This window comes from Halomonas sp. C10-5 (assembly GCF_057169305.1).
The window spans coordinates 2,196,357-2,250,976 of record NZ_CP175665.1 but is presented as its reverse complement, the minus strand read 5'-3'; the positions used below and the strand labels follow the sequence as shown (position 1 = coordinate 2,250,976).

Here is a 54,620-nt window from a genome sequence, read left to right as displayed (position 1 = left end):
AACGTGTCACATCCGGTAGTTAACACCAGGAGAGCGAGAAAATGACAACAAGACGCAAGTTTCTGATCAATGCAGCGGCCGGTGCCGCCATCGCGCCGTTGGCCTCACGGGTCATGGCCCAGTCTTCCTCCGAGCCCACCATCAAGTGGCGCATGCAGACCTATGCCGGTGCCGCCCTGGCGGAGCATGTCGCCAAGCCGGCCATCGACCTGTTCAACCGGATCGCCGGGGACCGCATGCAGATCGAGCTCTACTATGCCGACCAGCTGGTACCGACGGGTGAGCTCTTCCGTGCGATGCAGCGCGGCACCATCGATGCCGTGCAATCGGACGACGACTCCATGGCATCCCCCACCGAGGTCACCGTCTTCGGTGGCTACTTCCCCTTCGGGTCACGGTACAGCCTCGATGTGCCGGTGCTCTTCAACCAGTATGGGCTGAAGGAGATCTGGGAGGAGGAGTACGCCAAGGTCGGTGTCAAGCATGTCAGCGCAGGTGCCTGGGATCCCTGCCATTTCGCCACCAAGGAGCCGATCCGCAGCCTCAAGGATCTGGAGGGCAAGCGCATCTTTACCTTCCCCACCGCGGGACGCTTCCTGTCGCAGTTCGGCGTGGTGCCGGTGACCCTGCCCTGGGAGGACATCGAGGTGGCCGTGCAGACCGGCGAGCTGGATGGCATCGCCTGGTCCGGCATCACCGAGGACTATACGGTGGGCTGGGCCGACGTCACCAACTACTTCCTGACCAACAACATCTCGGGTGCCTGGATCGGGCACTTCTTCGTCAACATGGAGCGCTGGAACGAGCTCCCGGAAGACCTGCGCCTGCTGTTCGAGGTGTGTTGCGAACAGTCCCACTATTACCGCCAGCACTGGTACTGGGGCGGCGAGGCCAAGCTGCGTGTCCATGGCGACAAGCTGGAGCTCACCTCGATTCCCGATGCCGAGTGGGATCAGGTGGAAGCCGCCGCCCAGGAATTCTGGGATGAGATCGCGGCGGAGTCGGAGACCAAGGCCAGGGTGGTCGAGATCTTCAAGCAGTACAACGCCGATATGCGCAAGGCCGGGCGGCCCTACCGCTACACCGATGCCTGATCGGGTCACATGCCCCGGCGGCGCCGGGGCATCTCTACTTGGCAAGGCGCCGCCCTGATGTGGGCAGGCATTGATTTCTGGATGCGATGAGGAGCGTCGGCAATGACCAACGCGCTGGCTTTGGATGCCCTTGAGAAGCTGAAGGCCAAGGTGGGAAGCGGTGAGGTGGACACGGTGCTCGTCTGCATCGTCGACATGCAGGGGCGCCTGATGGGCAAGCGGCTCCATGCGCGTCACTTCGTGGAGGAGGGGTGGGGCGAGACCCATTGCTGCAACTACCTGCTGGCCACCGATCTCGAGATGGAAACGCCGGATGGCTATGCCAGCACCTCCTGGAGTGCCGGCTACGGCGACTACATCATGAAACCGGATCTCACCACGCTGCGGCCTGTGCCATGGCTGGAAGGCACGGCCATGGTGCTGTGCGATGTGCTGGATCATCACACTCACGACCCGGTGCCCCATGCCCCGCGTACCATCCTCAAGCGCCAGCTCGCACGGCTGGAGGCGCTGGGCTTCGATGCGGTCATGGCCACCGAGCTCGAGTTCTTCCTGTTCGCGGAGAGCCTCGACGAGATCCGCAGGAACGGGTTTCGCGATATCGAGCCGATCAGCGGCTATAACGAGGACTACCATATCTTCCAGACCACCAAGGAAGAGCATGTGTTGCGTCCCCTGCGCAACCATCTCTACGCGGCTGGCATACCGGTGGAAGGCACCAAGGGCGAGGCCGGTTCCGGCCAGGGGGAGCTCAATATCCGCTATGCGAAGGCGCTCGATACGGCGGACTATCACACCATCGCCAAGCATGCGACCAAGGAGATCGCCTGGCAGCAGGGCAGGGCGGTGACCTTCATGCCCAAGTGGCACCACGGCCATTCGGGCAGCTCCACCCATATCCATCAGTCACTGTGGCAGGGAGACGCCCCTGCCTTCTTCGACGCAGACGATGCCCATGGCATGTCGGCGCTGATGAAGCACTACCTGGCCGGCCTGCTGAAATACGCGCCCGACTATACCTACTTCCTGGCCCCCTATATCAACAGCTACAAGCGTTTCCAGAAGGGCTCCTTCGCTCCTACGCGAACGGTCTGGTCGGTCGACAACCGCACCGCCGGGTTTCGCCTCTGCGCCGACAACACGCGGGCGGTGCGCATCGAGTGCCGCATCGGCGGCTCGGACCTGAACCCCTATCTGGCCATGGCGGGGCAGCTCGCCGCCGGCATCCAGGGCATCGAGGAGAGGCTCGAACTTCCCCCGCCCGCCAAGGGGGACACCTATGAGGGAGAGACGGGTCTGATCCCGCAGAACCTGCGCGATGCCATGCACGCGCTGAAGGGGTCTTCCATGCTGCGCGAGGCCATGGGGGATGCGGTGGTCGACCACTACGTCCGTGCCGCCGAGGTGGAGCTCGAGGACTTCGACCGGGTGGTGACCGATTACGAGGTGGCACGGGGCTTCGAGCGCTCGTGACCGAGCGCCAGGTTGGCCGGGACCCTGCGCACGGGAGCAGGGGAGGCGCACTTTCCACAGACTGGAGAAGACGATGGGTCATATCCTGACATGCATCTCGCCGATCGACGGGTCGGTCTACGCCGAGCGTGAAGCCCTGTCGCTTGCGGCTGCGCAACAGGCCGCCGCACGGGCGCGCTCGGCCCAGGCGAGCTGGGCGGCCCGCCCGATCCAGGAAAGGATCGAGCTGGTGCGAGCGGGCATCGCCGCCGTGGGTGCCATGAACGACGAGGTGGTGCCGGAGTTGGCGCACATGATGGGCCGCCCTGTTCGCTATGGTGGCGAGTTCGCTGGCTTCGAGGAGCGTGGTGCCCATATGGCGGCCATCGCCGAGGAGGCGCTGGCCGATATCGCGGTGGGCGAGGATGCCACGGTCAAGCGCTTCATCAAGCGCATTCCCCACGGTGTGGTGCTGGTGGTGGCCCCCTGGAATTACCCCTACATGACGGCGATCAATACGCTGGCCCCGGCCCTGATCGCGGGGAATACGGTATTGCTCAAGCATGCCACCCAGACCCTGCTGGTCGGCGAGCGGCTGGCGCGTGCCTTCCACTCGGTCGGGGTGCCCGAGGAGGTGTTCCAGAACGTCTTCCTGGATCACGCCACCACCTCGGCATTGATCGCCGAGCGGGCCTTCGACTTCGTCAACTTCACCGGCTCGGTAGGCGGGGGGCGCGCCATGGAGACGGCGGCTGCCGGCACCTTCACCGGGCTGGGCCTGGAACTGGGCGGCAAGGATCCGGGCTATGTCATGGAGGATGCCGACCTCGATGCCGCGGTCGCTACCCTGATCGACGGGGCGATGTTCAACTCGGGGCAGTGCTGCTGCGGGATCGAGCGCATCTATGTGCACGAGAGCCTCTTCGAGGCCTTCGTCGACAAGGCGGTTGCGATCGTCGAGGGCTACAAGCTGGGCAACCCCCTGGCCGCCGATACCGATATCGGTCCGATGGCGAATATCCGCTTTGCCCGGGAGGTACGTGCCCAGATCGACGAGGCCCTGGCGGCTGGTGCGACGGCGCATATTGCCCGCAAGGCCGAGGATGATGGGGGCGCCTACCTGACGCCGCAGATCCTCACCCGGGTGACCCATGAGATGCGCGTGATGCGTGACGAGAGCTTCGGGCCGGTGGTCGGCATCATGCCGGTGGCGGACGATGAAGAGGCGATCCGGCTGATGAATGACAGCCGGTTCGGCCTGACGGCCAGCCTGTGGACCGCAGATATCGAGCGGGCCCAGCGCGTGGGCGACCGCGTCGAGACAGGTACCGTGTTCATGAATCGCGCCGACTACCTGGACCCGGGCCTGTGCTGGACCGGCTGCAAGGACACGGGGCGCGGCGGTGGCCTGTCGGTGATCGGCTACCACAATCTGACCAGGCCGAAGTCCTACTATTTAAAGAAAACAAAAACATGATCAAGAAGGTGACGACATGATGCTGACCGGAAACTGGACCTATCCCACCGCTATCCGCTTCGGTGCGGGGCGGATCAAGGAGCTACCAGAGGCCTGTGCCGAGGCGGGCATGAACCGACCGCTGCTGGTCACCGACCGTGGCCTGGCGGACCTGCCGATCACCCGGACAGCGCTGGATATCCTCGAGGCAGCGGGCCTCGGCCGCAGCCTGTTTGCCGAGGTGGATCCCAATCCGAACGAACAGAATCTGGCGGCAGGGGTCGAGGCCTTCCGGGCCGGCGGCCATGACGGGGTGGTCGCGTTCGGCGGGGGCTCGGGGCTGGACCTGGGCAAGATGGTGGCATTCATGTCCGGCCAGACGCGTCCGGTGTGGGATTTCGAGGATATCGGTGACTGGTGGAAGCGCGCAGATGCCGAGACGATTGCCCCCATCGTGGCGGTGCCCACCACCGCCGGGACCGGTTCGGAGGTCGGCCGAGCCAGCGTCATCACCAACTCCCGCACCCATGAGAAGAAGATCATCTTCCATCCCAGGGTACTGCCCAGGGTGGTGCTGTGTGATCCCGAACTGACGGTCGGCATGCCCCGGCCGATCACCGCCGGGACCGGGCTGGATGCCTTCGCCCACTGCGTCGAGGCGTTCTCCAGCCCGCATTATCACCCGATGAGTCAGGGCATCGCGCTGGAGGGCATGCGCCTGGTCAAGGAGTACCTGCCGCGCGCCTATGCCGACGGCACCGACCTGGAAGCGCGGGCGCACATGATGAGTGCGGCACTCATGGGGTCCACGGCGTTCCAGAAGGGGCTGGGGGCTATCCACGCGATGAGTCACCCGATAGGTGCCGTTTTCAACACCCACCATGGCACCACCAATGCGATCTGCATGCCGGCGGTGCTCGAGTTCAATGCCGACATGATTCGCGAGCGGTTCGACATGGCGGCCGGTTATCTGGGTATCGAGGGTGGCTTCGATGGCTTCCGGACCTTCGCGCAGGAGCTCAATGATCGGCTGGGCATCCCGCGGACCCTCTCCGAGGTCGGGGTCACCCCGGATCGCCTCGACGACCTGGCTGCCATGGCGATCCAGGACCCCAGCTGTGGCGGAAACCCGGTGACCCTGACCGTGGAGAACCTCAAGACACTGTTCCACCGCTGCCTGTGACCGATGCCCGGTATGGGTGTCATTTGCCGGGGGAGTCAACGCCAGGCGTTCGTCGCCTACCGCGGATGTCAGGTGAGTCCCGTGATCTCTCCCCGGTCATCGATATCGAGCCGTGTGGCGGCGGGTGAGGCACTGAATCCCGGCATGGTGAGGATGTTTCCGGCCAGGGCGTAGACGAAGCCCGCCCCGGCGGAAAGGCGCACCTCGCGCACCGGCAGCCGCCAGCCGGTCGGGGCGCCGAGCCGTTTCGGGTCGGCCGACAGCGACATATGTGTCTTGGCGATGCACGCCGGATAGGCTCCGTAGCCCTGGCGCTGCCAGGTCTCCAGTCGATCGCGTGTGCCGGGGGCGAAGTCGACCCCCTCGGCGCCGTAGAGGCGCGTGGCGATGCGCTCGATCTTCTCCGCCAGCGCCATCTCGGCGGGGTAGAGGAAGTGGAAGCCGTTGCCGGTGGTGTCGGCCTCGTCGATCGCCGCGATCAGCGCCTCTGCCAGGGCCATGGCACCCTCGCCGCCGTCACGCACATGAGTGGAGACTTCGGCGCGCACCCCCACCGAGGCGCACAGCTCGCGGACGGCGGCATGCTCGCTCGGGTGGTCTCCGGGGAAGGCATTGATCGCCACCACGGGGGTGAGGCCGTGGGCGCGCACGTTGTCGATCTGTTTGAGCAGGTTGGCGCCACCCTCCCGGACCTCGTCCGGGGATTCCCCGAGCAGCGAGGCGGGCAGTGGCTGGCCGGGCATCACACGGTGGCGGCCGCTGTGGTACTTCAGGGCGCGTACCGTGACCACCAGCACCGCGGCATCCGGGACGAGGCCCGAGGCCCGGCACTTGATGTTGAAGAAGCGCTCGGCGCCCATGTCGGCACCGAAACCCGCCTCGGTGATCAGGAAGTCGCCGGCGTGAAGGCCGATGCGGTCGGCGACGATCGAGGAGTTGCCGTGGGCGATGTTGCCGAAGGGGCCGGCATGGATCAGCGCCGGGGCGTGCTCCAGGGTCTGCAGCAGGTTGGGTTTGAGCGCCTCCTTGAGCAGCACCGTCATGGCACCGGCGGCGCCGATCTGTTCGGCGGTGACCGGCTCGCCGTCGTGGTCCAGTCCCACGATCAGCCGGCCCAGGCGGCGGCGCAGGTCGGCCAGGGAGTCGGCCAGCGCCAGTATCGCCATCACCTCCGAAGCGGCGGTGATCTCGAAGCCGCCCTGGCGGGGGACCCCGTCGCTGCGTCCGCCGAGGCCCATCACCAGATGCCGCAAAGCGCGGTCGTTGAGGTCGATGACACGCTGCCAGCGTACCTCGCGGGAATCCAGCTCGGGGGCCAGGCGATGGTGAAGGTGATTGTCCACCATAGCCGCCAGCAGGTTATGGGCCGCTCCCACCGCGTGGATGTCGCCGGTGAGGTGCAGATTGATGCGCTCCATGGGCAGTACCTGGCTATAGCCTCCGCCGGTGGCACCGCCCTTGAGCCCCAGCGTCGGGCCCATGGAGGGCTGGCGCAGGGCCACCGTGGCGATGTGGCCGAGGCGCTGGAGCCCCTGCACCAGGCCGATGGCGGTGGTGGTCTTGCCCTCCCCGGGCGGGGTGGGGGTCATCGAGGTCACCACCACGTAGCGTCCCCGAGGACGTTCGGCCAGGCTCGCCATGGCCGTCAGGTCGAGCTTGGCGATGCCGCGGCCATAGGGCTCCACCGCCTCGCCGGGCAGGCCCAGGCGATGGGCGATCTCCTCGATGGGCCAGAGTCTCGCCGCACGGGCGATGCTCAGGTTGTTTGCCGACGGGGCGGCCGCCGGTTCGCTCGCTTGTGGGGCCATCGCTCTCTTCTCCTGGGCAGCGGCGAGTCGTGCTCGTGTTGCGTTCAGTATCGTGCGCCTCGCGCGATACTCTTGCCTGCCGACGTCCGCGGCCTTGGGCGCAACGACATACCTCCTGTGCCTCTGCTCTTGCCGAAAGCCGAAGGGATGGGCTATGCCTGATGACAACCTCGCCGCGGTCGTGCGCTGGCGATGATCAGGAGGCGTGATGGATGCTCCCGTATCGGCCAAGGGTCACTATGACATCGGCTTCCTGCTACTGACAGGATTCTCGCAACTCGCCTTCTCCTCGGCACTGGAGCCATTGCGCATGGCCAACCATCTGGCCGAGCGCCCCCTCTATACCTGGCACCTGGTGAGTCGCGATGGCACCGCGGTGACGGCGAGCAGTGGCCTTCCCACGGCGGTGGACCAGGCACTGGAGCCCATGCCGCAACTGGACCTGTTGCTGGTGTGCGGTGGGGTGGACGTGCAGTCGCACTGCGATCGCGCGACGCTCACCTGGCTCCGGCGCCTGGCCGAACGGCACATCCCCCTGGGTGCCGTATGCACCGGAGGCTATGTGCTGGCCCGGGCGGGGCTGCTCGACGGCTATCGCTGCACCCTGCACTGGGAGCATATCGGCAGCCTTCACGAGGCGCGACGCTTCCCCGAGGTAACCTTCACCTCCCGGCTGTTCGTCATGGATCGCGACCGCTACACCTGCTCGGGCGGTATCGCCCCTCTGGACATGATGCTCAACCTGATCGGTCGCCAGCAGGGGCTGGCACTGGCCGAGGCGATCGCCGAGGAGTTCATCCACGAGCGGATCCGCGGCGTGGGCGATCGTCAGCGCAGCCCGCTGCGGGTGCGCCTGGGTCACAGCCATCCCAAGCTGGAGGAGGTGGCCACGCTGATGGAGGCCAACCTCCAGGAGCCATTGGCCCTGGACGAGCTGGCCCGCTATGCCGGCCTGTCGCGGCGCCAGCTGGAGCGCCTCTTCCAGCGCTACGTGGGCTGCCCGCCGCTCAAGTACTACCTGGAGCTGCGCCTGGCCCGGGCGCGGCTGCTGCTGCAGCAGACGCGGATGCCGATCACCGAGGTGGCCCTTGCCTGCGGTTTCGTCTCGCCGCCCCACTTCACCAAGTGCTACCACGACCACTTCGGCCACTCGCCCAGCGGCGAGCGCAAGCACCGGCAGCAGCGGCAAGCCGAGCTGGAAAACGCCGACGACCGGCTGCCTCGAGCCTGAGGCCTCAGCCTCGCGGCCGGGCGTTCTCCGCGTCATAGAGGGCCCGGTAGCCCACGGCCGCCACCCGCATCGGGTAGTGCTCGGCGAAGTACTCCAGCAGCAGGGGTCGCCCCTCCTCGGCATAGCCAACGGGCAGGTAGGCCAGGGCGATGTTGCGCCCGAGCGAGGGCCCAAAGGCGATGCTGGTCACATAGGAGCGCCGGCCCAGGGCGTCCACCGGCACCTCGCCGCTTTGGGGGTCGAGCAGCGGTGACTGGCCGACCGGGAAGCGAGGGGTGCCGGCGTCGTCGTGGTGTGCCTCCATCACCAGGGTGCACAGCGTGGCCGGCTGGCAGGGCCGGTCGCGCTGTTCCAGGTAGGCGGCCTTGCCGTGGAACTCCGCGGCCTTGACCCTGGGCCGTGCCAGACCCGCCTCGTAAAGGTTGTAGTCGGTGAGCAGGTCGACGTTCTGCAGCCGCAGGCTCTTCTCCAGGCGGCGGCTGTTGGCGTAGGTCTCGATGCCCACTGGCGTCACGCCGGCGTCGAACAGACGGTCCCAGAGCGCCAGGCCGAAGCTGAAGGGCACATAGAGCTCCCAGCCCTGCTCGCCCACGTAGGAGATGCGAAAGGCCCACACCGGTAGCCCCTGGATGCGAATCTCACGGGCGGTGGCGAAGGGGAAACGAGCGTCCTCCAGGCCCTCGGGATCATCCGCCAGGGTCTGCAGGGTGCGCCGGGCGTTGGGGCCCCACAGGCCCAGGGTGGCCAGAGCGTCGCTGCGATCCTCCAGCTGCCAGCGGGTCAGCCCGGCCGCCTCGGCGCGGCGGGTGATCCACATCAGGTCGCGGTGACCGGTGTCGCCGCCGCAGATCACCCGCCAGGCGTTCGTGGCCAGGCGCACGATGGTGAGGTCCGAGTGGACGCCGCCGGCGGCATCCAGGAAGTGGGTATAGACTCCCTTGCCGATGGGGGTGTCGCCGCCGATCTTGGCCACCGAGAGCCACTCCAGCAGCGCCTCGGCATCGCGGCCCGAGATGTCGTAGATGGCGAAGTGGGAGAGGTTGATCATGCCCACGTCGTCGGACAGCGCCAGGTGCTCGGCATTGGAGACCCGCCAGAAGTGGCGAGCGTCCCACTCGGCCGGACGCTCGGGCACCCGCTCGCCGTAGCGCTCCAGCAGCGCTTCGTTGGCGGCATAGCCGTGGGCGCGCTCCCAGCCGGCGGCCTCCATGAAGTGACCGCCGAGCTCCCTCTCGCGGGGCCAGAAGGGGCCGCGGCGCAGGTCCCGCCCGCTCTCGAAGGGCTCGCGGGGGTGCACCGGCGGGTCGTAGATCTTCCGCGCAATCTCCCGACAGCGTCCTTCGACATGGTGGGGTGTCTTCTGCACCGGGTAGAAGCGCGCGATATCGATGCCGCAAGGGTCGGGTTCGGCGCGGCCATGGGTCAGCCAGTCAGCGAGCAGCTTGCCCATGCCGGGGCCGTCCTTGACCCAGACCGCCTCGCAGAACCACAGGCCGCGGGTCTCCGGCGACTCGCCCACCAGCGAACCGCCGTCCGAGGTGACCGAGAGCAGGCCGTTGAAGGAGTGCTTCTCGTCCCAGCCCAGTTCACCGAGCATCGGCGTGAGCTCGATAGCCCGCTCGAAGGCCTCTGCCACCTGGTCCAGCTCCAGGTCGCGCATGGAGGGCGAGAGGCGTGCCCGGTCGCGCGGGAGGATGGCGTGAGGGGCCACCAGCCGCGGCTCGCGCTGCTCGTAGTAGCCCCACTCCAGCAGGCCCCCCTCGGTGCTGGTCGGGTCGCCGGTATCGCGCAGGTAGGCGGAGTTGCCCTGGTCGCGCAGCAGTGGGTAGCCGATCTCCTTGCCGCTGCCGGCGAAGGTCTCGAAGGGGCCGAAAAGCAGCAGCGGATGCTCCACCGGCATCAGCGGCAGGGTCGCACCGCCCATGGCGGCGGGGATCGGGCCCCAGATGCCCGAGGTGATGATCACCCGCGGGGTGGCGACGTAGCCCCTGGGCGTCTCGACCCCACAGACCCGGCCGTCCCGCACATCGATATCCAGTGCCGGGGTCTCGGCGAAGGCGCGCAGGTGGCCGCTTGCCACGGCGCGCTCGATCAGTTCGCCGGCCACCCGCTGGGAGCGCGGGATCACCAGGCCGGCGTCGGGGTCCCACATGCCACCCAGCACCCGGTCACGGTCCAGCAGCGGGAAGCGCGCCACCACCTCGTCGGCGTCGACCATGCACACTTTGGTGCCGAAGGCCTTGCCCGAGGCGACCTTGCGCTGCAGTTCGGCGAGCCGCGCCTCGTCGCCGACCCGGGCGATCTCCAGGCCGCCGACCCTGTGGTAGTGCCCCATCGCCTCGTAGAAGCGCCGGCTGTAGGTGGTGGTATAGCAGGAGAGCCGATCATGGGAGGTCATGAAGCAGAAATCGGAGGCGTGGGCGGTGGAGCCGATGTCCGAAGGCAGGGCGGACGTCTCGAGCCCCACCAGGTTGGTCCAGCCCTGCTCGATCAGGTGATGGGCCACCGAGGCGCCGACGATGCCGCCCAGGCCGATGATCACCGCGTCTGCCTGCGAGGGGAGTGCCGCCATGATCGTGCTCCTCACGTCGAGGGTTTCCCGCAGCATAAGGCAGGTCTCACGAATTACGCTGTCCCGCGGCGACGCCCCCTTGCCTGGCGGCGACAGGGTCATCCGCGGCCTGTCGCCCACGGCTAAGAGCTCGACGCCCATAGCGAGATGGCCGCTCGGTCCAGGCGCTAGTGTCGAAGGCAAGGGCGGCCGGCGGGTGTCGGTCCCCGGTAAAGCGACAGTGGAGGAAGGCGGTCATGACTCAGGCCATCGAGAACATCCAGAGCACGCAGAACACTCCGTCGGCGCCAGAAATCCTGCTCTATCCGCGCATCCGCAAGTCACCGTTCTTCTACGCCTCGCGGCGACACGGGGTACGCAAGTACAGCGTCTACAACCATCACTACCACCCGCGCCTCTACACCGACCCGGTGGACGAGTACTGGGCCTTGGTGCAGGGCGTGACCCTGTGGGACGTCGGCGTCGAGCGCCAGATCGAGATCAGCGGGCCCGACGCCTTCGCCTTCGTCCAGCGGCTGGTTCCCCGGGACATGCGCCACTGCCAGGTGGGGCAGTGCAAGTACGTCTTCGTCACGGCCCCCGATGGCGGCATCCTCAACGACCCGGTGCTGCTGCGCATCGAGGAGAACCGCTTCTGGCTGTCGCTCGCCGACAGCGACATCCTGTTGTGGTGTCAGGGGCTCGCCGTCAATGCCGGGCTCGACGTGACCATCAAGGAGGTGGACGTGGCGCCGGTGCAGGTCCAGGGGCCGAAGGCCAAGGCGGTGATGGTGGACCTGTTCGGCGAGGCGGTGCTGGGCATACCCTACTACCACCTGATGGAGGCCGACCTCGACGGCATGTCGGTGGTGATCTCGCGTACCGGCTACTCCGGGGAGATCGGCTACGAGATCTACCTGCGTGAGGCCAGTCGCTTCGGCGAGGCGCTCTGGCAGCGGGTCTTCGAGGCCGGCCGGCCCCACGGCATGCAGGTGATCGGCCCCTGCCATATCCGCCGCATCGAGGGCGGCATCCTCGCCTTCGGCTGCGACATCTGGTACGACACCAACCCCTTCGAGGTGGGCATGGGCTACGACTGGATGGTGGACCTGCGCGGCGACGACGACTTCATCGGCCGCGCCGCCCTGGAGCACATCAAGGCCGAGGGGGTGTCGCGCAAGCTGGTGGGGGTGGAGATCGACGGCCCCAGCGTCGGCTACTTTACCGATGGCGCGATGATCGACCTCTTCCCGGTGTTCGATGCGGGGGGCGCGCCTATCGGTAAGGTGACTTCGGCCACCCGCTCGCCGCGCCAGGAGCGCAACATCGGCTACGCCATGGTGCCGATCGAGTACGCCGAGCTGGGCACGGCGCTGCGCATCGAGGCCAATACCGGCCTGCAGGAGGCCAGGGTGGTGGAGAAGCCCTTCCACGACCCCGCCAAGGCGATTCCCAAGGGGTGAGAACGATGACGGCAACTCGCTTCGAACTGCTGCCCATTGCCGGCATGCAGGAGGCGGCCCGCGCCCTTCCCGAGGGTGCCGTGGTCAGCGTGACCTGCTCGCCGCGCCATGGCCTGGAGCGGACCCTGGAGGCCAGCGAGTGGCTGGTCGGGGAGGGCTTCCACGTGGTGCCGCATCTCGCTGCTCGACTGATCCAGGATCGCGCTCATCTCGAGCGACTGCTGGAGCACCTGGCGCAGTTGGGGATCGACGATGCCTTCGTGGTGGGCGGCGATACCGAGCAGCCGGTGGGAGCCTTTCCCCACGGTCGGGCGCTGCTCGAGGCCCTGGCTGGGTGTGAACTGCGCCCGGCGCGGCTCGGTGTGCCGGCCTATCCGGAGGGGCATCACCGCATCGAGGCGACGGCGCTGCAGTGCGACCTGGAGGCCAAGGCAGCGCTGGCCGACTACGCCGTGACCCAGCTGTGCTTCGAGGCGCAGCCGCTGCTGGCCTGGCGAGAGCGGCAGCGACGGCTCGGCATGACGCTGCCGGTGGTTGCCGGGATCCCCGGGGTAATGGAGCCCAGGCGGCTGCTGGCCATCGCCCTGCGTCTGGGGTTGGGACCCTCGGTGCGTGCCTTGCGTCGCCGGTCGGGCTGGATGTCACGACTGCTGCGGCCCTCTCCCTATTACCCCGATGGCTTGCTCGAACAGCTGGCCCCGCGGCTCGGCGATCCCCTTGGCGGTTTTGTCGGTCTGCACGTCTACACCTTCAATCGAGTCGAAGCTGCCCGCCGTTGGCTGGATAGGCGTTGGGGGCTCGCGGCGCGGCGGGCCGCAGTGGCCGAGCCGGAAGGCGGAGCTGTCACCTCCGCCGGCGAGCCCCTGGCCTGATCGCCGCGACTGTCTCTGCCGACCTGGCTGTCGCCAGGCGGCGACGGCCAGGGAGAGTCTGTGGAAGTCATCTCCACCGGGCCCTCGACAAGGCGCATCATCCTATACTGGGTTTCATCGGGTGGCGCCGGATTGCGCTGCCCCTCTCATCGCCCCAAGTAGTCATGGTCACTCACGCCTGGAGCCCGATGGTGTTTCAGCGAGTGGTTTTCCACTCTCTTCAGGAGGTGACAGATGAGCAAGTCGATAGTCGTCGGTGCGGCGCTGGCCGTGCTGGGCCTGGGTGGGCTGGCCTTCGGTGCCTGGCAGGTACAGCAGCCACGCGGGCCGGAGTACGCCGAGATCCTGGCCGTGCAGCCCGTGACCCGTACCGTGGAGCGGCCCCGCGAGGTCTGCGAGGACGTGGAGCGGGTCGTGAGCGAGGAGGTGCCGGTCGAGGTGCCGGTTCAGGTTCCGGTGGAGGCGCCGGCCCCGAGTGGCCCGGCGGCCAGCCGGGATCCCCACCGTATCGTCGGTGGTGCTGCCGGTGCCGTCGTCGGTGGCCTGCTGGGCAACCAGATCGGTGGTGGCAGTGGCAAGAAGCTCGCCACCGTGGCCGGTGCCATCGGCGGTGCCCTGGCCGGGCGCGAGGTGCAGGAGCGCGTCGAGGCCCGCCAGCATGCCCAGGCACAGCCGCAGGTCCAGTACGAGACCCGTTACGAGACGCGCTACGAGACCCGCGAGCGAGTGGTGACCGAGGAGCAGTGCCGCACGGTCATGGAGGAACATGAGGAGACCCAGGGCTACGACGTCACCTACCGCCTTGACGGCGAGGAGCAGTCGCGACGCCTCGATACCGCTCCCCAGGCCGAGCGCCTACCGGTGATCGATGGCGAGGTACAGTGGCAGGCCGAGCCCGAGGTTCGGGAGGGCGAGTCCACCGAGGTGTGAGCCTGTGGTGTTCGCGCCCTGAAGCCTGTCGGATGTGACCGGCCCTCGCCGTGAGGCAGCCTGGAGTCCGGCAGGCGCCTAGACCTGGCGCAGGTACCAGTCGGTCTCCAGACGGCTGACGTGCTGCATGGCGAGATCGCGTTCGGCACGTCGATTGGCCAGGAAGACCGTCAGGAAGTCGTCTCCCAGGGCCGCGCGCAGCGGCTCGCTTGCCTCCAGCAGGTCGAGCGCCTGACACCAGCTATTGGTCAGGCTTGGCTCGACCTGGGCATAGGCGTTGCCGGTGATCGGCGGCGGCGGGGTCAGTTCCCTGGAGAGGCCGTAGTCGATGCCCGCCAGCAGGGCCGCCAGCAGCAGGTAGGGGTTGGCATCGGCGCCGGCCACCCGGTGCTCGAGCCGCCGGGCGGCGTTGGGCCCCGACGGGATGCGCACCGCCACCGAGCGATTGTCGAAGCCCCAGGTGGGCGCCATGGGCACGTAGAGTCCCGGCTGGAAGCGGCGGAAGGAGTTGAGGTTCGGAGCGAACAGCGCCACGCTGGCCGGCATCAACGCCAGCAGGCCGGCCGCCGCGTGATGCAGGCTGGGAGTGCCCAGGGAGTCACCGTCGGTGGCGGCGAAGACGTTGTCGCCGTCCTCGTTCAGCAGGCTGATATGCACGTGGGTGCCGTTGCCCGCCTCGAGGCCGTAGGGCTTGGCCATGAAGGTGGCCTCGAAGCCATGGTTCTGCGCTACCCCCTTGATCAGCCGCTTGAGCAGTACCGCCGCGTCGCAGGCGGCCAGCACGTCCGCGCCGTGCTTCAGGGTGATCTCGAATTGCCCCGGGGCACACTCCTTGAGCATGGTATCCAGCGGCAGCCTCTGGATGTCGGCCGCGCTCTGCACCTCGCCGAGGAAGTCCGCATACTCGTCGAGCTCGCTGACCGAATAGAGCTGGCTCTGGCTGGCGCGCTCGCCGGTCGCCGGTGAGCAGGGCGGCTGGATCGTGCCGCTGGCGTCGCGCTGGCGGTCCACCAGGTAGAACTCCATCTCCACGGCGACCACCGGGGTCAGGCCACGCGCCGTGAGGCGCTCGAGCTGGCGGCCGAGCAGCTGGCGCGGCTCGGCGAAGAAGCCGCTACCGTCGGGCTCCTGCATATGCATCAGCAACTGGGCCTGGCGGCCCTGGCGTCGCCAGGGGGTGGGCATCAGCGTGCCAGGAAGCGGCCGGCACACTCTATCGGCGTCGCCGCTGTCGAGGCCCAGGCCGGTCTCCTCGATGGTATTGCCGAGGATATCCAGGGCGTAGACCGAGGCGGGCAGGTTGATACCCTGGGTATAGGCCTTCTCCAGATTCTCGGGAGAGACCCGCTTGCCGCGCAGCACGCCGTTGAGATCGCTGATCAGCAGGTCGATGGCGTCGATCTCGGGGTGCTGAGCGAGGAAGTCCCTGGCCTCGGAGGCGACGTGTGGCGACATGATGGCAGAGTCCCTTGTTTGGCTTGGCTTGGTGCTATCTTTGTGGTGGCACCTGGGTGTTGTCAAATACTTTACGTTATGCGTGGCCCGCAGACAGCGGTATCGGCATCGTCTGGTCGCTGCTTACTCATGGTTTACCATCGTATCCTGTGGCCTTTCGGCTCCCGCTTGGCATCCGTCCCGGGACAGGCTATGTTGAACAAAGCATAACATAGAGATTCATTGACGAGAGGAGAGCGCAATGTCGTCCCGACCCCTGGTGGGCGTGATTGCCTGCCGCCGCGAGGTGGAGGGCCATCCGGCGCATATGGTCACCGACAAGTATCTTGCCGCCCTGCGCGAGTACGGCCTGGCGCCGGTGATCCTGCCGGTGTGGGAGGACGCCGTGTCCGGCGACCTGCCGGCCCATCTGGATGGCCTGCTGCTCACCGGCAGCTATACCAACGTCGAGCCGGGCCGTTACGGGGCCGAGCGGGAGCCGGAGAATACCCGCGATGATCTCCACCGCGATGCCGCAGCCCTGGCCTGGATTCCCGCCGCACTGGATCTCGGCCTGCCGCTGCTGGGCATCTGTCGCGGCTTCCAGGAGCTCAATGTGGCCTTCGGCGGGACCCTGCATCAGGCGGTGCAGCGGGTGCCGGGCATGCTCGACCACCGCGAGCCCGCGGGGGAGAAGGCGGAGCAGTACGCCCCGAGCCATGATCTTGCCATCGTGCCTGGCGGCCGGCTGGCCGCGCTCTATCCCGAACCCCACGCCCAGGTGAACTCCCTGCACCAGCAGGGCGTCGCCACCCTGGGGCCGGGCCTGGTCGCCGAGGCCCACGCCCCGGACGGGCTGGTCGAGGCGATCTCGGTGGGTGATGCCCCGGGCTTCGCCCTGGCCGTGCAGTGGCACCCCGAGTGGCACCCCACCGAGCATCCACTCTATGACGCCCTGTTTCGCGGCTTCGCCGAGGCGTGCCACTCCCGTCGGGCCGCCCGAATTCCCCAGCCTGGAGTCGTCGACCATGCAGACCTCTGACTACCAGCGGCTCGACCGCGCCCACCACCTGCACCCCTTCACCGACTTCAAGGCCCTGGGTGAGGAGGGCAGCCGAATCATCGAGCGTGGCGAGGGGGTCTATATCATCGACTCCGAGGGCAACCGCATCCTCGACGGCATGGCGGGTCTGTGGTGTGTGAACCTCGGCTACGGCCGCGAGGAGCTGGTGGAGGCCGCCACCGCCCAGATGCGCCAGCTCCCCTACTACAACAACTTCTTCAAGACCACCCATCCGCCGGCAGTCAAGCTCGCCGAGACGCTATGCCGGCTGGCTCCGCCGCATATCAACCGTGTCTTCTTCACCGGCTCCGGCTCCGAAGCCAACGACACCGTGCTGCGCATGGTGCGCCGCTACTGGGCCCTGAAGGGGCAGCCCGACAAGCAGTGGGTGATCGGTCGCGAGAACGCCTACCACGGCTCCACCGTGGCCGGGCTGAGCCTCGGTGGCATGGCGCCCATGCACGAGCAGGGTGGTCCCCTGGTGCCGAAGATCGCCCATGTGCGCCAGCCCTGGTGGTTTGGAGAAGGGCGGTTCGGGGAAGGGCGTTCCGAGGGCCAGGACCCCGAAGCCTTCGGGCGCGAGTGTGCCGCGGCCCTGGAGGCAAAGATCCTCGAGCTCGGCGAGGAGAACGTCGCAGCCTTCATCGCCGAGCCGGTGCAGGGCGCCGGCGGCGCCATCATCCCCCCGGCGAGCTACTGGCCGGCGGTCAAGGCGGTGCTGGCGAAGTACGACATCCTGCTGGTGGCCGACGAGGTGATCTGCGGTTTCGGCCGGCTGGGCGAGTGGTTCGGCAGCGTCCACTACGGGCTCGAGCCCGACCTAATGCCCATAGCCAAGGGGCTCTCCTCCGGTTACCTGCCCATCGGCGGTGTGCTGGTGGGCGACCGGGTCGCCGACACCCTCATCGAGGAGGGCGGTGAGTTCTTCCACGGCTTCACCTACTCCGGCCACCCCACCTGCGCCGCCGTGGCGCAGAGGAACCTCGAGCTGATGGAGGCGGAGGGCGTGGTCGAGCGGGTGCGCGACGACCTCGGCCCCTACCTGGCGCAGCGCTGGCAGGCACTCGCCAAGCATCCGCTGGTGGGCGAGGCGCGCTCGCTGGGCCTGATCGGCGCCCTGGAGCTGATCGACCCCGCCACCGGCGAGCGCTTCGACAAGGCGCTTGCGGTGGGCAACCTGTGCCGCGACCTCTGCTTCGCCTCGGGACTGGTGATGCGCTCCGTGGGCGATACCATGATCATCTCGCCGCCGCTGGTGATCACCCACGCCGAGATCGACGAACTCGTCGACAAGGCGCGCGCCGCCCTGGATGCTACCCTGGCTCGACTGGCCGACACCACCACCGATCAGCAAGAGGAGACCTCCGCATGAGTCGCCCCGAGATGCCCAAGACCCTGGCCGAGTGGCAGCAACTCGCCGCCGACCTGACCGCCGCCCTCAAATCCGATAGCGGGCTCGAGACCCGCGCCTTCATCAATGACGTCTTCGTCGATGCCGCCAGCGGCGAGACCTTCGAGAGCGTCAATCCGGCTACCGGCGAGGTGCTGGCTCGGGTGGCGAGCTGCGACGCCGCCGACGCCGACGTGGCGGTGAGCCATGCCCGCGCCGCCTTCGATGGCGGTGGCTGGTCACGCCTCGCTCCCGGCCGGCGCAAGAAGACGCTGCTGCGCCTGGCCGACCTGATGGAGGCCCACAAGGCCGAGCTCGCCCTGCTCGACACCTTGGACATGGGCAAGCCGATCGCAAGCTCGCTCGGCGACATGAGTGGCGCCATCGCCTGCTTCCGCTACCAGGCGGAGTGCATCGACAAGCTCTACGGCGAGGTGGCCCCCACCGGCGAGGAGACCCTGGCGCTGGTGCTGCGCGAGCCGCTGGGCGTGGTGGCCTCCATCGTGCCCTGGAACTTCCCGCTGATGATGACCGCCTGGAAGGTGGCTCCGGCGCTGGCCGCCGGCAACAGCGTGATCTTGAAGCCCTCGGAGAAGTCGCCGCTCTCGGCGCTGCGCCTGGCCCAGCTGGCGAAGGAGGCGGGCCTGCCACGTGGCGTCTTCCAGGTGCTGCCGGGCTTCGGCCACACCGTGGGCAAGGCGCTCGCCCTTTCCATGGAGGTGGACTGCCTCGCCTTCACCGGCTCCACCGGGGTGGGCAAGCAGCTGATGCAGTACGCCGGCGAGTCCAACCTCAAGCGCCTCTACCTGGAGTGCGGTGGCAAGAGCCCGAACCTGGTCTTCGCCGACTGCAAGGATCTCGATAAGGTGGCTCGCCACGCCGCCGAGGCGATCTTCCACAACCAGGGCGAGGTGTGCATCGCCGGCTCCCGGCTGTTGGTGGAGAACAGCATTCGCGAGGCCTTCATCGACAAGCTAGTGGCCGCGGCCGAGACCATGCAGCCCGGCGACCCGCTGGACCCGGAGAGTTTCATGGGCGCCATGGTGGACGAGACCCAGCACCGCCGGGTGCTGGAGTTCATCCGCCGTGGCCAGGAGGAGGGCGCCCGACTGCGCGCCGGTGGTGAGGCCACCGAGATCGATGGGAAGGGGCTCTTCATTCCGCCCACGGTGTTCGACGGTGTCACTCCCGAGATGGCCATCGGGCGCGAGGAGATCTTCGGCCCGGTGCTCTCGGTGTTCGGCTTCGACACGGAGGAGGAGGCGGTGCGCCTGGCGAACGACAGCGTCTACGGCCTGGCGGCAGGCCTGTGGAGCCAGGACATCGACCGCATCATGCGGGTGACCCGGCGGTTGCAGTCGGGCCAGGTGTTCGTCAACAACTGGGCCGGCGGCGACCAGACCATGCCCTTCGGTGGGGTCAAGCAGTCCGGCAACGGCCGCGACAAGTCCCACCACTCCCTGGAGGAGTACTCCGACCTCAAGAGCGTGTGGATGTCGCTGGCCAACTGAGCCGCGTGGTCCTCCGCGACACGACGAGGCCGGCGCCATGGCGCCGGCCTCGTTATATTGAAGCGAATCATTCGTACAACTCTTGTATCGATTTATCCTGCCGAAAGGGGTAGGCTGTGGGAACACCCCCAGAGGAGATGCCCCATGTTCGGACTCTTCAAGACGGACCCGACCAGGAAGCTGCAGAAGGCCTACGAGCAGAAACTCGAGAAGGCGATGCACGCCGCTCGCAACGGCGACATGCGCGCCAACGCCTCCCTCACCGAGGAGGCGGAGGCGCTGCGCGAGGAGATCGACAAACTCAAGAAGGGCTGATCCCGGGCCTTAGAAGGCCCGGGCAGGGGTTGCGCAGCTCACCAAGCGGCAGGGCTCGCCGCCCGGGTTGCGGAAGCGGTGGGGCACGTTGGTCTCGAAGTAGTAGGCCTCGCCGGCCTTCAGCATCCGCGACTCGGCGCCGATGGTGATCTCGATCTCTCCCTCCAGCACCACGCCGGCCTCCTCGCCCTGGTGGGCGATCATCTCGCGGCCGGTGTCGGCGCCGGGGGGATAGGTCTCAATCATGAAGGCCAGGGCCCGGTCGCGACGATCGGCGCCCACCAGCTTGTAGATGACGTCGCCTGCGCCCACGTCGGCCAGGTCCTCGGCCGAATAGAAGACCCGGCGGCCGTTCTCCAGGTCCATGGTGAAGAAGTCACCGACGCTCATGGGGATGGCGTCGAGGATCTTCTTGAGCGAGCTGACTGAGGGGCTCACCTTGCCCTGCTCGATCAGCGACAGGCTGGAGTGAGTCACACCGCAGCGCTTGGCCAGCTCACGCTGGGAGATACCGCGCAGGGTGCGCAGGGTGCGCAGCCGTGCGCCGACGTCATCGGCCATGTCGGACCTCCTCCTGGGCTCCGAGTTTCGTCCCCGTCGTCAGCACAGGGCGTCGAGCTTCTCTTTGAGCAGGCCGTTGACCTGCTGCGGGTTGGCGGTGCCGCGGGAGGCCTTCATCACCTGGCCGACGAAGTAGCCGATCATCTTGCCGCGCTTCTCCGGCTCGGCGTCGCGGTATTGGGCCACCTGGGCGGGGCTGTCCGCGATCACCTGGTCGATCATCGCCTCGATGGCGCCGGTGTCGGTGACTTGCTTGAGGCCCTTGGCCTTGATCACCTCGTCGGCGCTCTCGCCCTGGCCGTTCCACAGCGCCTGGAACACCTGCTTGGCGGCCTTGCCGTTGATGGTGTCGTCCATCACCCGGGCGATCAGTCCACCGAGCTGAGCGGCGGAGACGGGGCTGTCCTGGATCGCCAGGCCCTCACGGTTCAGGGCGCCGGAGAGCTCCCCCTGCACCCAGTTGGCGGCCTGCTTGGCATCGCCGCAGGCGTCCTTGACCGCCTCGAAGTACTCCGCCATCTCGCGGCTGGCCGCAAGCACGCCGGCATCGTAAGCGGAGAGTCCCAGCTCGTCCTGGAAGCGGGCGCGCTTCTCGTCGGGCAACTCCGGCAGGATCTCGCGCAGGTGGTCCACGTAGGCGGCATCGAGCACCACGGGCAGCAGGTCGGGGCAGGGGAAGTAGCGGTAGTCGTTGGCCTCCTCCTTGGTACGCATGCTGCGGGTCTCGTCACGCTCGGGGTCATAGAGGCGCGTCTCCTGGACCACCTTGCCGCCATCCTCGATCAGCTCGATCTGGCGCTCCACCTCGAACTCGATGGCGCGCTCCACGAAGCGGAAGGAGTTGACGTTCTTGATCTCGGCGCGGGTACCGAATTCGGCCTGGCCCACTGGGCGCACCGAGACGTTGACGTCGCAGCGCATCGAGCCCTCGGCCATGTTGCCGTCGCTGATGCCGAGATAGGTGACGATGGAGTGGATCGCCTTGAGGTAGGCGGCCGCCTCCTTGGCCGAGCGCATGTCGGGCTCGGAGACGATCTCCAGCAGCGGGGTGCCGGCACGGTTGAGGTCGATGCCGGTCATGCCGTGGAAGTCCTCGTGCAGGGACTTGCCGGCGTCCTCCTCCAGGTGGGCGTGGTGCACCCGGATGCGCTTGGCCTCGCCCTGCTCAAGGGTGATCTCTACCTCGCCGGGGCCGACGATGGGGTGGTACATCTGGCTGGTCTGGTAGCCCTTGGGCAGGTCGGGGTAGAAGTAGTTCTTGCGGTCGAACACCGAGACCTCGGGGATCTCGGCATGGATCGCCAGGCCGAACTGCACCGCCATGGCCACCGCCTGCTCGTTGAGCACCGGCAGCACCCCGGGCAGTCCCAGATCCACGGCGCAGGCCTGGGTGTTGGGCTCGGCGCCGAAGGCGGTGGGGGCGCCGGAGAAGATCTTGGACCGGGTGGCGAGCTGGACGTGGACCTCAAGGCCGATCACGGTTTCCCATTGCATCAGGCGCTCTCCTCGACAAGCTGGGGACGACGCAGGTGCCAGTCGGTGGCCTGCTGGAACTGGTGGGCGACGTTGAGCAGGCGCTGCTCGGCGAAGTGGGTGCCCAGTATCTGCAGCCCCACCGGGCGCTTGCCCACGAAGCCCGCCGGCACGCTGATGCCGGGGATGCCGGCCAGGTTGACGGCGATGGTGTAGATGTCCTGCAGGTACATGGAGACCGGATCCTTCTGGGCGCCCAGGTCGAAGGCCGGGGTGGGGGAGGCCGGGCCCATCAGCACGTCGACCTCCTCAAAGGCATCTAGGAAGTCCTGGCGGATCAGGCGGCGCACCTGTTGGGCCTTCTTGTAGTAGGCGTCGAAGAAGCCCTCGGAGAGGGTATGGGTGCCGATCAGGATGCGCCGCTTGACCTCCTCGCCGAAGCCCTCGGCGCGGGAGCGCTTGTAGAGGTCGATAAGGTCGCTGGGGTTCTCGCAGCGGTGGCCGAAGCGCACGCCGTCATAGCGCGACAGATTGGAGGAAGCCTCCGCCGGGGCGATGACGTAGTAGGCCGGGATCGCGTAGTGGGTGTGCGGCAGGCTGACCTCGCGCACCGTAGCGCCCAGCGACTCGTAGACCGCCACCGCCTCGCGCACCGCACGCTCCACCTCCGGGTCGAGGCCGTCGCCGAAGTACTCCCGGGGCAGGCCGATCTTGAGGCCCGCCAGTGGCGCGTCGAGTTCCTCGCGGTAGTCGGGCACGCCGCGGGCCACGCAGGTGGAATCCCTGGGGTCGTGGCCGGCGATGGCGTTCAGCAGCAGGGCACAGTCCTCGGCGGTGCGCGCCATGGGGCCCGCCTGGTCGAGGCTCGAGGCGTAGGCGATGATGCCCCAGCGCGAGACCCGGCCGTAGGTGGGCTTGAGGCCGGTGATGCCGCAAAAGGCCGCCGGCTGGCGGATCGAGCCGCCGGTATCGGTGCCCATGGCCGCGGGAGCCAGCCCCGCGGCCACCGCGGCGGCGCTGCCGCCGGAGGAGCCGCCGGGCACGGCGCTGGTGTCCCAGGGGTTCTTCACCGCGCCGAAGGCGCTGTTCTCGTTGGAGGAGCCCATGGCGAACTCGTCCAGGTTGGCCTTGCCCAGGCTCACCGTGCCGGCGGCCTTGAGTCGCTCGACCACGCTGGCATCGTAGGGAGCGATGAAATTGGCCAGCATCTTCGAGCCGGCGGTGGTCAGCACGCCGTCGGTGCAGAACAGGTCCTTGATCGCCACCGGCAGGCCGGTCAGCGGCCCGGCCTCGCCGCGGGAGCGCGCGGCATCGGCGGCGTCGGCCGCGGCCAGGGCCTGCTCCGGGGTGACGGTAATAAAGCTGTTGAGGGTGCCATCGAGGCGCTCGATGCGCCCGAGCAGATGTTCGGTCAGCTCGCGGCTGGTGAACTCGCCGGCCGCCAGGCTGGCGGCGAGCTCGGTCAGTGTCTTGTCATGCATGGGCCGGAGGCTCCGTAGAAAGTGGCTCACTCGACGACGCGGGGTACCAGGTAGAGGCCCTGTTCCACCGCCGGGGCGCAGCGCTGGAAATGGTCGCGCTGGTCGCTCTCGGTGACCTCGTCGGCGCGCAGCCGCTGGGTGGCGTCCAGGGGGTGGGCCAGGGGGGCAACGCCCTCGGTGTCCAGTGCCTGGAGGCGGTCGACCATCTCGAGGATGCGACCGAGGTCGTCCAGGTAGTGGGCGGCGTCTTCGTCGGAGAGGCCGAGCCGGGCGAGATGCGCGGCCCTGAGCACATCAGCGTGTTCAAGCGCCATGAGTCGGGTGTCCTCGATGAGAAAATCAGGCCGCTGAAGGTACCATATTCGGCGTCGCTCGGGCAGGGCCTCGATGTGCCAGTGCACGGGGGTTTCGCTTGCTGCTGAGGGGGTGCGGTGATACCGTTTGCCTCCGCACAGGGTTCCCGGACTGCACTAGGTAACGACTTCCATGTTCAAACGCTTGAGGGGGCTGTTCTCCAGCGATCTGTCGATCGATCTGGGCACGGCCAATACGCTGATCTACGTCCGCGGCCGAGGCATCGTGCTCGACGAACCATCGGTCGTGGCCATTCGCCAGTCCGGCAACATGCGCAGCGTGGCCGCCGTGGGCTCCGACGCCAAGCGCATGCTGGGCCGTACCCCTGGCAACATCACCGCCATCCGGCCGATGAAGGACGGAGTGATCGCCGACTTCACCGTCACCGAGCAGATGCTCCAGCACTTCATCCGCAAGGTCCATCAGAGCACCTTCCTGACACCGAGCCCGCGGGTACTGGTGTGCGTGCCCTGCATGTCGACCCAGGTGGAGCGCCGGGCCATCAAGGAGTCCGCCGAGGGCGCCGGTGCCCGTGAGGTGTTCCTGATCGAGGAGCCCATGGCGGCTGCCATCGGCGCCGGCCTGCCGGTGGAGGAGGCCCAGGGCTCCATGGTGGTGGATATCGGTGGCGGTACCAGCGAGATCGCCATCATCTCCCTGAACGGCATCGTCTACTCCGAGTCGATTCGCGTCGGCGGCGATCGCTTCGACGAGGCGATCATCGGCTACGTGCGGCGCCACTACGGCAGCCTGATCGGCGAGGCCACCGCCGAGCGCATCAAGGAGGAGATCGGCTGTGCCTACCCCGGCGGCGAGCTGCGCGAGATCGACGTGCGCGGTCGCAACCTGGCCGAGGGTATTCCGCGCAGCTTCACCCTCAACTCCCACGAGATCCTCGACGCCCTGCAGGAGACCCTGGCCTCCATCGTCGCCGCGGTGAAGAACGCCCTCGAACAGTCGCCCCCGGAACTCGCCTCCGATATCGCCGAGCGTGGCCTGGTGCTGACCGGCGGGGGTGCGCTGCTGCGCGACCTGGACAAGCTGATCGCCGAGGAGACCGGCCTGCCGGTGATCGTCGCCGAGGACCCGCTGACCTGCGTGGCACGCGGCGGCGGCAAGGCCCTCGAGATGATCGACCAGCACACCTTCGAGCTGCTGTCCAGCGACTGACCCGGGGAGACGCGTCATCAAGCCGCTGTTCTCGCATGGCCCGCTGCCCGTCTATCGCCTGCTGGTCTGCGCGATCGTCGCGGTCGGGCTGATGGTCTCCGACCTGCGGCTGACCCGCATGGAGGAGGTGCGTGCCCAGCTCTCCACGGTGGTGGCCCCCGTCCAGTGGGTGGTCAGTCTGCCCAGCAGCGTGCTGAGCTGGGCGACGCTGGCACTCTCCGACCAGCGTGCTCTGGTCGACGAGAATCGGCGGCTGCGCGAGCAGATCCTGACACTCTCTCACCGCGTCCAGCGCATGGCGGATCTCACCGCCGAGAACGTGCGCCTGCGCGAGCTACTCTCCGCCGCTCGCCAGCACGACATGCCCTTCATCACCGCCGAGCTGCTCTCCCTGGACCCCGATCCCTTCGCCCACCAGATGGTTCTGGACCGCGGTCGTCGCGATGGGGTGCAGGTGGGGCAGCCGGTGATGGATGCCGCCGGCCTGGTAGGGCAGGTGACCTCGGTCTCGGCCTACTCGAGCCGGGTGCTGATGGTGGCCGACGCGAGCCATGCGCTGCCGGTACGGGTCAATCGCAACGGCCTGCGCTTCATCGCCCAGGGCGGTGGGCGCTATGACAGCCTAAGCGTGCTGCATGTCCCCGACACCGCCGATATCCGCGAGGGTGACTTGCTGGTCACCTCGGGGCTGGCGGGGCGCTTCCCCCCGGGCTACCCGGTGGCCCGGGTCAGCGAGGTGGTGCACGACCCGGGCGAGCCCTTCGCCCGGGTCACCGCCGCGCCGGTGGCACAACTGCAGCGCTCGCGTCACTTCCTGCTGCTCTTCCCGCCCAGCCAGCTGCGCTTCGATGATCCCGGCTGGCAGGGCGACATCCACGCCACGGCCATCGAGGCCGCCCGGGCGGTGGCCGCTGATGCCGCCGCCGGGGAAGGGGTCGCCCCAGACGTCGACGAGGAGGCTCGCTGATGGCCGTTCCCTCCGCCGCCAATCTGGCGCTGCCGTGGATCTGGTGCTCCCTGCTGCTGGCGTTGTGCCTTCAGGTGATGCCGCTCGCCGAAGGCTGGCAGATCTGGCGGCCCGACTGGCTGGGGCTGATGCTGGTCTACTGGTGCATGAAGACCCCCTATCGGGTGGGCGTCTTCCATGCCTTCGTGCTGGGCATCCTGCTCGACCTGATCGAGGGGGCGGTGCTCGGCCAGAACGCCCTACTGCTGTCGCTGCTGGCCTTCCTGTGCGCCCTGGTCTATCCGCGCTTTCGTGCCTACTCGCTGGTTCAGCAGGCACTGATGGTGCTGGTGCTGCTGGGCAGCGTGCAGCTTCTGGAGCAGTGGTTGCGCACCCTGCTCGGCCCCTTCGCCATCCACCTTTCCTTCCTTACACCGTCGCTGATCGGCGCGCTGCTCTGGCCCTGGTTCGCCACCCTCTTCAATGCCCTGGGGCGGCGCCTGGCCGGCGACTGACCGGAACCTGTTCATGACCGCTACCCCATCACCGGTGCTCTGCCTGGCCTCCGCCTCGCCGCGCCGGCGCGAGCTGCTGGCCACCATCGGCGTCCCGGTGACGGTGCGCCCGGTGGATATCGACGAGACCTCGCGCCCCGGCGAGTCCGCCGAGGCGTATGTGACGCGCCTGGCCCGGGAGAAGGCGCTGGCCGGCGCGCGCTTCTCTGCGTTGCCGACCCTCGGCTCCGATACCGCCGTGGTCCGCGATGGCGCGATCCTCGGCAAGCCCGAGGGACCGGCGCATGCGGCCGTCATGCTGCGCTCGCTCGCCGGGCGCGAGCACCGGGTGCTTACCGCGGTGGCGGTCACCGGCCCCGCCGGCCTGCTCGACGCCTGCGTGGCCACCACGGTGGCGATGCGCGAGATCTCCGATGCCGAGATCGCCGCCTATTGGGCCAGCGGCGAGCCCGCCGACAAGGCGGGGGGCTATGCCATCCAGGGGCGGGCGGCGGTGTTCGTCCAGCGTATCGCCGGCAGCCACTCCGCGGTGGTGGGACTGCCGCTCTTCGAGACCGCCGCACTGCTGCGCCGCCAGGGGGTAGCGCTGTGGGATGGCGCCCTCGGCTGAGGTCGCGCCCCATCTCTCCGCCTTGGGACCGGGTCTCTATGTCATAATGGCCGCAAAGCAATCTGGACAAGGATTTCCGCATGAGCGGCGAAGTACTGATCAACCTGACGCCGATGGAGACCCGCGTCGCCGTGGTGGAGAACGGCGTGCTCCAGGAGGCCTTCATCGAGCGCAGCCGGCGGCGCGGTATCGTCGGCAATATCTACAAGGGCCGGGTGGTGAGGGTACTACCCGGCATGCAGGCGGCGTTCGTCGACATTGGCCTCGACCGTGCCGCCTTTATCCATGCTCACGAGGTGATGCCCCCCGGCACCCCGGCCGAGGAGCAGCTCTCCATCGGCCACTTGCTCCACGAGGGCCAGGCGCTGGTGGTGCAGGTGACCAAGGACCCCATCGGCTCCAAGGGGGCGCGGCTCACCACCCACCTGTCGGTTCCATCGCGCTACCTGGTCTATATGCCCGATGCTCCCCACCACGGCGTCTCACAGCGCATCGAGGACGAACGCGAGCGCGAGCGCCTGCGCGGCCTGATCGAGGAGGCCCAGGCCCAGCAGAGCCTTGAGGTGACCGGCGGCTTCATCGTGCGCACCGCCGCCGAGGGGGTGGGGGTCCAGGAGCTCGCCGCCGACATGCACTTCCTGCTGCGGTTGTGTCGCAAGGTCAGCGAGCGCAAGGTGACCTCGTCTGCGCCCAGCGTGATCTACGACGACCTGCCGCTGTTCATGCGCATCCTGCGCGACGTGATGCGTGACGATATCGAGAAGGTGCGCATCGACTCCCGGGAGAACTATGTCAAGCTGATCGAGTTCGCCGAGGAGTTCATGCCCGATGCCGTGGAGCGCATCGAGCACTACGCCGGTGAGCGGCCTATCTTCGATCTCTACAGCGTCGAGGACGAGATCCACAAGGCGCTGGGCCGCAAGGTGCAGCTCAAGTCCGGCGGCTACCTGGTGATCGACCCCACCGAGGCGATGACCACCATCGACGTCAATACCGGCGGCTATGTGGGGCACCGCAACCTCGAGGAGACCATCTTCAAGACCAACCTCGAGGCCGCCACCGCCATCGCTCGCCAGCTGCGGCTGCGCAATCTCGGCGGCATCATCATCATCGACTTCATCGACATGGAGGATACCGAGCACCAGCGCCAGGTGTTGCGCATGCTCGAGAAGTCGCTGGAACGCGACCACGCCAAGACCAAGTGTACCGGGGTCACCGAGCTGGGCCTGGTGCAGCTGACCCGCAAGCGCACCCGCGAGAGCCTCGAGCAGACGCTCTGCGAGGCGTGCCCGACCTGCAGTGGGCGAGGCACCCTAAAGACCCCCGAGACGGTCTGCTACGAGATCTTCCGCGAGATCCTGCGCGAGGAGCGCGCCTACAGCGCCGAGACCTACATGGTACTGGCCTCCCAGGCGGTGGTGGATCGCCTGCTCGACGAGGAGTCGGCGGCGGTAGCCGACCTGGAGGAGTTCATCGGCAAGCCGATCCGCTTCCAGGTGGAGACCCACTACTCCCAGGAGCAGTACGACATCGTGCTGATGTGAGCCCATGGCCATGACACGCCCGGTGATTCGCTGGACCCTGACCCTGCTGGCGCTGTTGCTGGCGGCGGTGGCACTGCTGGTGCTGGTGGCGCGCTTGGCGCTGGGCCTCGCCGATGGCCTGGTGCCGCGGCTGGAGGCGCTGCTCTCGGCGCGCTTCGCGGCGGAGGTGCGGATCTCCTCCCTGGAAGGCGGCCTGGCGTATCTGGACCCGCACCTCAGCCTGGATGACCTGAGCCTGCGCACCCGCGAGGGCGACAGGCCGCTGCTGGAGGTGCGGTCTGGCCACCTGCGCTTGGACAGCTGGCAGAGCCTGCGTGAGGGGCTGCCGGTGGTGGAGGATGCGCGCCTCGAGGGCGTGACACTTCATCTCTACCAGACCCCCGACGGGGGCTGGCACTGGCCCGATCCCGCCGAGCTGCCCCCCGAACTGCAGCCCGAGGGCGAACTCGACCTGGAGCGCATCGATTTCTGGGTCGGGGTGCTGCTGCGCCAGCGCGCCTGGGCCGAGCGGGTGAGCGTGGTACTGCATGGCCGTGAGCGGCGGGTCGCCTTCGAGGCGCCACGACTGTTGATGACCGGTGATGACCGACGCGCCCACCTCGAGGGTGAGCTGCATCTGGTGGGCGATCCGGATGTCGCCATGCAGGTGGCACTGGAGGTGCTGCCGGGCCAGGCCGGGTTCCGCGATTTCGGCGCCGCCCTGCAGGCCGAGTTGCGCCTCGACAGCCTGGTGGAGCTGGCCGCGGTGATGGGGAACAGCCAGCCGCTGCGCCTCGATGAGGCGCGTGGCGAGGCGAGCCTGTGGGGGCGCTGGCAAGGCGGCAGCCTGGCCGACGCCCGGCTGGCCCTGGACATCGAGCGGCTGGCGGTCAGCCACCGGGACGCGGCGGGAGAACGCCATGACCTGGAACTCGACAGCGTGACCGGACGTGGCCAGTGGTTGAAGGGGGAGAGCCGCTGGCAGGCGTGGTTCCAGGGCGACGCCGAGAGCCCCGATGTCGGCGAACTAGATGTCCCCGCGCCGCGCTGGGGCCCGGCCTTGCCCTATCGCTGGCACCTGAGCGGCGATGCCGATGGCTGGTGGCTCAATACCAGTGCCTTCGACCTGGGGTCGCTGGCCGCCTGGCGCGACCGGGTCCCGCTGCCCGAGGCCCTGGCCCGGGTGGTGGACAGCCTCGACCCGCGCGGGCGAGTGATGGGCTTCGGCCTGGGCTTCCGGGAGGGTGAGTGGCAGGCGCGGGCCGCCCTGCGCGGGGTGGAGGTCTCGCCCTGGCAGCAGGCGCCGGGCGGCGGCCCCCTCGACATGTGGGTGGAGGCCCATGGGGGTAACGGGCTGGTGCGTTTCGTTGGCGACGACGCGGCCACGCTGCACTTTCCGGAGGTCTTCGCCGGTCCCATGGCACTCGAGCACGCCTCGGGCGAGGTGCACTGGGCCTATGATGGCCCGCGCAGCATGGTCAGCGGCCGCGACCTGAGGGTGGGCTGGAACGGCGCCGAGGTCAGCGGCGGCTTCGGTCTCTCCGCCGGCCGTGGCGCCCGGGGCGGCTTCGGCCTGACCCTGGCCCTCGAGGATGTCGATGCCGTGGAGACGCCGCTTATCGAGTGGCTGCCGGTGGGTATCCTCGGTGATGATCTGCGCGACTGGCTGGCCGACGGCGTGGCGGGGCGCGTGCCCGAGGGCTCACTGCGCCTGCATGTGCCGCTCTCCGGGGGCAGTGACGAGCGCGTCGCGGCGAGCTTCGGCCTCGACCTCGCCATTCGCGATGGTCGCCTGCCCATCGCCCCGGGCTGGCCGATGCTGGAGGGCATCGAGGGGCGGTTGCGCCTCGACGACGGCGTACTCGACGCCGAGGTGACCCACGCCGAGAGCCTCGGCGTGGAGGCACACGACGGCCGGGTGCGCCTGGCCGACGAGCGCCTCGAGGTGGAGGGCCAGCTGGCCGCCGAGGCGACTGGGCTGCGTCGCTTCCTGCTGGCCATGCCGGTGGAAGGCATGCAGGCCCTGGATGCCTGGCAGGCCGAAGGGCGTGCCGAGGGCACGCTCTCCCTGGCGCTGCCCCTGGCCGAGCCCGAGGGTCTCGAGCTGGATATCGTCACCGAGACCGCCTTCCCGCGCCTGGAGTATCGCCCCCTTGGCCTTGCTTTCCGCGATCTCGCGGGGCCGCTCGCCTGGCGCCAGCGTGGTGAGAAGGGCGGCCTCGAGGGGCGCATCGAGGGGCAGGCGCTGGGCGGGCCGCTGCGCGCCGATATCGACACCCTGAAGGGCGGTCTCGAGCTTGCCGGCACGGCCGCACCGGAGGCGCTGCTCGAGCTGGGCGGCGTCACCGCCCTCGGCGAGCGGCTGTCGGGCGGTTTCGACTGGCGCGGACGGCTGGGTATCGGCGACAGCGTCTCTCTGCGCCTGGAGAGCGCACTCCAGGGGCTGGCCGCCGACTTGCCCGCCCCGCTGGGCAAGTCGGCGGGGGAGACGCGCCCGCTGCGGCTCGACATGGACCTGACGGAAGGGCGCCTGGATGGGAGCCTGGGCGAGGTGCTGGCTCTGCGCTGGCGGGCGCTGCCGGGTGGCGACAGCGGCCAGGGGCAGGTGTGGCTGGGCCGCCCGGCCACCGGCAGCTGGCCCACCGGGGCGGGCTGGTGGGTCGACGCCTATCTGCCGAGGCTGTCACCCGCCGCCTGGGGTGAATCGCTCTCCGGCCTGGTGGGTACCGGCTCGGGAGCGGCGGGTGGTGACCTGAACCTGCGCGAGGTGCGCCTGGCGAGCGACTGCCTGCAGCACGATGACCGCTGTCTGGGTTCCTTCTATACCACAGCACGTCCCCAGTCGGGTGGTGGCTGGCGCCTGGCGCTGGATGGCAGCCTGCTGGAGGGGCATCTCGACTATCGCCCCCAGCTCGCCGAGCCGCTGGATATCGGTCTGACGCGGCTCTCCCTGGATGCGCTGCTGCCGGGCAGTCGCGAGGTCGGCTCGCTGTTCGACGAGATCGCCACCCCGCCGGCGCCCGAGCCGCTGCCCGAGTGGGTGGCCGAGCTGCCCGACGGGCGCCTGCGTGTCGCCGATATCGAGCGCGCCGGCCAGCGCCTGGGGCCGCTCACCGCGCGCTGGCGGGCCACGCCCGAGCGACTCAGCATCGCGCCCCTAGGGCTCACCCTGGGCCAGATCAGTGCCCGCGGCGAACTGGTCTGGGAGGCCGCCGGCTCCGCGGCCAGCCTGACCCGGGCGCGCCTCGACCTGGACGGCCGCGACCTGGGCACGGCATTGGAGCGTCTGGGGCAGGCGGCGGTGATCCGAAGCAACGAGACCCGGGTCAAGAGCCAGCTGGCCTGGCCGGGGGCGCCCTGGCAGTTTGCCCTGGAGCGCTCCCGGGGCAGCGTCGAGGCGGAGCTGCGTGACGGGCGTTTCGTCAACCTGGAGTCCACCCCGGCACGCCTGGTGGGGCTGCTCAACCTCGACAACCTGGTGCGTCGGCTGCGCCTGGACTTCTCCGACGTGACCGGACAGGGCACCGCCTTCGATCGTGTCACTGGCGCGGCGACCCTGTATGGTGGCAGTCTCGAGACGCGGGGGCCGGTCGAGGTCGTGGGCCCCGCCACCCGCTTCTCTCTGGATGGCAGCGTCGAGCTGGCGCGGCGGGAACTCGACATGCGGCTGGGGGTCACGGTACCCGTCAGCCGCAACCTGCCGCTGGCGGCGGTGATCGCCGGCGCCCCGATGGTCGGCGGCGCCCTGTTCATCGCCGACCGCCTGTTCGGTGATGCCATCGACAGCGTGACCCGAATTCATTATCGCGTGCTCGGTCCCTGGACCGCGCCGCAGATCTCAGTGGAAAGCGCAGAATGACCCAAGCGAGACACGCACTGCTAGATGAAGCCGCCGGTATCCTGCTGGCTCCCGGCGGCCTCTCCCTGGATGACCTGGACGCCGGCCTCGGCCACGCCCTGGGCCCGGGTATCGACTATGCCGATCTCTACTTCCAGCGCAGCTGGCACGAGGGCTGGGTGCTGGAAGATGGTGAGGTCAAGGAGGCCAGCTACAATATCGACGGCGGCGTGGGCGTGCGCTCCCTGGCCGGCGAGAAGACCGGCTTCGCCTACTCCAACCAGATCACCGCCGACGCCCTGGGCGAGACCGGGCGAACCGCCGCGGGCATCGTGCGCAGCGGCAAGCGCCTGAGCCTGGGCGTTCCAGTCGCCGTCGCACCCACGGCGCGCTATGCCGGGGTCGACCCGCTCTCCGGCCTCTCTGCCGAGGAGAAGGTCGCCATGCTCAAGGAAGCGGATCGGGTGGCCCGGGCCGCCGATCCCTCGATCAGCCAGGTCAGTGCTTCGCTCTCCGGGGTCCATGAGGTGGTGCTGGTGCGTGCCAGCGACGGCACCCTGGCGGCGGATATCCGTCCCCTGGTGCGCTTCAACGTCAGCGTGATCGCCGTGCGCAACGGCCGTCGCGAGCGCGGCAGCGCCGGTGGCGGTGGCCGCTACCCCATGTCGCGTCTGCGCGACGAGGGCGTGGCCGAGCGCTATGCGAAGGAGGCGGTCCGCCAGGCACTGGTGAACCTGAATGCGGTCGACGCCCCGGCCGGCCAGCTGCCGGTGGTGCTGGCCCCGGGCTGGCCCGGCATTCTGCTCCACGAGGCGGTGGGCCACGGCCTGGAGGGCGACTTCAACCGCAAGGGCAGCTCGGCCTTCGCGGGACGCATGGGCCAGCGCGTGGCCGCGCCGGGGGTGACGGTGGTGGACGATGCCACCCTGGCCGACCGCCGCGGCTCGATGAGTGTCGACGATGAAGGCACTGTCGGTCAGCGCACCCCGTTGATCGAGGATGGCATCCTGACCGGCTACATGCAGGACAAGCTCAATGCCCGGCTGATGGGCATGGCGCCCACCGGCAACGCACGCCGCGAGTCCTTCGCCCACCTGCCCATGCCGCGCATGACCAACACCGTCATGCTGGCCGGGCAGGACGACCCCGCCGATATCCTCAAGAGCGTCAGACGTGGCCTCTATGCGGTGAGCTTCGGCGGCGGCCAGGTGGACATCACCTCGGGCAAGTTCGTGTTCTCGGCAAGCGAGGCCTACCTGATCGAGGATGGCCGGATCACCGCCCCGGTGAAGGGCGCGACGCTGATCGGCAACGGCCCCGAGGTGATGGGGCAGGTGTCGATGATCGGCCATGACATGGAGCTGGACAGCGGCATCGGCGTCTGCGGCAAGGAGGGCCAGGGCGTGCCCGTGGGCGTCGGCCAGCCGACCCTCAAGATCGACGAGCTGACCGTGGGTGGTACTGCTTCCTGATCGAGCGAGGGGCGCCGGGGGCAAGCTGAAGAGGAGGTCCGATTCCAGGGAAGGAATCGGTAGCGTACAGGGAGGTATTCACAGCGCCTCCTTGCAAGCTTGCCGCCGGATCAGCCCCGAGCAGTGCGAGACCTACAGCCCCGCGGTATCGCGGATCAGCTTGAACAGCTTGCGGGCGCTGGCCGGGGGCTTGCCCCGCTCGCGCTCGCGCTGGGCATTGCGGATCAGCTGGCGCAGGGCCTGGCGGTCGGCGTCGGGGTAGTCGGCCACGAAGGCCTCCACTGCGGCGTCGCCCTCGTCGACGAGGCGGTCACGCCACTTCTCGAGGCGATGGAAGGCGTGGTCGCGGCGCAGCGTCTCCTGCTCGATCTCGTCGTGGACGGCCCGGATCGCCTCGAGGTCCTCGCGACGCATCAACTTGCCGATGTACTGCATATGGCGGCGTCGCCCCTCGTGGGAGCGGATGCGCGTGGTCTCTTCCACCGCGGCGAGCATGTCGTCGGAGAGCGGAAAGCGCGCCCGCTCGCCGGGTGTCATGGCGATGATCTGTTCGCCCAGCGTCTGCAGCGCCTGCATCTCGCGCTTGAGCTGGGACTTGCTGGGGCGTTCGTCGTTGTCCGGCTGCTGAAGGATCTGGTCGAGCAGCTCGCGGGGAGATTCCTGGGACATGCCGCTTCCATCGGTTGGGGGCTGGGTGTCCCGACAGTATACCAGCCCGCTACACCGGGCTGAGAATGAACATCACAGGCGCGGCCTCTGGGTCCGCCGAAGGAGGATAGAGATGACTCAGGCTTTCGATGCCGCCGCCCAGCAGATCCAGCTGGAGAGCCGTTCCCGACAGGCCGTGGAGCTGGCCCGCAAGCTCGGTGCCGACGCCTGCGAAGTGGGCGCCAGCGTCGACCAGGGCGTCGGTGTCAGCGTGCGCGAAGGGGAAGTGGAGACCGTCGAGCTCTCTCGTGACCAGGGCATCGCGGTGACCGTCTATCTCGGGCAGCGCAAGGGCAGTGCCTCCTCCACCGACGCCGGAGAGGCCTCCATTCGTGCCGTGGTTGAGAAGGCCATCGCCATCGCCCGCTACACCGGCGAGGATCCCGCCGCCGGCCTCGCCGACCCCGAGCTGATGGCCACCCACCTGCCGGATCTCGACGTGCACCACCCCTGGCCGCTGACCACCGAGGAGGCGATCGACCTGGCACTGGCCTGCGAGGCCGCCGGTCGCGGCAAGGCGGGAATCAAGAGCTCCGACGGGGCCTCGCTCTCCAGCGGCGAGGGGGTGCGGGTCTATGCCAACAGTCACGGTTTCCTGGGCAGCCAGTGCGGCAGCCGTCACTCCCTCTCCTGCATGCTGATCGCCGAGGACGCCGCCGGCATGCAGCGCGACTACGACTTCACCAGCGCCCGGAACCCCCGCGACCTGCTGGCTCCCGAGCGCGTTGGCGAGAGCGCCGCCGAGCACACCCTGCGGCGCCTCGGCGCCCGGCGGCCGGCCACCGGGCGCATGCCGGTACTCTTCGACCCCAACCTGGCTGCGGGCCTGGTCGGCTCGCTGATGGGGGCCATCGCCGGCGGTGCACTGTTCCGCCAGTCCTCCTTCCTCTGCGACCGCCTCGGTGATGTGCTCTTCCCCGAGTGGTTCAGCCTGCAGGAGAAGCCCATGGAGATCGGCGCCATGGCCAGCTCGCCCTTCGACAACGACGGCGTGCAGACCCGCGACAATGTCTTTGTCGAGAATGGGCGCTTGGCCAGCTACATGCTCTCGGCCTACAGTGCGCGACGCCTCGGCATGCAGACCACCGCCAATGCCGGCGGAGCCCGCAACCTGCGCATCGCGGCGCCGCTGGCCTCACGCGACGAGCTGCTCGCCCGCATGGGGCGCGGGGTACTGGTCACCGAGCTGATGGGGCAGGGCGTCAATGCTGTCACCGGTGACTACTCGCGCGGCGCGGCAGGCTTCTGGGTGGAGAACGGGAGGGTCCAGTACCCGGTGGAGGAGTTCACTATTGCCGGTAACCTGGAGGCGATGTTCCGCGGACTGGCCGGCGTGGGCAGCGATATCGACACCCGCGGAAGCATTCATACCGGCAGCTGGCTGATCGACGAGATGACCGTGGCCGGCAGCTAGTCATCCTCGTCGAAGCGGGCCTCGAACAGCGCCTGCACGGCGTCGAGGGCCGCCTCGGCATCCTCCCCCTCGGCGCTGACGGTGAGTTCGGTGCCGCAGGGGGCGGCGAGCATCAGCAGCGACATGATGTTGTCTGCCTCGCCCTGCATGGCGCCATTGGTCACGCGGATGCGTGCGTCGAAGGGCTGGCAGCACTGCACCAGCTTGGTGGCGGCACGGGCGTGGAGCCCACGCTTGTTGGTCAGGGTCAGCTTGCGTTGCGGCACGCTCAACTTCCTTGATGAGGTGTGGCGTCGGGGCCGGGAAGGGTGTCCTGGGTGCCCAGCTCGCGGTGGCGCAGGCGTACATGGGTCTGGCTCTGTGCCAGCTGCATCGCCAGCCGTTCGGCGATATAGACCGAGCGATGCTGTCCGCCGGTGCAGCCGATGGCCACGGTCAGGTAGCTGCGATGGCTGGCCTCGTAGCTGGGTAGCCAGCGGGTCAGCCAGGCGTGGATATCCTCGAGCATCGCCTGGACTAGGGGGTAGCCCTCGAGGAAGGCGATGATCTCGGGGTCCTGGCCGGTGAACGGCCTCAGGCGCGGGTCCCAGTAGGGATTGGGCAGGCAGCGGGCATCGAACACCAGGTCGGCATCGAGGGGCACGCCCCGCTTGAAGCCGAAGGATTCCACGGTCAGGGTCAGCTGCTCGGGACGGTGCCGGGCCACCTGGTCGGCGATGCGGCCGCGGAGTTCGTGCACCGACAGCCGTGAGGTGTCGATCACCAGGTCGGCCAGGTCGCGGATCTCGGCCAGCGCCTGCTCCTCGGAGTCGATCGCCTCGGCCAGCGTCATTTCGCTGCCGCGGGTGAGGGGGTGGCGGCGCCGGGTGGCAGAGTAGCGCTCGATCAGGATGCGCGCGTCAGTGGTGAGGTAGATCACCTGGCAATCGATGCCGCGTTCACGCACCTCCTCGAGCAGGCTGGGGAAGCGCTTGAGGGCCTGGGGCAGGTTGCGGGCGTCGATGCTGACGGCGATGGAGGAGCGCGGAGACTCGGGGTTGCCCAGCTCGTCGACCAGTGAGCCGAGCAGCATGGCCGGCAGGTTGTCGATGGCGTAGTAGCCGAGATCCTCCAGGGCCTGCAGCGCGATCGACTTGCCCGAGCCGGAACGGCCGCTGATGATCACGAGCTGCATGGGGGGATCTCCTGGTCGTCCTGGCCGAGCGGTTGCTCAGCCCTGTCGTCGGATGGCCTCGATAAGGCCCTCGTGGAGTTCTCGCTGGCTGGCGCAGCGGCGCAGGCGAGTCCGGGTGTCGACATCGTTCATGATGCTTGCCACCTGGGCCAGCAGGGTCAGGTGGGCGGCATCGGCCTCCTCGGGCACCAGCAGCACGAACACCAGGTCGACGGGCTCACCGTCGATGGCGTCGAAATCCACCGGCTCGGCCAGCTTGAGGAAGCCAGCGATGGGGGCCTTGCAGTGGGGGCTGCGGGCATGCGGGATGGCCACGCCGTTGCCGATCCCGGTACTGCCGAGGCGTTCGCGGGCAATCAGGCGCGCGAACACCTCCTGGCTGTCGAGGCTGGGAGTGTTCTGGGCAATGAAGGTGCTGAAGAACTCCAGCACCCGCTTCTTGCTTCCCCCGGGCACATCGAAGAGGGTGCGCTCCGGGGGGAGGATGGTTTCGAGGGACGACATCGTGGGCTCAGCGAGCGCCGGCGCCCTGGGCGCGGGCCTGGGCCTTTTCCTTGTGCTTGACCAGCTGGCGGTCCAGCTTGTCTGCCAGGGCATCGATGGCGGCGTACATGTCGTTCTCCTGAGCTTCGGCATGCAGGTCGGCACCGGCAGCGTGCAGGGTGCAGGCGGCTGACTGGCGCTCCTTCTCCACCGACAGGGTCACCTGCACGTTGGTGATGTTGTCGTAGTGGCGCTCTACGCGAGTCAGCTTCTCGTTGACATAGTCACGCAGGGCATCGGTCAGTTCCACATGATGGCCGGTGATGTTGACTTGCATGACACGCTCCTTGCTCGTTGGTTGTGCTTCGATTGTAACCCTTTTTCCAGCCTTGCATACCCCCCGTGCCGACGCTCTGGATGCCGGTGATGACGCGGGTCATGCCAGCCGCTTGCATTCACTGGAGGAGGGGATTCCCATGGCTTCCCGGGTAATCTCTGGAGCGCCACGGTGCGGCGCCGCGCGGTGTCATGCCAGCCGCTTGCGTTCGCTGGAGGAGGGGATGCCCATGGCCTCGCGGTACTTGGCCACGGTACGGCGTGCGACCTGGATGCCGGCCTCGTCGAGCAGGGTGACCAGCTTGCTGTCGGAGAGCGGCTTGCGTGGCGGCTCCTCCTGGATGAGCTTGCGGATGCGAGCGCGGATGGCGGTGCTGGAGTGGGCGTCGCCATCGCCTTCGCCGCGGACTTGGCTGGAGAAGAAGTACTTGAGTTCGAACACCCCGCGGGGCGTATGGATGAACTTCTGGGTGGTGACCCTGGAGATGGTTGACTCGTGCATCTCCACCGCCTGGGCGATATCGGCCAGGATCAGCGGCTTCATCGCCTCCTCGCCGCATTCGAGGAAGTCGAGCTGGCGGGCCAGGATCTCGCGACCGACGCGCAGCAGGGTGTCGTTGCGACTGGTCAGGCTCTTCATCAGCCAGCGCGCCTCCTGAAGGTGATCCTTCAGGAACTGGTTGTCGTCGCTCTTGTCGGCGCGGCGCACCAGCGCCGCGTAGTCGGGCTGGACGCGCAGTCGGGGCAGGGCCTCGGGGTTGAGCTCGACGTGCCAGCCATGGCGGTCGTGGAAGGCGATCAGGTCGGGTATCACATAGTCGTCGGTCACGCTGGCATAGGCGCTGCCGGGGCGCGGGTCCAGGCCACGCACCAGGGCGATGGTCGCGTCAAGCGCCTCATCGTCCAGTCCCAGGCGGCGCTTGAGCAGGCGTCGGTCGCCACCGGCCAGGGCCTCGAGGAACTGGCGTACCAGGCGCCGCGCCTGGGGCAGGTGCGGGGTGTTGTCGGGGAGCAGGGCGAGCTGCAGCTGCAGGCATTCGCGCAGGTCGCGGGCGAAGATGCCGGTGGGTTCGAACTGCTGCAGGCGCAGCAAGACCTGCTCCATCTCCTGGTTGCGCAGGTCGGCGAGTCCCTGTTGCCTCAGGCCATCACGGATCTCGTCGAGCGGGGCGGCCAGGTAGCCGGCATCGTTGACGGCATCGATCAGGCTCTCGGCAATCTGCCGCTCCCGGGGATCGAGGTCGCTCATCGCCAGCTGCCAGGCGAGGTGGCCGTGCAGGCTCTGGCCCTGAGCCTGGCGCTCGAAGTCGGGCCCTTCGCCGCCGGCAGGTGAGCCCAAATCCTGATAGGTGTCCGACCAGTCGCTGTCGGTGGCGAGCTGTTCGGGGATTTCGCTGGCCCAGTCGTCTTCCGCGGGCTCCTGGGTGGGCTGCTCCCCGAACTCGTCATCGAGCTCCAGCAGCGGGTTGCTCTCCAGTGCCTGCTGGATCTCCTGGCGCAGGTCCAGGGTGGAGAGTTGCAGCAGGGCGATGGCCTGTTGCAGCTGGGGGGTCATGGTCAGCTGAGTGCCGACCCGCAGCTGCAGGGATGCCTTCATGGCCATGGCAGGCGTCCTCCTGGCGTGTCGGAAAACCCTACCCTAGCGCCTGTCGTCGCGTGGCGCAACACGATATCAAGCAATAATCATGCCATGCGCGGAGCACGCCGGAATATATTTATAGGTTTATGTCGGTCAGGGGGTCAGAGGCGGAAGTCTTCGCCCAGGTAGACCTCACGCACCTTCTGGTTGGAGAGGATAGACTCGGCATCGCCCTCGGCGATGATCTTGCCGTCGCCGACGATATAGGCGGTATCGCAGATGTCGAGGGTCTCGCGGACGTTGTGGTCGGTGATCAGCACGCCGATATCCCGTGCCTTGAGCTGGCGGATGATCCCCTTGATCTCGCCCACCGAGATCGGGTCGACTCCGGCGAAGGGCTCGTCGAGCAAGATGAAGGCGGGTTCGGTCGCCAGCGCCCTGGCGATCTCCACCCGGCGCCGCTCGCCACCGGAGAGACTCATGCCCAGATTGTCGCGGATATGGGTGACATGGAACTCCTCGAGCAGCTGCTCCAGGCGTGCTCGACGGCCGGCGCGGTCGAGGTCCTTGCGGGTCTCGAGGATGGCCATGATGTTGTCGGCCACCGACAGCTTGCGGAAGATCGAGGCCTCCTGGGGCAGGTAGCCGATCCCCGCCCGGGCCCGCTCGTGCATGGCGGCCCGGGAGAGGTCCAGGTCATCGATGGCCACCGAGCCGGCATCGGCACGCACCAGCCCCACGATCATGTAGAAGGAGGTGGTCTTGCCGGCGCCGTTGGGGCCCAGCAGCCCGACGATGCTGCCCTGGCGGATCGACAGGCCGATGTCCTGCACCACGCGACGGCGCTTGTAGCTCTTGGCCAGATGATGGGCGTAAAGGGTCTTCATGGCGTCCTTACTGCTGTTCGGGCTGGAGGGTCATGCGGATGCGCTGGCTGCCCTCGACGCCCTCGCCATCGGCGCGTGCCTGCACCACGCGGCGGTCGAGGAAGTACTCCAGGTAGCCGCCCTCGAAGGTGTCGCCCCCCTGGTGGAGTTCGGCGCGATCGATCAGCTCCACGCGCCGTTCGGCCACGTGATAGATGACGGTGCGCCCCCAGCCCTTGACGACCGGCTCGGCGGGATCGGGCTGCTGTTCGAGGTAGGCCCGTTCACCGGTGGCGGTCGCCAGGGAGAGCTCGCCGGCCGCGTTGCGGCGGATCTCCACCCGGTTGCCGGTCAGGCGCATGCTGCCCTGGCGGATATCCACGTTGCCGGTGTACACGGCGGTGCCGGCGCGATCGTCGAGATCGAGGCGGTCCGCCTCGACCAGGATGGGGGCATTGGCATCCTGATTTTGAGCCTGACTGGCCGGGGCGATAGCCAGCGCCAGCAGCAGTGCACAGGTCAGCGTGGGTAGCAGGGGGCGCTTCATGGCGAGGACTCCTCGGATGTCTCGGGCGGATGGTGGCCGCGCACATTGTCGGTCAGGCGCGCCCGATTGTCATGGAGCCAGGCGTCGAAACGCTCACCGCTCATGCGCTGAGGGGGCTGACGCAGAGTAGCCGGGGTGGTGCTCCAGGCATGCCCGGTGTCGGCATCGTAATGCAGCGTCTCGGTCTCGAGCTCCCAGCGCTCGGCGGGGGCGCGCAGGCGGGCGTCCCCGTCGAGCAGCAGCGGGTTGCCCCCCGGCCCCAGCTCGCCGCTGTCTGCCTCGGCCAGCCATAGCCGACCCTCGCGGTCGTGGAGCCGGGCAAGCGGAGTCTCCAGACGGGTCACGTCGTCTACCGGGGTATGCACCAGCCGCGGCGTGGTCACCCGCTGGTGGGGCCGGCCCCCGCTGTCGAAGCGGGTGAGGCGCGCATTCTCGAGGTAGAAGTCGGGTTCGCCCGCGGCATCGCGCGGTACCTGGCCGGTGGGGCTGGGGTCGCGCAGGTCGAGCAGCGCCAGGCCTCCGCCCAGCGCCAGCAGCAGCAGGGTCAGCCAGGTGCGGAAGCCGGGGCGCGGCAGGGCCATGATCTCAGCCGGCCCCGTGGAGGTAGGTGTCGATCACCGCGTCCCAGTGCCCCTGGGCGCGCAGCAGGGTGTCGGCGATCTCGCGGGCCGCGCCCTGGCCGCCGCTGCGTTCGGTAACCCAGTCCGCATGCTTCTGGATATAGCTCGGTGCATTGGGGACGCTGATGCCCACGCCGGCACGGCGGATGGCGCCCACATCGGGCATGTCGTCGCCGCAGTAGGCGACCTGGTCGAACTCCAGGCCCAGGCGGGCGATTAGCTCACGCAGGACCGGCAGTTTCTTCTCGACGCCCTGGAAGACATGCTGGATGCCCAGGGCAGCGGCGCGGCGACTCACCGTGGGCGATTCGCGGCCGGTGATCAGTGCGACCTGGATGCCGGCACGCTTGAGCAGCTTGAGGCCGTGGCCATCCTGGACGTTGAAGGCCTTGATCTCGATGCCGTCGGCCTGGAAATAGAGCTGGCCGTCGGTGAGCACGCCATCGACGTCCAGTGCCAGCAGGCGGATACGGCGCAGGCGATCGGTGAGCTGCGGATCCTGCAGGAGAGAGGTATGGGTCGTCATGAAGACTCCGTGTCGTTAAGGTCAGATCACGCCGCTGGCGAGTAGGTCGTGCATATGCAGGGCGCCCACCGGGCGACCCTCGTCGTCGACCACGGCCAGGGCGGAGATGCGGTGGTCTTCCATCAGGCTGACCGCCTCGGCGGCCAGGGTTTCCGGGGAGACGTGCTTGCCGGGGCAGGTCATCACCTCATCCACGCTCAGGTCGGTCAGGTCGCTGTGCTGGTCCAAGGTGCGGCGCAGGTCGCCGTCGGTGTAGACCCCGGCGAGGCGGCCGTCGGGAGCTACCACGCAGGTGAACCCCAGCCCCTGGCGGGTGATCTCCAGTAGGGCATCGCGCAGCGGGCTGCCCAGCGGCACCCTTGGCAGCCGGCTGCCGCTGTGCATCAGGTCACCGACGCGCAGCAGCAGCCGCTTGCCAAGGCTGCCCCCGGGATGGGAGAGCGCGAAGTCCTCGGCGGTGAAGCCGCGTGACTCGAGCAGCGCCACGGCCAGGGCATCGCCCATGGCCAGGGCCGCAGTAGTCGAGGCGGTGGGGGCCAGGTCGAGAGGGCAGGCCTCCCGCTCGACCCCGGTATCGAGGTGTGCCTCGGCATGGCGGGCCAGGCTCGATGCGGGGCGGCCGGTCATGCTGATCAGCGGTACCTTCATGCGCTTGAGCAGCGGCAGCAGGGCGGTCACCTCGGCGGTCTCACCCGAGTTGGAGAGCGCCAGCACCACGTCACCGGGGGTGATCATGCCGAGGTCGCCGTGGCTGGCCTCGCCGGGGTGCACGAAGAAAGCCGGCGTGCCGGTACTGGCCAGGGTGGCGGCGATCTTGCCGGCGATATGCCCCGACTTGCCCATGCCGGTGACCACCACGCGGCCGCGGCAGGCCAGGATCAGCTCGCAGGCACGGTCGAAGGCGTCGTCGAGGCGCGCCACCAAGGCGCCAATGGCCTGCTGCTCGAGGTGCAGGGTGCGTCGGGCGCTGTCACGGAGGGCCGAGCCGGCCGAGGGGGTATCGGATGTCATGGCGACGATTGTTGCCTGTTCGAGGGGTTCACTCAAGAGCCACCGCCCAGACTGGCCATGCCGAGCCAGATCAGGTAGCCGAAGTAGCTGGCGGTCAGTGCCGCGCCGGGGAGCCGGCCCAGGTGGTTGCGGCGATGCCACAGCAGCAGGGCGCCGAGCACCAAGGTCAGCACCAGGAGCAGGGGATAGTCACGCTCGCCGGCGGCGGGGTCGGTCGGGCCCGGCGCAAGCAGGCCGGGTACCGGCAGCACCGCCAACAGGTTGAAGAGGTTGGAGCCGATGATATTGCCGATGGCCAGATCGTGGTGACGCTTGAGGGCGCTTGCCACGCAGGCCACCAGCTCCGGAAGGCTGGTGCCGATGGCGACGATGGTCAGGCCGATGACCAGCTCGCTGATCCCCATGCTGCGGGCGAGTTCGCTGGCCCCCCACACCAGGCCGCGGGAGCCGGCCACCATCACCGCGAGTGTCACCACCAGCCACAGCAGGGCGCGAGCCAGAGTCATGTCGGGTATCTCGCCTGCCACTTCCTCCTTGGCGTCCGGAGTGTCGGCACGAAACAGCCACCACAGGCTGAACAGCAGCAGGGCGATGAGCAGCGCGGCATCCATCCGTCCCAGGTGGCCGTTGGCCAGGGCGTAGCCGGCCAGGCCGGTGGCGCCGAGCAGCAGGGGCAGCTCGCGGCGCACGATGGAGAAGCGTACCGGGATGGGTACCACCAGAGCGGTGATGCCCAGTACCAGCCCGATATTGGCGATGTTGGAGCCCAGGGCGTTGCCGGTGGCCAGGTCGGGGATGCCATCCAGGGAGGCCATCAGCGACACCACGATCTCCGGGGCCGAGGTGCCCAGGGCGACGATGGTCATGCCCACTAGCATGGTGCTCATGCCGGCGCGGCGGGCGGTGGCGGCCGCCGCGCCGACGAAGTGGTCGGCGCTCCACAGCAGGGCGACAAGACCCAGCAGCACGGCAATCAAGGGTAGCAGCATGGGATATCGGCTCGTTACGGTGGTCAGTTTCGGAAAGGCGCCATTAAACGTGTTGGTCAGGAGTGGTGCAAGCCGCCGAGCGGCATCGGGCTAGCGCCTGGTCGGGCAGTTAGGATACGATGTTCGATAATTTTACTGGGATGGCTGAGCCGATGAGTGACACTCCCTTCGTGGTGGTGGAGGGGCTGCATTTTGCGCGTGGCGACAAGGAGATCTTCCGCGGCGTCGACATGACGATCCAGCGTGGCGGTATCACCGCCATCATGGGCCCCAGCGGCAGTGGCAAGACCACCCTGCTCAAGTTGATCGGCGGGCAGCTGCTGCCCGACGCCGGACGGGTGCTGATCGAGGGCCAGGATGTGCACCGCCAGTCGCGTAAGGCGCTGTTTGCCATGCGCCAGCGCATGGGCATGCTGTTCCAGAGCGGGGCGCTGTTCTCCGACCTCAGCGTGTTCGAGAACGTGGCCTTCCCGCTGCGGGTGCATACCGACCTGCCTGGCACCATGGTCCGCGACCTGGTGCTGATGAAGCTCGAGGCGGTTGGCCTGCGTGGTGCCCGGGAGCTGATGCCCGCTGAGCTCTCCGGGGGCATGGCACGCCGCGTGGCCCTGGCCAGGGCCATCGCCCTGGATCCCGAACTGATCCTCTATGACGAGCCGTTCGTCGGACAGGACCCGATCTCCATGGGCGTGCTGGTGCAGCTGATCAAGCGTCTTAATCAGGCGCTGGGGCTGACCTCCATCGTGGTCTCCCACGACATCAAGGAGACCCTGACCATCGCCGACTATGTCTACGTGATCGCCGACGGCCAGGTGATGGCCCACGGCACACCCAAAAGCCTCGATGTGGACCAGGATCCCCGGGTCAGCCAGTTCGTCCACGGCGAACCGGATGGGCCGGTGCCCTTCCACTATCCGGCGGTGGACTTCGTCGCCGACATGCTCAGCCCGGGAGGTCCACGATGATCCAGCGAATCCGTCGCCTGGGGCGCCGCGGCTGTGACCTGCTCGAGGCCTTCGGTCGTGCCGGTATCTTCCTCACCCAGTCCGCAGTGGGGCTGCCGAGTCGCGAGGGGCTCTACCTCTGGGTGCGCCAGATGCACTTCGTCGGCGTGCTGTCGCTGGCCATCGTGCTGGTCTCGGGGCTGTTCATCGGCATGGTGCTGTCGCTGCAGGGCTATACCATCCTGGTCGACTTCGGCGCCGAGGATGCGTTGGGCCAGATGGTGGCACTATCGCTGCTGCGCGAGCTCGCCCCGGTGGTGGCGGCGCTGCTGTTCGCCGGACGTGCCGGCTCGGCACTGACCGCCGAGATCGGCCTGATGAAGGCGACCGAGCAACTGACCAGCATGGAGATGATCGGCGTCGACCCGCTGCGCCGGGTGGTGGCGCCGCGGCTGTGGGCGGGCTTCGTGGCCCTTCCGCTGCTTACCGTGGGCTTCGGTGTGGTGGGCATCTACGGTGGTTACCTGGTCGGCGTCGACTGGCTGGGCGTCTTCGAGGGCTCCTACTGGTCCAACATGCAGGCCAGCGTCGACTTCATCGACGACGTGGGCAACGGCATCATCAAGAGCTTGGTGTTTGCCGTGGTGGTGACCTGGATCGCGGTCTTCCAGGGCTATGATCTGGTGCCCACCTCGGAGGGCATCTCGCGGGCCACCACCCGTACCGTGGTCTATTCCTCGCTGGCCGTGCTCGGCCTCGATTTCGTGCTGACCGCCGTGATGTTCGGCGGACTCGCCTGAGCGGCGAACGATCGCCCTGATGTGTGGAGATACTAGATGAAGCGCAGCAAAACCATGGAGCTGGGGGTCGGGTTGTTCATGCTTGCCGGTATCCTCGGGCTGGTGTTCCTCGGCCTGCGGGTCAGTGGCCTGACCATGCAGGCCCCCAGCGATACCTTCCGACTGGAGGCTAACTTCGCCAATATCGGCGGCCTCAAGACGCGGGCGCGGGTCACCATGGCCGGCGTTACCGTGGGGCGTGTGGCGGCCATCGAGCTCGATACCGACTGGTACGATGCCCGGGTGGTGCTCGAGCTTGACGACGAGCTGGAGGGGCAGCTCTCCCGGGATACCACCGCGGCGATCCTGACCTCGGGCCTGCTCGGCGAGCAGTACGTGGGGCTGTCCGTGGGCGGCGACCCCGAGGCCCTGGCCGACGGCGATACTATCCGTGACACCCAGTCGGCCCTGGTGCTTGAAGAACTCATCCAGCAGTTCGTGTCAAACATGGTCAGCGACTAGGCGCCGATCGCCTGGTCTTAGCCGACCTTTCATCGACCCCGACATGGAGACGTTGATCATGATCCGTTATCCCCTGGCCCTGGCAACGTTGCTGCTGAGCCTGCTGTTCAGCCTGACCGTACAGGCCGCCCCCGAGCGTAGCCCTGATGAAGTTATCCGCCACAGCGTCGAGACGCTGACCGGCAAGATCGAGGGCCGGCGTGACCACTTTGCGGAGAACATGGATGAACTCGAGGCGCTGGTCGACGACAGCCTCGATGATATCGCCGACTTCCGTTACATCGGCGCCAGCGTTATGGGGCGCTATTTCGCCAACGCCACGCCGCAGCAGCGTTCGCGCTTCGTCGACACCTTCCGCCAGACTCTGATCGATACCTACGCCAAGGGACTGGTGACCTTCGACTATCGCGACCTGCGTGTGCTCGATACCCAGCGGGCCCAGCGCCACGAGGACCAGGCCAGCGTCGACATGGAAGTGGTGGCCGAGGATGGCACCGTCTACCCGGTCAGCTACTCCCTGCGCCTGACCGGTGGCGAGTGGCGGGTGGTCAATGTCATCGTCAACGGCATCAACCTGGGGCTGACCTTCCGCAACCAGTTCGATCAGGCGATGCGCGACAATGCGCGTGACTACGACGCCGTGATCGATGGCTGGGCGCCCGAGGTGGGTGTCGAGGAGCTGGAGCAGGGCGCGTGAGCGACCTGCTGGCACGCGACGGCCTGCGCCTGGAGGCCCAGCCCGAATGCCTGGTGGTGTGTGGTGAAGTGGGCTTCGAGCATGCCGCCGAGCTCGCCGAGGCGGGCAGTCGCTGGCTCGCGCAGCGCCACTCGGGCGAGACGGTGAGCTTCGACCTGCGTGGTGTCGCCGGCGTCAGCAGTGCGGCACTAAGCGTGCTGCTGGAGTGGGCCCGTGCGGCTAGCCGTGCCGGGCTCGCCCTGGAACGGGTGCACCTTTCGGCGTCCCTCTCGCGCCTCACCGATCTGGCCGGCCTCGAGCGCCTGCTGCCACTGGAGGCGGCGGGGGAGTAGCCGGGGCAATCGCCAAGCGCGATGCTTTTCATTACCATGGGTCATCCCTATTGCCTGTCGACGACGAGGTGGCTGTCGTCGACGGACCCGTTTCAGCGCTTTCATTTCAGTACTACAAGGAGTGCCTCACCATGCAACCCAGTGACGTCAAGGGGCTGCTCGAGTCGCGTATCGACGGCTGCGATTTCCATATCCAGGGCGAGGGCTGCAATTTCCAGGTGGTGGCCGTGGGCGAGCTCTTCGAAGGTCTGTCGCCGGTCAAACGCCAGCAGCTGATCTATGGCGCGCTCTCCGACGAGATCGCCTCCGGTGCGCTGCACGCGGTGAGCATCAAGACCTATACCCCGGCGCAGTGGCAAGGCGCGCCGGAGAATCCCGGCGTCTGAGACCCCAATCCTCCATGGACAAATTGATCATTACCGGCAATGGGCCGGTCGATGGCGAGGTCTGGGCCAGCGGCGCCAAGAATGCCGCCCTGCCCATCCTGTGTGCCACGCTGCTGGCCGACGAGCCGGTGACCATCGGCAACCTGCCGCACCTGCAGGACATCACCACCACCCTGGAGCTGCTTGGGCATCTGGGGGTGGAGCCGGTGATGGGCGAGAAGATGACCATCCAGCTCGACGGCTCCCAGGTGAAGCACTGCGATGCCCCCTACGAGCTGGTCAAGAAGATGCGTGCCTCGATCCTGGTGCTGGGCCCGCTGCTGGCCCACTTCGGCCACGCCGACGTCTCCCTGCCCGGCGGCTGTGCCATCGGCTCGCGTCCGGTGGACCTGCACCTGCGCGGCCTGGAGGCCATGGGCGCGGAGATCCGCGTCGAGGGCGGCTATATCCGCGCCCGGGTCGAGGGCCGTCTGAAGGGCGCCACCATCTTCTTCGATACCGTCACCGTCACCGGCACCGAGAACCTGCTGATGGCGGCGGCACTGGCCGAGGGCACCACGGTGCTCGAGAATGCCGCCCGTGAGCCTGAGGTGGTTGACCTGGCCGAGCTGCTGATCAAGATGGGGGCCAACATTCGCGGTCATGGCACCGATACCATCACCATCGAGGGGGTGGAGCGCCTGCATGGCGCCTACCATGACGTGATGCCCGACCGCATCGAGACCGGCACCTTCCTGGTCGCCGCCGCGCTCTCGCGCGGACGCGTCCGGGTGCGCCGCACCCGCGCCGATATCCTCGAGGCGGTGCTGGCCAAGCTCGAGGAGGCCGGTGCCGAGATCACCACCGGTGATGACTGGATCGAGCTGGACATGCACGGCAAGCGGCCGCGGCCGGTGAATATCCGGACTGCACCCTATCCGGCCTTTCCCACCGACATGCAGGCCCAGTTCGTGGCCATGAACGCGGTGGCCGAGGGCAGCTCCCGGGTGGTGGAGACCATCTTCGAGAACCGCTTCATGCACGTCCAGGAGCTCAATCGCATGGGGGCGAAGATCGCCCTGGAGGGCAATACCGCGGTGATCGAGGGGGTCGAGCGGCTCTCCGGTGCCCCGGTGATGGCCACCGACCTGCGCGCCTCGGCGTCGCTGGTGATTGCGGCGATGATGGCCGAGGGGGAGACCCTGGTCGACCGCATCTATCATATCGATCGCGGCTACGAGTGCATCGAGGAGAAGCTGCAGCTGCTGGGCGCACGGATCCGTCGCGTACCGGGCTAGCCTGCATCCTGACCAAGGCGAGAGCATGAGCAAACAACTGATCCTGGCCCTCTCCAAGGGCCGTATCCTGGACGAGACCCTGCCGCTGCTGGCCGATGCCGGTGTCGAGCCCGCGGAGGACCTGGGCAAGAGTCGCAAGCTGCTGTTCGATACCAACCTGCCCGACGTCAAGCTGGTGGTGATCCGTGCCACCGACGTGCCGACCTATGTGCAGTTGGGTGCCGCCGATCTGGGTGTGGCCGGCAAGGACGTGCTCCTCGAGCACGGCGCGGCGGGGTTGTACGAGCCGCTGGATCTGGAGATCGCCCGCTGCCGGCTGATGACCGCCGGCATCAGCGGTGCCGAGCCGGCCCGTGCGCGTCGCCGGGTGGCCACCAAGTTCGTCAACGTCGCCCGACGCTGGTATGCCGAGCAGGGCATCCAGGCCGAGGTGATCAAACTCTACGGCGCCATGGAGCTGGCGCCGCTGATGAACCTGGCCGACGAGATCGTCGACATCGTCGATACCGGCAATACCCTGCGCGCCAATGGCATGGAGCCCCGCGAGCTGATCGCGCCGATCTCCACTCGCCTGGTGGTCAACAAGGCGGCGATGACCATGAAGCATGCGCGCATCAAGCCGCTGCTAGAGCGCCTCGAGCAGGCGGTTGCCGCACGCCGCGAGGGCGTCGCGGGCTGAGATGCCTGCGCGAACCCGATTCGATAGGCCCGACACGATATGGATGCTGCCATGACCGATACCACTGCCCCCTCCGGAATCGCCCGCCTGGCTACCACGGACGCCGACTTCACGGGACGGCTCGACCATCTCCTGGCCTGGGAGGGCGTCTCCGACGGTGAGGTCCAGGCGCGGGTCGCCGAGATCCTCGCGGCGGTGAAGGCGCGTGGTGATGCCGCCCTGGTGGAGGCCAGCAACCGCTTCGATCGCCTCTCGGTAGCGAGCATGGCCGAGCTGACCCTGAGCGCCCCGCGCCTGCGCCAGGCCTACGAGGGGTTGCCCGCCGAGCAGCGCGAGGCACTGGCCCAGGCCGCCGAACGTATCCGCCTCTACCACGAGCGCCAGAAGCCCGAGTCCTGGCACTACACCGAGGCGGACGGCAGCGTGCTCGGTCAGCAGGTCATGCCGCTGGACCGCGCCGGCATCTATGTGCCGGGCGGCAAGGCGGCCTATCCCTCCTCGGTGCTGATGAACGCGATTCCTGCCCATGTGGCCGGGGTGCGCGAGATCATCATGGTGGTGCCCACCCCGGACGGGGTGCTCAACGAGCTGGTGCTGGCTGCGGCGCATCTCGCCGGGGTCGACCGGGTTTTCACGGTGGGCGGGGCCCAGGCCATTGCCGCCCTGGCCTACGGCACCGAGACGGTGCCGCGGGTCGACAAGATCGTCGGTCCGGGCAACATCTACGTGGCCACCGCCAAGCGTGCGGTGTTCGGCCAGGTGGGGATCGACATGATTGCCGGCCCCTCGGAGATCCTGGTGGTCTCCGACGGTGGCACCGACCCCGAGTGGCTGGCCATGGATCTCTTCTCCCAGGCCGAACATGACGAGGACGCCCAGGCGATCCTGGTCGCTTGGGATGCCGGGCACCTCGACGCCGTGGAGGCCGCCATCGACCGGCTGCTGCCGACCCTGGAGCGCCAGGCGATCGTTCGCGAGTCCCTCTCCCGGCGTGGGGCGCTGATTCATTGCCGCGATCGCGCCGAGGCGATGACGCTGATCAACCGCATCGCCCCGGAGCACCTCGAGCTCTCGGTAGCCAACCCCGAGGGCTGGCTGCCCGAGGTGCGCCATGCCGGTGCCATCTTCATGGGGCGCTACACCGCCGAGGCGCTGGGCGACTACTGTGCCGGCCCCAACCATGTGCTGCCGACTTCGGGCACCGCGCGTTTCTCGTCGCCGCTGGGGGTCTACGACTTCCAGAAGCGCTCGTCGATCATTCACTGCTCGCCCGAAGGGGCGTCGGAGCTGGGCCGGGTGGCCTCGGTGCTGGCTCGCGGCGAATCGCTTACTGCCCATGCGCGCAGCGCCGAGTACCGGATCAAGGAGTGAGCGGCCCCGAGTGAGTCGTGGTGGGAGAGTGGGTCGTGGTTGGAGAGTGAGTCGGCCAGTCAGCTGCATGAATGACTGGCTGTAAGCAGAGGGCCCCGCCGGATGGCGGGGCCCTCTGCGTTGTGGGGGAGTGGTAATGGCCGGGTGACGTCGAGGCCGAGCGGCTACTCGGGGCTGCGCAGCTCGGGGGGCGGGCGTTCGCCGACTTCTACCGTCAGCTCCAGCTCCTCGCCGCCGCGTACCACGGTGAGCGGCAGGCTATCGCCGGGCTCGACCGCGGCGATGTCGGACATCGTTTCCCGGGCATCGAGGATCGGTCGGCCCTCGATCGAGAGCAGCACGTCACCGGGGCGCAGGCCCGCCTGGTCGGCAGGGCCTCCCGGTACCACCCCGGCGATGATCACGCCACGCGGCGCCTGCAGGCCGAAGGAGGCGGCCAGCTCCGGGTTGAGCTCCTGGGCCTCGACCCCCAGCCAGCCGCGGATGACGCGCCCCTGGGTGACCAGCTCCTCGAGGATATTGCGCGCCAGGTTGGCGGGGATGGCAAAGCCGATGCCCTGGGAGCCGCCGGAGCGCGAGAAGATGGCGGTGTTGATACCGACCATGGCGCCATCGGGGCTGATCAGCGCGCCCCCGGAGTTGCCCGGATTGATGGCCGCATCGGTCTGGATGAAGTCTTCGTAGGCGTTGAGACCCAGGTGGCTGCGGCCGGTGGCGCTGATGATGCCCATGGTGACCGTCTGGCCGACCCCGAAGGGGTTGCCGATGGCCAGGGCCACATCGCCGATGGCCACCTCGGCGGAGTCGGCCAGCTCGATGACCGGCAGGTCGTCGAGGTCGATACGCAGCACGGCGAGGTCGCTCTCCGGGTCGGTGCCGATCACCTCGGCCAGGGTCTCGCGGCCGTCGCGTAGCGCGACCTGGATCTGGTCGGCGCCGCCGATAACGTGGTGGTTGGTCAGCACGTAGCCCTCCTCGCTGACGATGACGCCCGAACCGAGGCTCGAGAGCATACGCTGGCGCGTCGGCATGTCGTCGCCGAAAAACTGACGGAAGAAGGGGTCGGACATCAGCGGGTGCTGGTCGCGCTCGACGACCCGCGAGGAGTAGATGTTGACGACCGCCGGGGCGGCGCGCTCCACCGCGGCGGCGTAGCTGGCCGGCCCCTGCTCGCGGGCGAGTGGCGGTGCCTGGCGCAGTTCCGGTGCGGGGCGCTCGGCCTCGTCGCGGGGGGCCGCCACATCGGGGGATACGGCCAGCGGCTCGCGCAGGGTCGGGGAGGGTGCTGGCGGCGTCGGTGAGTCGGCCGCATCGCGTCCGGAGAGCTGCGGGAAGGTGTTGAGAAGCACCACGGCAAGCAGCACACCGATCACCACCGGCAGCAGGTAGGGGGCAAGTGAGCGTAGACGTTGGCGCGGCGGTCGGTACGGCATGCGGGGCTCGGTCCTCGTCTGGGCGATTACTTCGAACAGTTGTCGGTCGCCGGGCCCGGGCGGCGACGGTTACAATCGGCGCATGGTAACACCTTCATTCCACAGCGTCCGGAGGAGACGATGACCCATCGCGATGTGCTGGTGGCGGCCTGCGCCAGCAAGCTGCAGCCCGACCGCTTCAAGGATTACACCGTCAACGGCCTGCAGGTGGAGGGGCGTGACGAGGTCAGGCGGGTGCTGAGCGGCGTCACCGCCTGCCAGGCGCTGCTCGACGAGGCGCTGGCGTGGGAGGCCGACCTGGTGCTGGTGCACCACGGTTACTTCTGGAAGAACGAGCCGGTGGCGGTCACCGGCATGAAACGCCGACGGCTGCAGACCCTGCTGGCCAATGACATCAACCTGCTCGCCTATCACCTGCCGCTCGACGCCCATGCCGAGCTGGGCAACAACGCCGAGCTGGGACGCCGGCTGGGCTTTATGGTGGAAGGCTGTGCCGACGGCGAACTGGGCGAGGGTCTGCTGTGGATCGGTACGCCGCCCGCCGGCATGGAGGCGCAGGGGCTGGCGAGCCATGTGAGCGAGCGGCTGGGGCGCGAGGCGCTGCTGGTCGAGGCGCCGGATGCCGGGGAGGTGCGTCGCGTGGCCTGGTGCACCGGCGGTGCCCAGGACATGATCACCGCGGCCTGGGAGGCGGGGGCCGATGCCTTCATCTCTGGAGAGATCTCCGAACGCACCACCCACCTGGCCCGCGAGCTGGGCATCCACTACCTGTGTGCGGGACATCACGCCACCGAGCGCGACGGTGTCCGCGCGTTGGGCGAGTGGCTGGCCGAGGAGTTCGGCGTCGAACACCGCTTCGTGGATATCGACAACCCGGCGTGATACCCCGACACCATGACGCCCCGCTGGTGGGGCGGGGCGTCGGGGGGCTCACGTTCGGCTCAGTAGCGGGGCGCCTCGGGCTCCCGGGTGGTGTCGTCCTTGAGGCCGAAGTCCTCGGAGAGGGTGCCGCCGGAGCCGTCGGCATAGTCACGCGGCGTCGCCAGGGCTTCGTCGCTCGTCGCCTCGGCGGGAGGCGCTGCCTCTTCCACGGCCAGGCCGCGGTGGCCCCTGGTGCGTCCCCCTAGGCTACTGGCATCCTCGGCGAGACGGGCGGCCAGCGCCTCGCTGTCGTGGCGCAGCGTCGCCGCCAGACGGCTGACCTCGTCGAAGTGCTCATCGAGGCCGTCGCGCAGGGCCGAGAGCTCCCTGTCGCGCTCCGCGAGGCGCTGGCGCAGGCGCTGCATGCCATCGGCACCGGCATTGAGCAGGTGATACCCCAGTGCCCCCAGGCCGATACCGGCCAGCAGGCAGGCGATGGCCAGAATCCAGTTGATGTTGCTCTCGTCCACGTCGGTCTCCCTGCGGCGGTGAACGATCCAGCGGCCGGCAATACGGCGGGCGGATCCGTTGGTGGGGCGGTGGCCCCGCGCGCACCATTATAGGGTCGAGCGCCGCTGCCGGGTCAACGCGGGCGGAGGGTGGCGATGCGCTTCGTGGTTCAGGCGCGTATAATATGCAGCCTGTCGAAGCCGCAACAGGCCGTTTTCGCCCCCATGAGTGCCGTACATCGAGACATTCGTCCGACCCCCATGGCCCGCTATCGGGCCGATCTGGAACGTGACGACTTCCAGTATGACGCCGCCCAGGAGCAGGCCGTGGAGCATCTGCAGCGTCTCTATGATGACCTGCTCGCCGCGCCGCCGACGCCGCCCCAGCCCGCCGCCTCTGGCAGTGGTCTGGCCTCCCGTGTGGCCGGGCTGTTCGGCAAGCGTGCACGCAGTGAACCCGAGGCGCCGGTCCTGCCGGAGGTCCGTGGGCTCTACTTCTGGGGAGGGGTGGGGCGCGGCAAGACCTACCTGGTAGATGCCTTCTACGAGTCGCTGCCTTTCCCCGAGAAGATGCGCACCCACTTCCATCGCTTCATGCAGCGGGTGCATAACGAGCTCGAACACTACAAGGGCGAGAAGAATCCGCTGCGCCTGATCGCCGCCAAGTTCGCCGCCGAGGCCCGGGTGATCTGCTTCGACGAGTTCTTCGTCAAGGACATCACCGATGCCATGATCCTGGCCAATCTGCTCGAGGCGCTGTTCGAGCGCGGGGTGGTGCTGGTGGCGACCTCCAACATCGTGCCCGGTGAGCTCTACAAGGATGGCCTGCAGCGGGCACGTTTCCTGCCTGCCATCGACCTGCTCGAGCGCCACTGCGAGGT

General features: G+C 68.2%; 52 protein-coding genes (1 of these 52 only partly in view). 31 read left to right on the top strand and 21 right to left on the bottom strand.

Annotated elements, in window-relative coordinates:
* Nucleotides 1-41 precede the first annotated feature (41 nt).
* The 4 genes from ACJ7IV_RS10505 to ACJ7IV_RS10490 all read left to right on the top strand — a co-directional run bounded on the left by ACJ7IV_RS10505 (nt 42) and on the right by ACJ7IV_RS10490 (nt 5,185).
* Complete coding sequence (locus ACJ7IV_RS10505; RefSeq protein ID WP_213313032.1) at nt 42-1,094, top strand: TRAP transporter substrate-binding protein; 1,053 nt, start codon at nt 42-44, stop codon at nt 1,092-1,094.
* Between the two features lie 102 nt (nt 1,095-1,196).
* Nucleotides 1,197-2,567, top strand: coding sequence for a glutamine synthetase family protein (locus ACJ7IV_RS10500; RefSeq protein WP_483864338.1), 1,371 nt, complete (start codon nt 1,197-1,199; stop codon nt 2,565-2,567).
* 73 nt (nt 2,568-2,640) lie between these two features.
* Nucleotides 2,641-4,023, top strand: coding sequence for an aldehyde dehydrogenase family protein (locus tag ACJ7IV_RS10495; RefSeq protein WP_483864337.1), 1,383 nt, complete (start codon nt 2,641-2,643; stop codon nt 4,021-4,023).
* A gap of 16 nt (nt 4,024-4,039) precedes the next feature.
* Nucleotides 4,040-5,185, top strand: a complete 1,146-nt coding sequence (locus ACJ7IV_RS10490) for an iron-containing alcohol dehydrogenase (protein ID WP_483864336.1) — start codon at nt 4,040-4,042, stop codon at nt 5,183-5,185.
* Between the two features lie 68 nt (nt 5,186-5,253).
* On the opposite strand, the gene ACJ7IV_RS10485 is transcribed toward ACJ7IV_RS10490, so the two are convergent.
* Complete coding sequence (locus ACJ7IV_RS10485; RefSeq protein ID WP_483864335.1) at nt 5,254-6,993, bottom strand: formate--tetrahydrofolate ligase; 1,740 nt, start codon at nt 6,991-6,993, stop codon at nt 5,254-5,256.
* A gap of 208 nt (nt 6,994-7,201) precedes the next feature.
* On the opposite strand from ACJ7IV_RS10485, the gene ACJ7IV_RS10480 reads away from it, so the two are divergent.
* Nucleotides 7,202-8,224 carry a GlxA family transcriptional regulator gene (locus tag ACJ7IV_RS10480; RefSeq protein ID WP_483864334.1) on the top strand — a complete coding sequence of 341 codons (1,023 nt, stop codon included), beginning with the start codon at nt 7,202-7,204 and terminating at the stop codon, nt 8,222-8,224.
* Between the two features lie 4 nt (nt 8,225-8,228).
* Here the strand turns inward: ACJ7IV_RS10480 and ACJ7IV_RS10475 are convergent, their stop codons facing one another.
* Complete coding sequence (locus ACJ7IV_RS10475; RefSeq protein WP_483864333.1) at nt 8,229-10,796, bottom strand: GcvT family protein; 2,568 nt, start codon at nt 10,794-10,796, stop codon at nt 8,229-8,231.
* A gap of 236 nt (nt 10,797-11,032) precedes the next feature.
* Here ACJ7IV_RS10475 and ACJ7IV_RS10470 point away from each other — a divergent pair, with 236 nt between their 5' ends.
* The 3 genes from ACJ7IV_RS10470 to ACJ7IV_RS10460 all read left to right on the top strand — a co-directional run bounded on the left by ACJ7IV_RS10470 (nt 11,033) and on the right by ACJ7IV_RS10460 (nt 14,040).
* Complete coding sequence (locus ACJ7IV_RS10470; protein ID WP_483864332.1) at nt 11,033-12,238, top strand: glycine cleavage T C-terminal barrel domain-containing protein; 1,206 nt, start codon at nt 11,033-11,035, stop codon at nt 12,236-12,238.
* Between the two features lie 5 nt (nt 12,239-12,243).
* Complete coding sequence (locus tag ACJ7IV_RS10465) at nt 12,244-13,110, top strand: methylenetetrahydrofolate reductase (RefSeq protein ID WP_483864331.1); 867 nt, start codon at nt 12,244-12,246, stop codon at nt 13,108-13,110.
* 234 nt (nt 13,111-13,344) lie between these two features.
* Entirely contained in the window at nt 13,345-14,040 is a 696-nt protein-coding gene (locus tag ACJ7IV_RS10460; protein WP_483864330.1) for a glycine zipper 2TM domain-containing protein, read from the top strand.
* A 78-nt stretch (nt 14,041-14,118) separates the two neighbouring features.
* Here the strand turns inward: ACJ7IV_RS10460 and ACJ7IV_RS10455 are convergent, their stop codons facing one another.
* On the bottom strand, nt 14,119-15,495 hold the full coding sequence (locus ACJ7IV_RS10455; RefSeq protein ID WP_483864329.1) for a glutamine synthetase family protein: 1,377 nt from the start codon (nt 15,493-15,495) through the stop codon (nt 14,119-14,121).
* Nucleotides 15,496-15,736: 241 nt separating this feature from the next.
* Here ACJ7IV_RS10455 and ACJ7IV_RS10450 point away from each other — a divergent pair, with 241 nt between their 5' ends.
* From ACJ7IV_RS10450 to ACJ7IV_RS10435, 4 genes are all read left to right on the top strand, one after another.
* Nucleotides 15,737-16,516 carry a gamma-glutamyl-gamma-aminobutyrate hydrolase family protein gene (locus ACJ7IV_RS10450; protein WP_282040416.1) on the top strand — a complete coding sequence of 260 codons (780 nt, stop codon included), beginning with the start codon at nt 15,737-15,739 and terminating at the stop codon, nt 16,514-16,516.
* Nucleotides 16,503-17,909 (top strand): aspartate aminotransferase family protein, encoded by a 1,407-nt coding sequence (locus ACJ7IV_RS10445; RefSeq protein WP_483864328.1) that lies wholly within the window; start codon nt 16,503-16,505, stop codon nt 17,907-17,909. The genes ACJ7IV_RS10450 and ACJ7IV_RS10445 overlap by 14 nt, the downstream gene beginning before the upstream one ends.
* On the top strand, nt 17,906-19,438 hold the full coding sequence (locus ACJ7IV_RS10440; RefSeq protein ID WP_483864327.1) for an aldehyde dehydrogenase: 1,533 nt from the start codon (nt 17,906-17,908) through the stop codon (nt 19,436-19,438). The genes ACJ7IV_RS10445 and ACJ7IV_RS10440 overlap by 4 nt, the downstream gene beginning before the upstream one ends.
* A 144-nt stretch (nt 19,439-19,582) precedes the next feature.
* Nucleotides 19,583-19,753 carry a DUF6435 family protein gene (locus ACJ7IV_RS10435; RefSeq protein ID WP_483864326.1) on the top strand — a complete coding sequence of 57 codons (171 nt, stop codon included), beginning with the start codon at nt 19,583-19,585 and terminating at the stop codon, nt 19,751-19,753.
* Between the two features lie 9 nt (nt 19,754-19,762).
* Here ACJ7IV_RS10435 and ACJ7IV_RS10430 read toward each other — a convergent pair whose 3' ends face one another.
* From ACJ7IV_RS10430 to gatC, 4 genes are read right to left on the bottom strand one after another with little or no spacing between them, the layout of a single operon-like run.
* The gene (locus tag ACJ7IV_RS10430) at nt 19,763-20,314 is read right to left on the bottom strand and encodes a cupin domain-containing protein (RefSeq protein ID WP_161432420.1); all 552 of its coding nucleotides are present in this window, start codon (nt 20,312-20,314) and stop codon (nt 19,763-19,765) included.
* A 39-nt stretch (nt 20,315-20,353) separates the two neighbouring features.
* The gene (gatB, locus tag ACJ7IV_RS10425; RefSeq protein ID WP_483864325.1) at nt 20,354-21,808 is read right to left on the bottom strand and encodes an Asp-tRNA(Asn)/Glu-tRNA(Gln) amidotransferase subunit GatB; all 1,455 of its coding nucleotides are present in this window, start codon (nt 21,806-21,808) and stop codon (nt 20,354-20,356) included.
* On the bottom strand, nt 21,808-23,268 hold the full coding sequence (gatA, locus tag ACJ7IV_RS10420; RefSeq protein WP_349609238.1) for an Asp-tRNA(Asn)/Glu-tRNA(Gln) amidotransferase subunit GatA: 1,461 nt from the start codon (nt 23,266-23,268) through the stop codon (nt 21,808-21,810). Before gatA ends, gatB begins: the two co-directional genes overlap by 1 nt.
* A 26-nt stretch (nt 23,269-23,294) precedes the next feature.
* Nucleotides 23,295-23,582, bottom strand: coding sequence for an Asp-tRNA(Asn)/Glu-tRNA(Gln) amidotransferase subunit GatC (gene gatC, locus ACJ7IV_RS10415; protein ID WP_483864324.1), 288 nt, complete (start codon nt 23,580-23,582; stop codon nt 23,295-23,297).
* Between the two features lie 172 nt (nt 23,583-23,754).
* On the opposite strand from gatC, the gene ACJ7IV_RS10410 reads away from it, so the two are divergent.
* The 7 genes from ACJ7IV_RS10410 (at nt 23,755) to tldD (ending at nt 33,696) form a co-directional block, all read left to right on the top strand.
* Complete coding sequence (locus ACJ7IV_RS10410) at nt 23,755-24,792, top strand: rod shape-determining protein (protein WP_023005904.1); 1,038 nt, start codon at nt 23,755-23,757, stop codon at nt 24,790-24,792.
* Nucleotides 24,793-24,850: 58 nt separating this feature from the next.
* The gene (gene mreC, locus ACJ7IV_RS10405; protein WP_483866575.1) at nt 24,851-25,759 is read left to right on the top strand and encodes a rod shape-determining protein MreC; all 909 of its coding nucleotides are present in this window, start codon (nt 24,851-24,853) and stop codon (nt 25,757-25,759) included.
* Nucleotides 25,759-26,253 carry a rod shape-determining protein MreD gene (mreD, locus tag ACJ7IV_RS10400; protein ID WP_483864323.1) on the top strand — a complete coding sequence of 165 codons (495 nt, stop codon included), beginning with the start codon at nt 25,759-25,761 and terminating at the stop codon, nt 26,251-26,253. Before mreC ends, mreD begins: the two co-directional genes overlap by 1 nt.
* 13 nt (nt 26,254-26,266) lie before the next feature.
* Nucleotides 26,267-26,863, top strand: coding sequence for a Maf family protein (locus ACJ7IV_RS10395; RefSeq protein WP_483864322.1), 597 nt, complete (start codon nt 26,267-26,269; stop codon nt 26,861-26,863).
* An 80-nt stretch (nt 26,864-26,943) separates the two neighbouring features.
* A complete protein-coding gene (gene rng, locus ACJ7IV_RS10390) occupies nt 26,944-28,407 on the top strand; it encodes a ribonuclease G (protein WP_213313042.1) in 1,464 nt (487 codons plus the stop codon).
* Between the two features lie 4 nt (nt 28,408-28,411).
* A complete protein-coding gene (locus ACJ7IV_RS10385) occupies nt 28,412-32,245 on the top strand; it encodes a YhdP family phospholipid transporter (RefSeq protein ID WP_483864321.1) in 3,834 nt (1,277 codons plus the stop codon).
* A complete protein-coding gene (gene tldD, locus ACJ7IV_RS10380; RefSeq protein ID WP_483864320.1) occupies nt 32,242-33,696 on the top strand; it encodes a metalloprotease TldD in 1,455 nt (484 codons plus the stop codon). The genes ACJ7IV_RS10385 and tldD overlap by 4 nt, the downstream gene beginning before the upstream one ends.
* Before the next feature lie 132 nt (nt 33,697-33,828).
* Here tldD and yjgA read toward each other — a convergent pair whose 3' ends face one another.
* Nucleotides 33,829-34,365, bottom strand: a complete 537-nt coding sequence (yjgA, locus tag ACJ7IV_RS10375; protein ID WP_161432411.1) for a ribosome biogenesis factor YjgA — start codon at nt 34,363-34,365, stop codon at nt 33,829-33,831.
* Between the two features lie 112 nt (nt 34,366-34,477).
* Between yjgA and pmbA the strand changes: the two genes are divergently transcribed.
* Nucleotides 34,478-35,818 (top strand): metalloprotease PmbA, encoded by a 1,341-nt coding sequence (pmbA, locus tag ACJ7IV_RS10370; protein ID WP_483864319.1) that lies wholly within the window; start codon nt 34,478-34,480, stop codon nt 35,816-35,818.
* Here pmbA and ACJ7IV_RS10365 read toward each other — a convergent pair.
* The 11 genes from ACJ7IV_RS10365 to ACJ7IV_RS10315 form a co-directional block, all read right to left on the bottom strand.
* Nucleotides 35,815-36,084, bottom strand: a complete 270-nt coding sequence (locus tag ACJ7IV_RS10365; protein ID WP_483864318.1) for an HPr family phosphocarrier protein — start codon at nt 36,082-36,084, stop codon at nt 35,815-35,817. The two genes, pmbA and ACJ7IV_RS10365, sit on opposite strands and share 4 nt — an antisense overlap.
* Nucleotides 36,085-36,086: 2 nt before the next feature.
* Nucleotides 36,087-36,992 carry an RNase adapter RapZ gene (rapZ, locus tag ACJ7IV_RS10360; protein WP_483864317.1) on the bottom strand — a complete coding sequence of 302 codons (906 nt, stop codon included), beginning with the start codon at nt 36,990-36,992 and terminating at the stop codon, nt 36,087-36,089.
* Between the two features lie 36 nt (nt 36,993-37,028).
* Nucleotides 37,029-37,496: a PTS IIA-like nitrogen regulatory protein PtsN gene (ptsN, locus tag ACJ7IV_RS10355; protein WP_483864316.1), complete on the bottom strand. Its 468-nt coding sequence runs from the start codon at nt 37,494-37,496 to the stop codon at nt 37,029-37,031.
* A 7-nt stretch (nt 37,497-37,503) separates the two neighbouring features.
* Nucleotides 37,504-37,812 carry a ribosome hibernation-promoting factor, HPF/YfiA family gene (gene hpf / locus ACJ7IV_RS10350; RefSeq protein WP_213313052.1) on the bottom strand — a complete coding sequence of 103 codons (309 nt, stop codon included), beginning with the start codon at nt 37,810-37,812 and terminating at the stop codon, nt 37,504-37,506.
* Nucleotides 37,813-38,001: 189 nt separating this feature from the next.
* Nucleotides 38,002-39,414, bottom strand: a complete 1,413-nt coding sequence (locus ACJ7IV_RS10345) for an RNA polymerase factor sigma-54 (protein ID WP_483864315.1) — start codon at nt 39,412-39,414, stop codon at nt 38,002-38,004.
* A 137-nt stretch (nt 39,415-39,551) separates the two neighbouring features.
* On the bottom strand, nt 39,552-40,277 hold the full coding sequence (gene lptB / locus ACJ7IV_RS10340) for an LPS export ABC transporter ATP-binding protein (protein ID WP_483864314.1): 726 nt from the start codon (nt 40,275-40,277) through the stop codon (nt 39,552-39,554).
* Nucleotides 40,278-40,284: 7 nt separating this feature from the next.
* Nucleotides 40,285-40,803, bottom strand: a complete 519-nt coding sequence (gene lptA, locus ACJ7IV_RS10335) for a lipopolysaccharide transport periplasmic protein LptA (RefSeq protein WP_483864313.1) — start codon at nt 40,801-40,803, stop codon at nt 40,285-40,287.
* Nucleotides 40,800-41,384, bottom strand: coding sequence for an LPS export ABC transporter periplasmic protein LptC (gene lptC / locus ACJ7IV_RS10330; RefSeq protein ID WP_483864312.1), 585 nt, complete (start codon nt 41,382-41,384; stop codon nt 40,800-40,802). The genes lptA and lptC overlap by 4 nt, the downstream gene beginning before the upstream one ends.
* Before the next feature lie 4 nt (nt 41,385-41,388).
* Complete coding sequence (locus ACJ7IV_RS10325; RefSeq protein ID WP_483864311.1) at nt 41,389-41,949, bottom strand: KdsC family phosphatase; 561 nt, start codon at nt 41,947-41,949, stop codon at nt 41,389-41,391.
* A gap of 21 nt (nt 41,950-41,970) precedes the next feature.
* Entirely contained in the window at nt 41,971-42,960 is a 990-nt protein-coding gene (locus ACJ7IV_RS10320) for a KpsF/GutQ family sugar-phosphate isomerase (RefSeq protein WP_483864310.1), read from the bottom strand.
* Nucleotides 42,961-42,992: 32 nt separating this feature from the next.
* Nucleotides 42,993-43,949, bottom strand: coding sequence for a calcium/sodium antiporter (locus ACJ7IV_RS10315; RefSeq protein WP_483864309.1), 957 nt, complete (start codon nt 43,947-43,949; stop codon nt 42,993-42,995).
* Nucleotides 43,950-44,101: 152 nt separating this feature from the next.
* Between ACJ7IV_RS10315 and ACJ7IV_RS10310 the strand changes: the two genes are divergently transcribed.
* The 9 genes from ACJ7IV_RS10310 to hisD all read left to right on the top strand — a co-directional run bounded on the left by ACJ7IV_RS10310 (nt 44,102) and on the right by hisD (nt 50,936).
* A complete protein-coding gene (locus tag ACJ7IV_RS10310; RefSeq protein WP_483864308.1) occupies nt 44,102-44,914 on the top strand; it encodes an ABC transporter ATP-binding protein in 813 nt (270 codons plus the stop codon).
* Nucleotides 44,911-45,693 carry a lipid asymmetry maintenance ABC transporter permease subunit MlaE gene (mlaE, locus tag ACJ7IV_RS10305; protein ID WP_483864307.1) on the top strand — a complete coding sequence of 261 codons (783 nt, stop codon included), beginning with the start codon at nt 44,911-44,913 and terminating at the stop codon, nt 45,691-45,693. Before ACJ7IV_RS10310 ends, mlaE begins: the two co-directional genes overlap by 4 nt.
* Nucleotides 45,694-45,729: 36 nt before the next feature.
* Nucleotides 45,730-46,194 carry an outer membrane lipid asymmetry maintenance protein MlaD gene (gene mlaD / locus ACJ7IV_RS10300; protein ID WP_483864306.1) on the top strand — a complete coding sequence of 155 codons (465 nt, stop codon included), beginning with the start codon at nt 45,730-45,732 and terminating at the stop codon, nt 46,192-46,194.
* Between the two features lie 58 nt (nt 46,195-46,252).
* Nucleotides 46,253-46,891, top strand: coding sequence for an MlaC/ttg2D family ABC transporter substrate-binding protein (locus ACJ7IV_RS10295; RefSeq protein ID WP_483864305.1), 639 nt, complete (start codon nt 46,253-46,255; stop codon nt 46,889-46,891).
* The gene (locus ACJ7IV_RS10290; protein WP_483864304.1) at nt 46,888-47,223 is read left to right on the top strand and encodes an STAS domain-containing protein; all 336 of its coding nucleotides are present in this window, start codon (nt 46,888-46,890) and stop codon (nt 47,221-47,223) included. The genes ACJ7IV_RS10295 and ACJ7IV_RS10290 overlap by 4 nt, the downstream gene beginning before the upstream one ends.
* Before the next feature lie 131 nt (nt 47,224-47,354).
* Nucleotides 47,355-47,609, top strand: a complete 255-nt coding sequence (locus tag ACJ7IV_RS10285; protein ID WP_483864303.1) for a BolA family protein — start codon at nt 47,355-47,357, stop codon at nt 47,607-47,609.
* Between the two features lie 14 nt (nt 47,610-47,623).
* On the top strand, nt 47,624-48,886 hold the full coding sequence (gene murA / locus ACJ7IV_RS10280; protein ID WP_483864302.1) for a UDP-N-acetylglucosamine 1-carboxyvinyltransferase: 1,263 nt from the start codon (nt 47,624-47,626) through the stop codon (nt 48,884-48,886).
* Nucleotides 48,887-48,911: 25 nt separating this feature from the next.
* Nucleotides 48,912-49,565, top strand: coding sequence for an ATP phosphoribosyltransferase (hisG, locus tag ACJ7IV_RS10275; RefSeq protein WP_483864301.1), 654 nt, complete (start codon nt 48,912-48,914; stop codon nt 49,563-49,565).
* Nucleotides 49,566-49,616: 51 nt separating this feature from the next.
* Entirely contained in the window at nt 49,617-50,936 is a 1,320-nt protein-coding gene (hisD, locus tag ACJ7IV_RS10270) for a histidinol dehydrogenase (RefSeq protein ID WP_483864300.1), read from the top strand.
* Between the two features lie 164 nt (nt 50,937-51,100).
* On the opposite strand, the gene ACJ7IV_RS10265 is transcribed toward hisD, so the two are convergent.
* Nucleotides 51,101-52,369, bottom strand: coding sequence for a S1C family serine protease (locus ACJ7IV_RS10265; RefSeq protein WP_483864299.1), 1,269 nt, complete (start codon nt 52,367-52,369; stop codon nt 51,101-51,103).
* A gap of 120 nt (nt 52,370-52,489) precedes the next feature.
* On the opposite strand from ACJ7IV_RS10265, the gene ACJ7IV_RS10260 reads away from it, so the two are divergent.
* Nucleotides 52,490-53,251 carry a Nif3-like dinuclear metal center hexameric protein gene (locus tag ACJ7IV_RS10260; RefSeq protein ID WP_483864298.1) on the top strand — a complete coding sequence of 254 codons (762 nt, stop codon included), beginning with the start codon at nt 52,490-52,492 and terminating at the stop codon, nt 53,249-53,251.
* A gap of 59 nt (nt 53,252-53,310) precedes the next feature.
* On the opposite strand, the gene ACJ7IV_RS10255 is transcribed toward ACJ7IV_RS10260, so the two are convergent.
* Entirely contained in the window at nt 53,311-53,760 is a 450-nt protein-coding gene (locus ACJ7IV_RS10255) for a Z-ring associated ZapG family protein (RefSeq protein ID WP_483864297.1), read from the bottom strand.
* Between the two features lie 204 nt (nt 53,761-53,964).
* Here ACJ7IV_RS10255 and zapE point away from each other — a divergent pair, with 204 nt between their 5' ends.
* On the top strand, nt 53,965-54,620 hold the 5' portion of the coding sequence (zapE, locus tag ACJ7IV_RS10250) for a cell division protein ZapE (protein WP_483864296.1). 514 nt of this gene lie beyond the right edge of the window; the window shows 656 of its 1,170 coding nt (coding positions 1-656); its start codon is at nt 53,965-53,967; its stop codon lies beyond the right edge, outside the window.

Excerpts from the sequence above, each read along its gene's own strand:
- ACJ7IV_RS10505 (WP_213313032.1), top strand. The coding sequence starts at position 42 with ATGACAACAAGACGCAAGTTTCTGATCAATGCAGCGGCCGGTGCCGCC.
- ACJ7IV_RS10500 (WP_483864338.1), top strand. The coding sequence starts at position 1,197 with ATGACCAACGCGCTGGCTTTGGATGCCCTTGAGAAGCTGAAGGCCAAG.
- ACJ7IV_RS10495 (WP_483864337.1), top strand. The coding sequence starts at position 2,641 with ATGGGTCATATCCTGACATGCATCTCGCCGATCGACGGGTCGGTCTAC.
- ACJ7IV_RS10490 (WP_483864336.1), top strand. The coding sequence starts at position 4,040 with ATGATGCTGACCGGAAACTGGACCTATCCCACCGCTATCCGCTTCGGT.
- ACJ7IV_RS10485 (WP_483864335.1), bottom strand. The coding sequence starts at position 6,993 with ATGGCCCCACAAGCGAGCGAACCGGCGGCCGCCCCGTCGGCAAACAAC.
- ACJ7IV_RS10480 (WP_483864334.1), top strand. The coding sequence starts at position 7,202 with ATGGATGCTCCCGTATCGGCCAAGGGTCACTATGACATCGGCTTCCTG.
- ACJ7IV_RS10475 (WP_483864333.1), bottom strand. The coding sequence starts at position 10,796 with ATGGCGGCACTCCCCTCGCAGGCAGACGCGGTGATCATCGGCCTGGGC.
- ACJ7IV_RS10470 (WP_483864332.1), top strand. The coding sequence starts at position 11,033 with ATGACTCAGGCCATCGAGAACATCCAGAGCACGCAGAACACTCCGTCG.
- ACJ7IV_RS10465 (WP_483864331.1), top strand. The coding sequence starts at position 12,244 with ATGACGGCAACTCGCTTCGAACTGCTGCCCATTGCCGGCATGCAGGAG.
- ACJ7IV_RS10460 (WP_483864330.1), top strand. The coding sequence starts at position 13,345 with ATGAGCAAGTCGATAGTCGTCGGTGCGGCGCTGGCCGTGCTGGGCCTG.
- ACJ7IV_RS10455 (WP_483864329.1), bottom strand. The coding sequence starts at position 15,495 with ATGTCGCCACACGTCGCCTCCGAGGCCAGGGACTTCCTCGCTCAGCAC.
- ACJ7IV_RS10450 (WP_282040416.1), top strand. The coding sequence starts at position 15,737 with ATGTCGTCCCGACCCCTGGTGGGCGTGATTGCCTGCCGCCGCGAGGTG.
- ACJ7IV_RS10445 (WP_483864328.1), top strand. The coding sequence starts at position 16,503 with ATGCAGACCTCTGACTACCAGCGGCTCGACCGCGCCCACCACCTGCAC.
- ACJ7IV_RS10440 (WP_483864327.1), top strand. The coding sequence starts at position 17,906 with ATGAGTCGCCCCGAGATGCCCAAGACCCTGGCCGAGTGGCAGCAACTC.
- ACJ7IV_RS10435 (WP_483864326.1), top strand. The coding sequence starts at position 19,583 with ATGTTCGGACTCTTCAAGACGGACCCGACCAGGAAGCTGCAGAAGGCC.
- ACJ7IV_RS10430 (WP_161432420.1), bottom strand. The coding sequence starts at position 20,314 with ATGGCCGATGACGTCGGCGCACGGCTGCGCACCCTGCGCACCCTGCGC.
- gatB (WP_483864325.1), bottom strand. The coding sequence starts at position 21,808 with ATGCAATGGGAAACCGTGATCGGCCTTGAGGTCCACGTCCAGCTCGCC.
- gatA (WP_349609238.1), bottom strand. The coding sequence starts at position 23,268 with ATGCATGACAAGACACTGACCGAGCTCGCCGCCAGCCTGGCGGCCGGC.
- gatC (WP_483864324.1), bottom strand. The coding sequence starts at position 23,582 with ATGGCGCTTGAACACGCTGATGTGCTCAGGGCCGCGCATCTCGCCCGG.
- ACJ7IV_RS10410 (WP_023005904.1), top strand. The coding sequence starts at position 23,755 with ATGTTCAAACGCTTGAGGGGGCTGTTCTCCAGCGATCTGTCGATCGAT.
- mreD (WP_483864323.1), top strand. The coding sequence starts at position 25,759 with ATGGCCGTTCCCTCCGCCGCCAATCTGGCGCTGCCGTGGATCTGGTGC.
- ACJ7IV_RS10395 (WP_483864322.1), top strand. The coding sequence starts at position 26,267 with ATGACCGCTACCCCATCACCGGTGCTCTGCCTGGCCTCCGCCTCGCCG.
- rng (WP_213313042.1), top strand. The coding sequence starts at position 26,944 with ATGAGCGGCGAAGTACTGATCAACCTGACGCCGATGGAGACCCGCGTC.
- ACJ7IV_RS10385 (WP_483864321.1), top strand. The coding sequence starts at position 28,412 with ATGGCCATGACACGCCCGGTGATTCGCTGGACCCTGACCCTGCTGGCG.
- tldD (WP_483864320.1), top strand. The coding sequence starts at position 32,242 with ATGACCCAAGCGAGACACGCACTGCTAGATGAAGCCGCCGGTATCCTG.
- yjgA (WP_161432411.1), bottom strand. The coding sequence starts at position 34,365 with ATGTCCCAGGAATCTCCCCGCGAGCTGCTCGACCAGATCCTTCAGCAG.
- pmbA (WP_483864319.1), top strand. The coding sequence starts at position 34,478 with ATGACTCAGGCTTTCGATGCCGCCGCCCAGCAGATCCAGCTGGAGAGC.
- rapZ (WP_483864317.1), bottom strand. The coding sequence starts at position 36,992 with ATGCAGCTCGTGATCATCAGCGGCCGTTCCGGCTCGGGCAAGTCGATC.
- ptsN (WP_483864316.1), bottom strand. The coding sequence starts at position 37,496 with ATGTCGTCCCTCGAAACCATCCTCCCCCCGGAGCGCACCCTCTTCGAT.
- hpf (WP_213313052.1), bottom strand. The coding sequence starts at position 37,812 with ATGCAAGTCAACATCACCGGCCATCATGTGGAACTGACCGATGCCCTG.
- ACJ7IV_RS10345 (WP_483864315.1), bottom strand. The coding sequence starts at position 39,414 with ATGGCCATGAAGGCATCCCTGCAGCTGCGGGTCGGCACTCAGCTGACC.
- lptB (WP_483864314.1), bottom strand. The coding sequence starts at position 40,277 with ATGAAGACCCTTTACGCCCATCATCTGGCCAAGAGCTACAAGCGCCGT.
- lptA (WP_483864313.1), bottom strand. The coding sequence starts at position 40,803 with ATGAAGCGCCCCCTGCTACCCACGCTGACCTGTGCACTGCTGCTGGCG.
- lptC (WP_483864312.1), bottom strand. The coding sequence starts at position 41,384 with ATGGCCCTGCCGCGCCCCGGCTTCCGCACCTGGCTGACCCTGCTGCTG.
- ACJ7IV_RS10325 (WP_483864311.1), bottom strand. The coding sequence starts at position 41,949 with ATGACGACCCATACCTCTCTCCTGCAGGATCCGCAGCTCACCGATCGC.
- ACJ7IV_RS10320 (WP_483864310.1), bottom strand. The coding sequence starts at position 42,960 with ATGACATCCGATACCCCCTCGGCCGGCTCGGCCCTCCGTGACAGCGCC.
- ACJ7IV_RS10315 (WP_483864309.1), bottom strand. The coding sequence starts at position 43,949 with ATGCTGCTACCCTTGATTGCCGTGCTGCTGGGTCTTGTCGCCCTGCTG.
- ACJ7IV_RS10310 (WP_483864308.1), top strand. The coding sequence starts at position 44,102 with ATGAGTGACACTCCCTTCGTGGTGGTGGAGGGGCTGCATTTTGCGCGT.
- mlaE (WP_483864307.1), top strand. The coding sequence starts at position 44,911 with ATGATCCAGCGAATCCGTCGCCTGGGGCGCCGCGGCTGTGACCTGCTC.
- mlaD (WP_483864306.1), top strand. The coding sequence starts at position 45,730 with ATGAAGCGCAGCAAAACCATGGAGCTGGGGGTCGGGTTGTTCATGCTT.
- ACJ7IV_RS10295 (WP_483864305.1), top strand. The coding sequence starts at position 46,253 with ATGATCCGTTATCCCCTGGCCCTGGCAACGTTGCTGCTGAGCCTGCTG.
- ACJ7IV_RS10285 (WP_483864303.1), top strand. The coding sequence starts at position 47,355 with ATGCAACCCAGTGACGTCAAGGGGCTGCTCGAGTCGCGTATCGACGGC.
- murA (WP_483864302.1), top strand. The coding sequence starts at position 47,624 with ATGGACAAATTGATCATTACCGGCAATGGGCCGGTCGATGGCGAGGTC.
- hisG (WP_483864301.1), top strand. The coding sequence starts at position 48,912 with ATGAGCAAACAACTGATCCTGGCCCTCTCCAAGGGCCGTATCCTGGAC.
- hisD (WP_483864300.1), top strand. The coding sequence starts at position 49,617 with ATGACCGATACCACTGCCCCCTCCGGAATCGCCCGCCTGGCTACCACG.
- ACJ7IV_RS10265 (WP_483864299.1), bottom strand. The coding sequence starts at position 52,369 with ATGCCGTACCGACCGCCGCGCCAACGTCTACGCTCACTTGCCCCCTAC.
- ACJ7IV_RS10260 (WP_483864298.1), top strand. The coding sequence starts at position 52,490 with ATGACCCATCGCGATGTGCTGGTGGCGGCCTGCGCCAGCAAGCTGCAG.